Source organism: Ruegeria sp. BG8 (assembly GCF_056538325.1).
Genome location: NZ_JBQFSZ010000004.1, coordinates 228,753 through 284,834, shown reverse-complemented (window position 1 = coordinate 284,834; position 56,082 = coordinate 228,753). Strand labels below are relative to the sequence as shown.

54 protein-coding genes and 1 riboswitch (2 of these 55 running past the window's edge) are annotated in these 56,082 nt (G+C 56.9%); of the genes, 29 read left to right on the top strand and 25 right to left on the bottom strand.

The window, feature by feature from the left end:
- The 5 genes from gor to ACR0DG_RS10910 form a co-directional block, all read left to right on the top strand.
- Window positions 1-1,128, top strand: partial view of a glutathione-disulfide reductase gene (gene gor, locus ACR0DG_RS10930; RefSeq protein ID WP_480697763.1) — the 3' portion only. The gene continues 231 nt to the left of window position 1, outside the view; the window shows 1,128 of its 1,359 coding nt (coding positions 232-1,359); the start codon falls outside the window, past its left edge; it ends in the stop codon at window positions 1,126-1,128.
- 72 nt (window positions 1,129-1,200) lie between these two features.
- Window positions 1,201-2,346, top strand: coding sequence for an FtsH protease activity modulator HflK (hflK, locus tag ACR0DG_RS10925; RefSeq protein ID WP_480697761.1), 1,146 nt, complete (start codon window positions 1,201-1,203; stop codon window positions 2,344-2,346).
- Window positions 2,346-3,224, top strand: a complete 879-nt coding sequence (gene hflC / locus ACR0DG_RS10920) for a protease modulator HflC (protein WP_480697759.1) — start codon at window positions 2,346-2,348, stop codon at window positions 3,222-3,224. The genes hflK and hflC overlap by 1 nt, the downstream gene beginning before the upstream one ends.
- Entirely contained in the window at window positions 3,224-3,418 is a 195-nt protein-coding gene (locus tag ACR0DG_RS10915; protein WP_480697757.1) for a DUF2065 domain-containing protein, read from the top strand. Before hflC ends, ACR0DG_RS10915 begins: the two co-directional genes overlap by 1 nt.
- Before the next feature lie 185 nt (window positions 3,419-3,603).
- A complete protein-coding gene (locus ACR0DG_RS10910; protein ID WP_480697896.1) occupies window positions 3,604-5,040 on the top strand; it encodes a Do family serine endopeptidase in 1,437 nt (478 codons plus the stop codon).
- A gap of 219 nt (window positions 5,041-5,259) precedes the next feature.
- Here the strand turns inward: ACR0DG_RS10910 and ACR0DG_RS10905 are convergent, their stop codons facing one another.
- From ACR0DG_RS10905 to ACR0DG_RS10885, 5 genes are all read right to left on the bottom strand, one after another.
- Window positions 5,260-5,928, bottom strand: a complete 669-nt coding sequence (locus tag ACR0DG_RS10905; RefSeq protein WP_480697755.1) for a Crp/Fnr family transcriptional regulator — start codon at window positions 5,926-5,928, stop codon at window positions 5,260-5,262.
- Between the two features lie 126 nt (window positions 5,929-6,054).
- Window positions 6,055-6,660, bottom strand: coding sequence for an inner membrane-spanning protein YciB (locus ACR0DG_RS10900; protein ID WP_480697753.1), 606 nt, complete (start codon window positions 6,658-6,660; stop codon window positions 6,055-6,057).
- Window positions 6,661-6,676: 16 nt separating this feature from the next.
- Window positions 6,677-7,579 carry an EamA family transporter gene (locus tag ACR0DG_RS10895; RefSeq protein WP_480697751.1) on the bottom strand — a complete coding sequence of 301 codons (903 nt, stop codon included), beginning with the start codon at window positions 7,577-7,579 and terminating at the stop codon, window positions 6,677-6,679.
- A 67-nt stretch (window positions 7,580-7,646) separates the two neighbouring features.
- Window positions 7,647-8,786 carry a signal recognition particle-docking protein FtsY gene (ftsY, locus tag ACR0DG_RS10890; RefSeq protein ID WP_480697749.1) on the bottom strand — a complete coding sequence of 380 codons (1,140 nt, stop codon included), beginning with the start codon at window positions 8,784-8,786 and terminating at the stop codon, window positions 7,647-7,649.
- A gap of 58 nt (window positions 8,787-8,844) precedes the next feature.
- On the bottom strand, window positions 8,845-9,483 hold the full coding sequence (locus tag ACR0DG_RS10885; protein WP_480697747.1) for a lysoplasmalogenase family protein: 639 nt from the start codon (window positions 9,481-9,483) through the stop codon (window positions 8,845-8,847).
- Window positions 9,484-9,627: 144 nt separating this feature from the next.
- On the opposite strand from ACR0DG_RS10885, the gene ACR0DG_RS10880 reads away from it, so the two are divergent.
- A complete protein-coding gene (locus ACR0DG_RS10880) occupies window positions 9,628-10,008 on the top strand; it encodes a hypothetical protein (RefSeq protein ID WP_480707145.1) in 381 nt (126 codons plus the stop codon).
- A gap of 10 nt (window positions 10,009-10,018) precedes the next feature.
- Here the strand turns inward: ACR0DG_RS10880 and xseA are convergent, their stop codons facing one another.
- Window positions 10,019-11,512 (bottom strand): exodeoxyribonuclease VII large subunit, encoded by a 1,494-nt coding sequence (gene xseA / locus ACR0DG_RS10875; protein WP_480697743.1) that lies wholly within the window; start codon window positions 11,510-11,512, stop codon window positions 10,019-10,021.
- A gap of 75 nt (window positions 11,513-11,587) precedes the next feature.
- On the opposite strand from xseA, the gene purD reads away from it, so the two are divergent.
- The gene (gene purD, locus ACR0DG_RS10870; protein ID WP_480697741.1) at window positions 11,588-12,850 is read left to right on the top strand and encodes a phosphoribosylamine--glycine ligase; all 1,263 of its coding nucleotides are present in this window, start codon (window positions 11,588-11,590) and stop codon (window positions 12,848-12,850) included.
- A gap of 89 nt (window positions 12,851-12,939) precedes the next feature.
- On the opposite strand, the gene ACR0DG_RS10865 is transcribed toward purD, so the two are convergent.
- Entirely contained in the window at window positions 12,940-13,728 is a 789-nt protein-coding gene (locus ACR0DG_RS10865; RefSeq protein WP_480697739.1) for an FG-GAP repeat domain-containing protein, read from the bottom strand.
- Window positions 13,728-14,051 carry a 2Fe-2S iron-sulfur cluster-binding protein gene (locus ACR0DG_RS10860; protein WP_480697737.1) on the bottom strand — a complete coding sequence of 108 codons (324 nt, stop codon included), beginning with the start codon at window positions 14,049-14,051 and terminating at the stop codon, window positions 13,728-13,730. The genes ACR0DG_RS10865 and ACR0DG_RS10860 overlap by 1 nt, the downstream gene beginning before the upstream one ends.
- A 127-nt stretch (window positions 14,052-14,178) precedes the next feature.
- On the opposite strand from ACR0DG_RS10860, the gene ACR0DG_RS10855 reads away from it, so the two are divergent.
- Together ACR0DG_RS10855 and ACR0DG_RS10850 are read left to right on the top strand one after the other, a co-directional pair.
- Complete coding sequence (locus tag ACR0DG_RS10855; RefSeq protein WP_480697895.1) at window positions 14,179-14,556, top strand: OB-fold nucleic acid binding domain-containing protein; 378 nt, start codon at window positions 14,179-14,181, stop codon at window positions 14,554-14,556.
- Between the two features lie 139 nt (window positions 14,557-14,695).
- Window positions 14,696-15,514 carry a DUF2189 domain-containing protein gene (locus ACR0DG_RS10850; protein ID WP_480697735.1) on the top strand — a complete coding sequence of 273 codons (819 nt, stop codon included), beginning with the start codon at window positions 14,696-14,698 and terminating at the stop codon, window positions 15,512-15,514.
- 61 nt (window positions 15,515-15,575) lie between these two features.
- Here ACR0DG_RS10850 and ACR0DG_RS10845 read toward each other — a convergent pair whose 3' ends face one another.
- On the bottom strand, window positions 15,576-16,265 hold the full coding sequence (locus tag ACR0DG_RS10845) for a glutathione S-transferase N-terminal domain-containing protein (protein ID WP_480697733.1): 690 nt from the start codon (window positions 16,263-16,265) through the stop codon (window positions 15,576-15,578).
- Between the two features lie 129 nt (window positions 16,266-16,394).
- Window positions 16,395-16,472: riboswitch (SAM riboswitch) on the top strand.
- 65 nt (window positions 16,473-16,537) lie between these two features.
- Here ACR0DG_RS10845 and metZ point away from each other — a divergent pair.
- Window positions 16,538-17,728, top strand: coding sequence for an O-succinylhomoserine sulfhydrylase (gene metZ, locus ACR0DG_RS10840; RefSeq protein WP_480697731.1), 1,191 nt, complete (start codon window positions 16,538-16,540; stop codon window positions 17,726-17,728).
- Between the two features lie 173 nt (window positions 17,729-17,901).
- The gene (gene folE2, locus ACR0DG_RS10835) at window positions 17,902-19,005 is read left to right on the top strand and encodes a GTP cyclohydrolase FolE2 (protein ID WP_480697729.1); all 1,104 of its coding nucleotides are present in this window, start codon (window positions 17,902-17,904) and stop codon (window positions 19,003-19,005) included.
- A gap of 321 nt (window positions 19,006-19,326) precedes the next feature.
- Here folE2 and ACR0DG_RS10830 read toward each other — a convergent pair whose 3' ends face one another.
- Window positions 19,327-20,316: a hypothetical protein gene (locus ACR0DG_RS10830; RefSeq protein WP_480697728.1), complete on the bottom strand. Its 990-nt coding sequence runs from the start codon at window positions 20,314-20,316 to the stop codon at window positions 19,327-19,329.
- Between ACR0DG_RS10830 and ACR0DG_RS10825 the strand changes: the two genes are divergently transcribed.
- Window positions 20,315-21,763: a TrkH family potassium uptake protein gene (locus tag ACR0DG_RS10825; RefSeq protein WP_480697726.1), complete on the top strand. Its 1,449-nt coding sequence runs from the start codon at window positions 20,315-20,317 to the stop codon at window positions 21,761-21,763. The genes ACR0DG_RS10830 and ACR0DG_RS10825 overlap by 2 nt on opposite strands.
- The gene (locus tag ACR0DG_RS10820) at window positions 21,763-23,337 is read left to right on the top strand and encodes a thiamine pyrophosphate-binding protein (protein ID WP_480697724.1); all 1,575 of its coding nucleotides are present in this window, start codon (window positions 21,763-21,765) and stop codon (window positions 23,335-23,337) included. The genes ACR0DG_RS10825 and ACR0DG_RS10820 overlap by 1 nt, the downstream gene beginning before the upstream one ends.
- A 50-nt stretch (window positions 23,338-23,387) precedes the next feature.
- Here the strand turns inward: ACR0DG_RS10820 and ACR0DG_RS10815 are convergent, their stop codons facing one another.
- Window positions 23,388-25,121 carry a serine protease gene (locus ACR0DG_RS10815; protein WP_480697722.1) on the bottom strand — a complete coding sequence of 578 codons (1,734 nt, stop codon included), beginning with the start codon at window positions 25,119-25,121 and terminating at the stop codon, window positions 23,388-23,390.
- Window positions 25,122-25,324: 203 nt separating this feature from the next.
- Between ACR0DG_RS10815 and ACR0DG_RS10810 the strand changes: the two genes are divergently transcribed.
- On the top strand, window positions 25,325-26,254 hold the full coding sequence (locus tag ACR0DG_RS10810; protein WP_480697720.1) for a glycine--tRNA ligase subunit alpha: 930 nt from the start codon (window positions 25,325-25,327) through the stop codon (window positions 26,252-26,254).
- 8 nt (window positions 26,255-26,262) lie between these two features.
- Here the strand turns inward: ACR0DG_RS10810 and ACR0DG_RS10805 are convergent, their stop codons facing one another.
- Window positions 26,263-26,895 carry a MarC family protein gene (locus tag ACR0DG_RS10805; RefSeq protein ID WP_480697718.1) on the bottom strand — a complete coding sequence of 211 codons (633 nt, stop codon included), beginning with the start codon at window positions 26,893-26,895 and terminating at the stop codon, window positions 26,263-26,265.
- 91 nt (window positions 26,896-26,986) lie between these two features.
- Between ACR0DG_RS10805 and ACR0DG_RS10800 the strand changes: the two genes are divergently transcribed.
- The 9 genes from ACR0DG_RS10800 (at window position 26,987) to glmM (ending at window position 39,204) form a co-directional block, all read left to right on the top strand.
- On the top strand, window positions 26,987-27,508 hold the full coding sequence (locus ACR0DG_RS10800) for a DUF6446 family protein (protein ID WP_480697716.1): 522 nt from the start codon (window positions 26,987-26,989) through the stop codon (window positions 27,506-27,508).
- Between the two features lie 3 nt (window positions 27,509-27,511).
- Window positions 27,512-28,726, top strand: coding sequence for a sodium/glutamate symporter (gene gltS, locus ACR0DG_RS10795; RefSeq protein ID WP_480697714.1), 1,215 nt, complete (start codon window positions 27,512-27,514; stop codon window positions 28,724-28,726).
- Window positions 28,727-28,735: 9 nt separating this feature from the next.
- Window positions 28,736-30,934: a glycine--tRNA ligase subunit beta gene (glyS, locus tag ACR0DG_RS10790; protein WP_480697713.1), complete on the top strand. Its 2,199-nt coding sequence runs from the start codon at window positions 28,736-28,738 to the stop codon at window positions 30,932-30,934.
- Between the two features lie 64 nt (window positions 30,935-30,998).
- A complete protein-coding gene (locus ACR0DG_RS10785; RefSeq protein WP_480697711.1) occupies window positions 30,999-33,539 on the top strand; it encodes a putative PEP-binding protein in 2,541 nt (846 codons plus the stop codon).
- 153 nt (window positions 33,540-33,692) lie between these two features.
- Window positions 33,693-34,367, top strand: a complete 675-nt coding sequence (locus tag ACR0DG_RS10780) for a cell wall hydrolase (RefSeq protein WP_480697709.1) — start codon at window positions 33,693-33,695, stop codon at window positions 34,365-34,367.
- A gap of 72 nt (window positions 34,368-34,439) precedes the next feature.
- A complete protein-coding gene (locus tag ACR0DG_RS10775) occupies window positions 34,440-35,807 on the top strand; it encodes a multicopper oxidase family protein (RefSeq protein ID WP_480697707.1) in 1,368 nt (455 codons plus the stop codon).
- Between the two features lie 101 nt (window positions 35,808-35,908).
- Window positions 35,909-36,829: a dihydroneopterin aldolase gene (locus ACR0DG_RS10770; protein ID WP_480697705.1), complete on the top strand. Its 921-nt coding sequence runs from the start codon at window positions 35,909-35,911 to the stop codon at window positions 36,827-36,829.
- Window positions 36,826-37,824 (top strand): dihydropteroate synthase, encoded by a 999-nt coding sequence (folP, locus tag ACR0DG_RS10765; protein WP_480697704.1) that lies wholly within the window; start codon window positions 36,826-36,828, stop codon window positions 37,822-37,824. The genes ACR0DG_RS10770 and folP overlap by 4 nt, the downstream gene beginning before the upstream one ends.
- 36 nt (window positions 37,825-37,860) lie before the next feature.
- Window positions 37,861-39,204, top strand: a complete 1,344-nt coding sequence (gene glmM, locus ACR0DG_RS10760) for a phosphoglucosamine mutase (protein ID WP_480697702.1) — start codon at window positions 37,861-37,863, stop codon at window positions 39,202-39,204.
- Here glmM and ACR0DG_RS10755 read toward each other — a convergent pair.
- Together ACR0DG_RS10755 and ilvC are read right to left on the bottom strand one after the other, a co-directional pair.
- Complete coding sequence (locus ACR0DG_RS10755; RefSeq protein WP_480697700.1) at window positions 39,201-40,103, bottom strand: DMT family transporter; 903 nt, start codon at window positions 40,101-40,103, stop codon at window positions 39,201-39,203. The two genes, glmM and ACR0DG_RS10755, sit on opposite strands and share 4 nt — an antisense overlap.
- A gap of 72 nt (window positions 40,104-40,175) precedes the next feature.
- A complete protein-coding gene (gene ilvC, locus ACR0DG_RS10750; protein ID WP_480697698.1) occupies window positions 40,176-41,198 on the bottom strand; it encodes a ketol-acid reductoisomerase in 1,023 nt (340 codons plus the stop codon).
- Window positions 41,199-41,330: 132 nt separating this feature from the next.
- Here ilvC and ACR0DG_RS10745 point away from each other — a divergent pair, with 132 nt between their 5' ends.
- Window positions 41,331-41,786 (top strand): Lrp/AsnC family transcriptional regulator, encoded by a 456-nt coding sequence (locus tag ACR0DG_RS10745; RefSeq protein WP_480697696.1) that lies wholly within the window; start codon window positions 41,331-41,333, stop codon window positions 41,784-41,786.
- Window positions 41,783-42,241 (top strand): Lrp/AsnC family transcriptional regulator, encoded by a 459-nt coding sequence (locus ACR0DG_RS10740; protein WP_480697694.1) that lies wholly within the window; start codon window positions 41,783-41,785, stop codon window positions 42,239-42,241. The genes ACR0DG_RS10745 and ACR0DG_RS10740 overlap by 4 nt, the downstream gene beginning before the upstream one ends.
- Before the next feature lies 1 nt (window position 42,242).
- Here ACR0DG_RS10740 and ACR0DG_RS10735 read toward each other — a convergent pair whose 3' ends face one another.
- A complete protein-coding gene (locus ACR0DG_RS10735; RefSeq protein ID WP_480697692.1) occupies window positions 42,243-42,899 on the bottom strand; it encodes a GntR family transcriptional regulator in 657 nt (218 codons plus the stop codon).
- Between the two features lie 274 nt (window positions 42,900-43,173).
- On the opposite strand from ACR0DG_RS10735, the gene ACR0DG_RS10730 reads away from it, so the two are divergent.
- The gene (locus tag ACR0DG_RS10730; protein ID WP_480697690.1) at window positions 43,174-44,301 is read left to right on the top strand and encodes an aminotransferase class V-fold PLP-dependent enzyme; all 1,128 of its coding nucleotides are present in this window, start codon (window positions 43,174-43,176) and stop codon (window positions 44,299-44,301) included.
- 7 nt (window positions 44,302-44,308) lie between these two features.
- Here ACR0DG_RS10730 and ACR0DG_RS10725 read toward each other — a convergent pair whose 3' ends face one another.
- From ACR0DG_RS10725 to ACR0DG_RS10715, 3 genes are all read right to left on the bottom strand, one after another.
- The gene (locus ACR0DG_RS10725; RefSeq protein ID WP_480697688.1) at window positions 44,309-45,505 is read right to left on the bottom strand and encodes a UbiH/UbiF family hydroxylase; all 1,197 of its coding nucleotides are present in this window, start codon (window positions 45,503-45,505) and stop codon (window positions 44,309-44,311) included.
- Between the two features lie 76 nt (window positions 45,506-45,581).
- The gene (locus tag ACR0DG_RS10720) at window positions 45,582-45,830 is read right to left on the bottom strand and encodes a hypothetical protein (protein ID WP_480697686.1); all 249 of its coding nucleotides are present in this window, start codon (window positions 45,828-45,830) and stop codon (window positions 45,582-45,584) included.
- An 87-nt stretch (window positions 45,831-45,917) separates the two neighbouring features.
- A complete protein-coding gene (locus tag ACR0DG_RS10715; protein ID WP_480697684.1) occupies window positions 45,918-46,562 on the bottom strand; it encodes a pyrimidine 5'-nucleotidase in 645 nt (214 codons plus the stop codon).
- Window positions 46,563-46,662: 100 nt separating this feature from the next.
- On the opposite strand from ACR0DG_RS10715, the gene ACR0DG_RS10710 reads away from it, so the two are divergent.
- Window positions 46,663-47,310: a GntR family transcriptional regulator gene (locus ACR0DG_RS10710; RefSeq protein WP_480697682.1), complete on the top strand. Its 648-nt coding sequence runs from the start codon at window positions 46,663-46,665 to the stop codon at window positions 47,308-47,310.
- A gap of 3 nt (window positions 47,311-47,313) precedes the next feature.
- On the opposite strand, the gene ACR0DG_RS10705 is transcribed toward ACR0DG_RS10710, so the two are convergent.
- Together ACR0DG_RS10705 and carA are read right to left on the bottom strand one after the other, a co-directional pair.
- Complete coding sequence (locus ACR0DG_RS10705) at window positions 47,314-49,179, bottom strand: glycosyltransferase (protein WP_480697680.1); 1,866 nt, start codon at window positions 49,177-49,179, stop codon at window positions 47,314-47,316.
- A gap of 79 nt (window positions 49,180-49,258) precedes the next feature.
- Window positions 49,259-50,425 (bottom strand): glutamine-hydrolyzing carbamoyl-phosphate synthase small subunit, encoded by a 1,167-nt coding sequence (carA, locus tag ACR0DG_RS10700; RefSeq protein ID WP_480697679.1) that lies wholly within the window; start codon window positions 50,423-50,425, stop codon window positions 49,259-49,261.
- 184 nt (window positions 50,426-50,609) lie between these two features.
- Here carA and ACR0DG_RS10695 point away from each other — a divergent pair, with 184 nt between their 5' ends.
- On the top strand, window positions 50,610-51,095 hold the full coding sequence (locus ACR0DG_RS10695) for a GatB/YqeY domain-containing protein (protein ID WP_480697677.1): 486 nt from the start codon (window positions 50,610-50,612) through the stop codon (window positions 51,093-51,095).
- Window positions 51,096-51,119: 24 nt separating this feature from the next.
- On the opposite strand, the gene ACR0DG_RS10690 is transcribed toward ACR0DG_RS10695, so the two are convergent.
- The 3 genes from ACR0DG_RS10690 to ctaD form a co-directional block, all read right to left on the bottom strand.
- The gene (locus ACR0DG_RS10690) at window positions 51,120-51,611 is read right to left on the bottom strand and encodes a DUF2244 domain-containing protein (RefSeq protein WP_480697675.1); all 492 of its coding nucleotides are present in this window, start codon (window positions 51,609-51,611) and stop codon (window positions 51,120-51,122) included.
- Between the two features lie 43 nt (window positions 51,612-51,654).
- A complete protein-coding gene (locus ACR0DG_RS10685; protein ID WP_480697673.1) occupies window positions 51,655-52,254 on the bottom strand; it encodes a DsbA family protein in 600 nt (199 codons plus the stop codon).
- 137 nt (window positions 52,255-52,391) lie between these two features.
- Window positions 52,392-54,050 (bottom strand): cytochrome c oxidase subunit I, encoded by a 1,659-nt coding sequence (ctaD, locus tag ACR0DG_RS10680; protein WP_480697672.1) that lies wholly within the window; start codon window positions 54,048-54,050, stop codon window positions 52,392-52,394.
- Between the two features lie 290 nt (window positions 54,051-54,340).
- Here ctaD and ACR0DG_RS10675 point away from each other — a divergent pair, with 290 nt between their 5' ends.
- Window positions 54,341-54,760, top strand: coding sequence for an HIT family protein (locus ACR0DG_RS10675; RefSeq protein ID WP_480697670.1), 420 nt, complete (start codon window positions 54,341-54,343; stop codon window positions 54,758-54,760).
- A gap of 310 nt (window positions 54,761-55,070) precedes the next feature.
- Here the strand turns inward: ACR0DG_RS10675 and lipB are convergent, their stop codons facing one another.
- Together lipB and ACR0DG_RS10665 are read right to left on the bottom strand one after the other, a co-directional pair.
- Window positions 55,071-55,733, bottom strand: coding sequence for a lipoyl(octanoyl) transferase LipB (gene lipB / locus ACR0DG_RS10670; RefSeq protein ID WP_480697668.1), 663 nt, complete (start codon window positions 55,731-55,733; stop codon window positions 55,071-55,073).
- A 39-nt stretch (window positions 55,734-55,772) separates the two neighbouring features.
- A protein-coding gene (locus tag ACR0DG_RS10665; RefSeq protein ID WP_480697666.1) for a DsbA family oxidoreductase crosses the window boundary here: on the bottom strand, window positions 55,773-56,082 show its end. Its footprint extends 350 nt past the window's final position; 310 of the gene's 660 nt are visible here — the last part of the coding sequence; its start codon lies beyond the right edge, outside the window; its stop codon occupies window positions 55,773-55,775.

The window sequence follows — 56,082 nt, the reverse complement described above, 5'->3', positions numbered from 1 at the left end:
GAGTTTGGCTGGAACACGTTTCACGACAAATTGACGACAGAACTGGACCGCCTGGAAGGCATCTACCGCAATATCCTTAAGAACAACGGCGTCGAGAGCTTTGACCAGCGCGCGCATATCGTTGACGCTCATACGGTCGAACTGGCCGATGGCACCCGCAAGACGGCCAAGCACATTCTGATCGCCACCGGCGGGCGCCCGGTTGTGCCCGAGTTTCCGGGCTCGGATCTTGCGATTACGTCGAACGAGATTTTCCATCTGGAAAAACTGCCCGAAAGCATTCTGATCGTCGGCGGCGGCTATATTGCCAGCGAATTCGCAGGGATCATGAACGGGCTTGGGGTCAAAACAACTCAGTTTTATCGCGGGGCACAAATTCTGCGTGGTTTCGACGAAGAAGCGCGCGGGCTGATCTGTGAAGAGATGCGTCAGAACGGGATTGATGTCCGTCTGGGCACCAATGTGCTTGAGATGACGAAAGAGGGCGACAAAATCCGTGTCAAAGCGACCGACGGCACCGAGGATCAGTTCGACGTAGTGATGTACGCAACGGGTCGTGCGCCGAACGCGGACAATCTGGGTCTTGAGGCCGTCGGCGTTGAACGGGGCCGCAAAGGTGAGATTCTGGTGGACGAGTACAGCCAGACGGGCGTTCCTTCGATTTACGCCATCGGCGACGTCACCGACCGGGTAAACCTGACGCCGGTGGCGATCCGCGAAGGTATGGCTTTCGTCGAAACCGTATTCCGAGGGAACCCGACGCCGGTTGATCACGAATTGATCCCGACCGCGATTTTCACCCAGCCAGAGTTTGGAACCGTAGGACTGAGCGAAGAAGAAGCAGCGGCACAAGAGCCGATTGAGGTTTACGCGACATCGTTCAAGCCTATGCAAAAAGCGTTTGCTGGCGGTACGCAGCGCGTTTTGATGAAACTGATCGTGTCTCAGGCCACTCGTAAGGTTTTGGGGTGCCACATTGTTGCTCCGGGCGCGGGTGAGATGATCCAATTGGCGGGAATTGCCGTAAAGATGGGCGCAACCAAGGAAGATTTCGATCGCACTGTTGCAGTTCACCCGGTCATGGCCGAAGAACTGGTGACAATGCGGCAACCTGCGCGCACCGCTTGATTTGCAACCGCGCGCACACAAGTTACAAGGGAACCCGTGATCACACGGTCCAACACAAGGGAATAGATTCATATGGCGGGCAACAGCGGCGGCCCCTGGGGGGGCGGAGGCTCTTCTGGCGGCGGAGGAAATCGGGGTAGCAATGGGAACGGGCAACGCCCACCCGAAGGCGATGGCCCGCAGATCCCCGAGATCGACGAGCTGATGAAGAAAGGTCAGGAACAGCTGCGCGTCCTCATGGGCGGACGCGGTGGTTCAGGACGCGGCAGCAACGGGCAGGGCTCGGGCGGCGGTGGGCCGCTTTTCACCAAAGGGACGGTCATTATCGGTCTCGTGGTTGGCGCTGTCCTATGGGGCGCGGCAAGTTTTTACACGGTGAAACCGGAAGAACAGTCAGTCGAGCTGTTTCTTGGTGAGTTCTCCGCGGTTGGTAATCCCGGTCTGAACTTTGCGCCGTGGCCGTTCGTGACCGCCGAGGTCATCCCGGTCACCCGCGAACAGAACGAAGACATGGGTGGCGCGCGCGGCAGCGATGATGGCCTCATGCTGACAGGTGACGAAAACGTGGTCGATATCGACTACCAAGTCGTTTGGAACATCAACGACCCGGCCAAGTTCCTGTTCAATCTACGCGACGCACGTCAAACGATCCGCGCGGTATCTGAATCGGCGATGCGTGAGATCATCGCGCAAAGCGAACTGGCTCCGATCCTGAACAGGGATCGTGGTGTCATCGCTGAACGCCTGCAAGAGTTGATCCAGGAAACGATGGACAGTTACGATTCAGGCATCAACATTGTCCGTGTGAACTTTGACAAGGCTGACCCGCCGCAAGACGTGATTGCGGCCTTCCGCGACGTTCAGGCCGCTGCTCAGGAGCGTGACCGTCTGCAAAACGTCGCTGACGCCTATGCCAACCGTGTTTTGGCCGAAGCGCGCGGTGAAGCTGCACAGGTTCTGGAAGAGGCCGAAGCCTATCGCGCCCAGCAGATCAACAGCGCACAGGGTGAGGCAAGCCGCTTTAGCGCGGTTTTGGAAGAATACTCCAAAGCGCCCGATGTGACCCGCAAACGTCTATACCTAGAGCGGATGGAGCAGGTTTTGGGTGACGTGGATAAGATCATTCTGGACGAAAACTCCAACGGTCAGAGCCAGGGCGTCGTGCCATATCTGCCGTTGAATGAACTGCGCCGCAACTCAGGCGGGGAGAGCAACTGATGCGTAAGTCACCCATTATTCTTATCATCATCGTGATCCTGGGCGTGGTCGGTTTGTCATCGATCTTTATCGTCGACGAACGCGAACGCGCACTGGTTCTGCAATTTGGCCGTGTTGTCTCGGTTAAGGAAGACCCCGGTCTGGCCTTCAAAATCCCGGTCATTCAGGAAGTGGTTCGCTATGACGACCGTATCCTGTCCATCGACGTGCAGCCGTTGGAAGTCACGCCCTTGGACGATCGACGTCTGGTGGTTGACGCATTTGCCCGTTACCGGATTTCGGATCTTGAGCAATTCCGTCAGGCTGTTGGTGTTGGAGGCATCCCGGTCGCCGAAGATCGTCTGGACCGTATCCTGCGCGCAGAAACGCGTGAAGTTTTGGGTTCGGTATCCTCCCGCGATATCCTCAGTTCGGACCGTGCGGCCCTTATGCTGCGTATCCGCAACAGCGCAATTGCCGAAGCGCGTGCGCTGGGCGTGAATGTGATCGACGTGCGCCTGAAGGCAACTGACCTGCCGCAGGCTAACCTGAATGCAACATTCGACCGGATGAAAGCCGAACGTGAGCGTGAGGCGACCGACGAACGTGCCCGCGGTAACGAGGCGGCGCAGCGTGTGCGTGCGCAAGCCGACCGGACCGTGGTCGAGCTGGTCTCAGACGCCAACCGCGAAGCTGAGATCATTCGTGGTGAGGCCGACGCGGAACGCAACGCGATCTTCGCCGAAGCCTTTGGCAAAGACCCGGAGTTCTTCGAGTTCTACCGTTCGCTGTCCGCCTATGAGCGCGCGCTGGGCGGTGGCAACAGCTCGATGGTGCTCAGCCCCGATTCCGAGTTCTTCAACTACCTGAAATCGCCCACAGGGCAGGCGACCCAGTAATGGGTATGATCCTTCTGGCCTTTGGGCTGGTGCTGATTGTCGAGGGGCTGGCCTATGCGCTGGCCCCTTCGCTTATTGAACGAATGCTCGAAGCTCTGCGGACTTTACCGGAACAGGCGCGGCGATTGGCCGGGTTATTGTGCATCGTAAGTGGATTGGTGCTGCTTTGGGGGGCTTTTCAGGTCGGGTTTTAATACAGGGTTTTCACTTGCAGGTGATTTCCCCGCGATCCTCAGTTGCGGGTTAGGACAAACCGACTACATTGGTTGTCAAGAAGGACCGCCCAAGGGCGATCCAGACAATATTGACGACAAGGAGTTCCCAAGTGCAGGCACAAGCGCGCAGTATTACCGTCCGGCGGGACGATGTTGTTGGTTTCATGCGGTTGATGTGGTTGGCGGTCGCCGGTCTGCTGCTTGTTCTGGCCCAATCGGTCTCTGCGCAAGCGCGTGGTGACAGCCTGGCGCCGTTGGCTGAACAGATCAGCCCTGCGGTGGTCAATATCACGACATCCACACTGATCGAAGGGCAGGCGGGGCCTCAGGGGATCGTTCCCGAAGGTTCTCCGTTCGAGGATTTCTTTCGCGAGTTTCAGGATCGAAACGGTGACGACAACAATCGCCCACGTCGCAGCAATGCCTTGGGTTCAGGTTTTGTGATCTCAGAGGATGGGTTCATCGTAACCAACAACCACGTCATCGCCGAGGCCGATGAGATCCTGATCGAATTCTTCCCCGGTGACGGACAGCCCAAGAAAGAGCTGCCCGCCAAAGTGATCGGAACGGATGAGAAAACCGACATCGCGCTTCTCAAGGTCGAAGCGTCCGGCCCGCTGCAGTATGTGCAGTTCGGCGACAGCGACGTGGCCCGCGTGGGCGACTGGGTGATTGCAATGGGTAACCCGCTTGGACAAGGTTTTTCGGTGTCCGCTGGTATCGTATCGGCCCGAAATCGCGCGCTGAGTGGATCTTATGACGACTACATCCAAACGGATGCGGCCATTAACCGAGGCAACTCGGGCGGGCCGCTGTTCAATATGGATGGTGAGGTAATCGGAGTGAACACAGCCATCTTGTCCCCGAACGGTGGGTCGATCGGCATTGGATTTTCGATGGCGTCCAACGTTGTAATTAAGGTCGTCGATCAATTGCGCGAGTTTGGTGAAACCCGTCGCGGTTGGCTGGGTGTTCGCATTCAGGATGTGACCGAAGATATGGCCGAGGCCATGGGGCTGGAAAAACCCGGCGGCGCGCTGATCAGCGATGTTCCGGACGGCCCGGCCAAAGATGCGGGCCTGCTGGCTGGCGACGTTATTCTCAGCTTTGATGGTGTCGAAGTTGAAGATACACGCGGTTTGGTGCGTCAGGTCGGTGAAACCACTGTCGGCAAATCTGTCCGGGTCGTCGTTCATCGTGATGGCGGAACGCAGACGGTACTGGTAACGCTTGGCCGTCGCGAAGATGCGGAACGCGCAGATAGCGGCGAGGAAGAGGCTCCTGAAGAGCCGGTGGACGAGAATGCCGATATTCTTGGGCTTTCCATTTCGCCACTGACCGACACATTGCGTACGGATCTGAACTTGGATGCAGATGCGGATGGTCTGGTCGTGACCGAAGTCGACGAAGCATCGGAAGCATACGCCAAGGGTCTACGCGCAGGTGATCTGATCACTGAGGCCGGCCAGCAAAAAGTGACGTCCATCGACGATCTTGAAACACGGATGGAAGAAGCGCGCGAAGCAGGGCGCAAGTCACTGCTGCTGCTGGTGCGTCGGGGCGGCGATCCTCGGTTCGTGGCGCTGAGCCTTGGCGAATAACCGTCAAATATCCACAAAACAAATAAGGCCGGAGCGAGAGCTCCGGCCTTATTTGTGCGAGGTCTAAATTAGTGAGCCACACGCCGGGGAAGGCGCGTGGCTCTGATACAGGGAGAGGTCAGTGGACAGATATCGGGGATGATTCTCTGACCTCCTACGGTAACAATAATTAAGATAGTCTTAACGCGGCTGACCGTATGTGAAGCAGGTCACATCAGGTTAAATCAAATCCGAGTCGGCCAGTTCCCGCAACGCCTCAAAGTCATGGATTTTTAACCCTCCGCGCGAGGCTTCGACCACGTTATCGCGTTTCCAGGTCGAAATGGTCTTGGAAACGGCCTCACGCGTTGCGCCCACAAACTCGGCCAGTTCGCTTTGCGATAAGGTGATGCGGTTGGATGCGTTGCCCTGCAGGTCGGACAGGTGCAACAGTTTGCGAGCAAGACGGATAGGCATCGGTAGAAAGACCTGCTCGTTCAGCTGAGAGCCCATCCAGCGCATACGAAGGCCCGCCAAGCGGATCATGTCGACGGCAAGGTCAGGGTGCTGACGAATTTGGTTCATGACGTCGTTGCGGCGTACCCGCAAGACACGTGACGGTTCGGCTGCCGAGATCGTCGCGGTACGTGGTCCGTTATCGAACAACGCAATCTCACCGAAGACCTCTCCTGGCTTCATGAGGGTCAGGGATAGCTTGCGCCCGCTCATCGCGAGAAAGGAAACTTCGAGCGTGCCCTCCAGAATGGCAAAAAGGGCATCGCCTTCGTCCCCCTGTTCGAAGAGGACGTCGCCTTGTTTGAGGGATATTTCGGTAGCCTGCGCTGAGAGCATGGCCCTCAATCGGTCCGAAGCTTCCGACAGGAAGCCACTGTTAGGGAAGGCCGTCATATTGGTGTGGTACTCCGGCTGGCGGTGGTGAGTGGTTCCACAACTTTTCACAGCTATGACAATTAGCCAAGGTTTTTGTTGGGCTTGCCGTTGGTACTGGTGCCCCAGATTGCTGAACCGGCCCCTTTACTGTTGGTCGGGGTCATCCATGTAGCTTTGCAAAAGGCTGAACTGCAGCATCAGGAACACCATCAGGGCGATGGGAAACCCGAAGGTTTCGATTTTGACCCAAAGATCGGTGGACATCGTGCGCCAGACAAGCTCGTTGGCCACGGCAAGTACGGCAAAGCAGCCGCACAGTCTGCGGGTCAGGATCATCCACCCCTCGTGGCGCATTGGCAGCATCTCATCCAGAACGTAGGCCAGATAGGATTTTCCCTGCAAAAGACCGATCCCCAGAATGACCGAAAAGAAACCGTAAACCAGCGTCGTTTTCATTTTGAAAAAGCGCTCGTCGTTGAACCAGGCTGTCAGGCCGCCAAAGAAAATGACCATGAAGGCGGTGAAGATCTGCATTCGGCTGAGTTTCCCAGTCAGAAACCACAGGATAGCCATCGCGCCCAGCATGAGTGGCACGAAGATCAGGGTTGCAACGATAAAGCCCGAATACTCGGTCCCTGCGAATTCGAAGCTGTCGTCGCGCAGTCGCAGGTAGATGAAGAAGAAGGCCAAAGGCGGGCCCAGCTCCAGCACCTGTTTCAGAAACGGATTGATCTCTTTTTTGCCTGTCATGTCGGTTTCCTGCTGCTTACCCGCCCATTTCAACTATTACGGCGCCGAGTGCAATCAATGCCATCAGCGCAATCCGCCTTGGACCGACGGTTTCTTTCAGGATCAGCCATCCGATCAGCGCCGCAAAAACCGTTGAGGTTTCGCGCAGGACGGCTGCTTCGCCGACTTTGTCCAATCTTGTGGCCATCATGATAGAGCCAAACGACAATGGCGCGATCAGGCCACCTGCCAGCCCACGCAACATCAAAGGGCCTATGGCTGGAGGGTTGGACATGGCGCGCCATCTCAGCGCGGCGTAGATTGGCATAGCGGCACCGTCGATCATGAAAAACCATGCGAGGAACGTAAATGGATCAGCCGTCGCCCTAATGCCGTAGGCGTCATAGGTTGTATAAAGCGCAACAAAAAGACCCGTCGCGATGGCGAGAACGAGAGCAATGCCAAGAGTTTCTCGGTCAGTTTCCAGGAAACGGAAATTGTAGGCGGCCAAGCCGAAAATCCCGGCTGTCAGAACAAAAACGCCAAACCATTGCATCCCGGTAAATGTTTCCCCGAACAGGAGATAGGCGCCAACGACGGTGAAAAGCGGGCCGGTTCCCCGAACTACCGGGTAGACGACCGTGTATGACCCCTTGGTATAGGCAAATGCCTGCAGGATTTTGTAGAGGATGTGGATCAGCCAAACGACCGCAAAGATAGGCCACATATACGGTTCTGGCCACGGGACCACAAAGAGTGCGAATGGGGCTGCCATTAGGCCATAGCTTGCGTCGATCGCGCCACGGGACATCCAGGGATCATGGCGGCCTTTTTGCAGCGCGCCGAATGCAGCGTGAAGAAAAGCAGCCATCAAGGCCAGGGCCAAGGCAAGGCGGTGGCCGGCTTCGGTACCTTCGAGAGAGATCAGCCAATCGCTCACATAGTGGCCTTTGTCTGGTTGGAGAGGGTGGGGGGCTGTCTGCCCCCCACACCCCCCGAGGATATTTTTAGCCAGATGAAGTTTCGGACCCTGTTGCGAGACCCGTTAATGCGGCAGCGAATTCTTCGGGGTCGAATGGGGCCAGGTCGTCGATTTGCTCGCCAACGCCGATGGCGTGAATGGGAAGGCCGAATTTGTCAGCCAGCGCGACCAGAACGCCGCCTTTGGCGGTGCCATCAAGTTTGGTCATGACCAGGCCAGACACATCTGCCAATTTACGGAAAGTGTCCACTTGGCTAAGGGCGTTCTGGCCTGTCGTTGCGTCCAGCACCAATAGGGTGTTGTGGGGCGCAGTATCGTCCACTTTGCGGATCACGCGAACGATTTTGGCCAGCTCTTCCATTAGGTCAGCCCGGTTCTGTAAGCGGCCGGCCGTGTCGATCATCAGAAGATCTGCGCCTTCGGATTGTGCTTTTGTGAGGGCATCGAAAGCGAGTGATGCGGGGTCGGAACCTTCGGGGGCCGTCAGAACAGGAACGCCCGCGCGGTCACCCCAAACCTGCAATTGCTCCACCGCGGCGGCGCGAAATGTGTCTCCAGCGGCGATGACGACCTTTTTTCCTGCAGCTTTGAACTGGCTGGCCAGTTTGCCGATCGTGGTCGTTTTGCCAGAGCCATTTACGCCGACGACCAGAACGACCTGAGGCCTTTTGGGGTAAAGCGGCATCGGTTTCGCCACAGGCTCCATCACACGAGCGACCTCTTGCGCAAGTAACTCTTTGATTTCCTGTGTCGAGAGTTTTCGACCATAGCGCCCTTCGGCCATGTTGGATGTGACGCGCAGCGCTGTGTCCACGCCCATGTCCGAGGCGATCAGCAGCTCTTCGAGCTGTTCCAGCATGTCGTCGTCCAAGGTGCGGCGGATGACGGTTTTGGGTTCACTTCGTCCAAAGAAACGGCCCAAAACACCTTTTGTTGGTGCGGGGTCGGCTGGCGCAGGTTGGGGCGCGGGGGTGGTTGCTTGAACGGGCGTATCAGCAGGTTGCTGTTTATCGGGTTCTGGCTGCGGTTCGGTTGGCAGCTCGGGTTCAACAGGCTCGGGGGTCGAAGATTCCTCACCGCCATCTTCGATGATCTCGTCCAGCCCCTGTTCGAGGCGCGACGAGGATTTGAAGAGTTTGTCCTTGAGCTTTGAGAAAAACGCCATTTTTGGTCTCCGCAGGTGTTCCCCTCACCTAATGCGGAATTGCGGCAGTTGCAAAGGGTCAGAGGAATGCGAAAAGCAACCCGGCTTGTGCACCCCAATAAAGAGGCCAAACCAAATATGGCGTGACACGCAATGCGGGGTGACCGGCGGGCAGAACAAACTTCTCGGCGGCCAGGATAAGGTCGGATGCAATGAAAGCCAGCGCGGCGGGCAAGGCCAGCCCAAGGGCACCTTCGCCCGGTAAGGCCAATACAGTGACTCCCATGCCCAGGATGATGGGAATGTAACCCAAAACAGGCAACTTCAGATCACCTGCACGCGGTACCAAGACGCTTGCCGCCACGATGCCGAGAATGATCAGAGACCAGAAAACCCCGGGGTGCTCCAGTATCATGGCGAGGTCTGCAGACGGTCGTGTGACGAACAGTACAATGTATGCAATGTGACCTGCTGCAAAGGCACCGATGCCGGCCATGAACGTTTTGTCCGTCTCACGAGAGAGCAGCGCGTCCCCAAGGGCGCAAAGCCCCAAAGCTGCCGTTAGCAGAATGGGCGCCCCTTGATAGAGGGCAATCCAAGCCAGAACGCCGACAGACGCTGTTTTCAACGCTGATCGCAAAAGCGTTGCTGATTTGGGCGTCATGGGCAGATAGGCCAACGCACAGGCCGCTGCGATGAAAGTTAAGACTGTTGTCAACGTTCTGTCCCGTCCGTTTCTGCCAGGTTCGCAAAAATCACTAAACAAATTCAATATATTACGTAAGGGAAGGCAATTGTGACGCAATGGTAATTGGCTTAGCGACGCTTCATCTGACAGAATACGGCTATGCTAAAACACGTCATGATTCTTCTGGCGCTTTCCACGCAAACCGCGGGTGCGCAATCGGCCCTCACAGGCGCTGAGTTCGATGCTTATACACGCGGAAAAACGTTGTTTTACGGCTTTCAAGGGCAGGTCTATGGCGCGGAACGGTATCTGCCAAACCGACGTGTGATTTGGTCTTTTCTGGATGGCGAGTGCAGAGAAGGCATCTGGTACGAACGCGACGACCAAATCTGTTTCATTTACGAGGACCGATCTGATCCCCAATGTTGGGTTTTCACGCGATCAGGCGGGGGGCTCATCGCTCAGTTCGAGGGCAATCCGGATCAGACAGAACTGTACGAAGCTGAAAACATCGGTGAAGAGATGGTCTGTTATGGACCGGACGTCGGCGTTTGAACGACCCTACTTAGAACAACGTGCCTTGATCCGGTGCGTCCTTTTTAGCGGGCTTCCTTGCGCTGGTCTTTTGGGGTGATGACGGGCCGGTAGCCAGAAGGCCGTCGGCGAATTCAATCTCGAAAGCGGTATGTTTCGTTGCTTGCGCTTTGGTTGTCAGAACCTGACCTCCGGCCCGGACCACGGCATATCCGCGGTCCAAGGTTGCTTTGTAACTCAGGGTTTCGCGCAATCTATCCGTTGCCTCAAGGTTCTGACGCATCCGATCCAACCGCGTGGACTGTGCGGCGTTCATACGCTCGGACAATCGGATCAGGTTTTGGCGCTGTTGTTCGATCTCTCGCTGGATTGGACGCAGGGACAGGCGGGATGACAGGTTTCGTATGGCGTCTTGCCGCGACTTGATCAGGCTCTGGAGGGTCGAAGGACGCAGATGCCCCGACAGTTTCACGACTTGCAGATGGCGGTTTTGTATCCCCCGATCCAGTGCAGGTGTCAGACGGTCTGCAATTAAATCAAGGCGTTGCCGTGGAGAATTCAACAGGCTGTCTGGGCGTGGTAAAGCGCGCGAAAGATCCCGCAGGCGTTGAGAACGACGCTGAACAGCATCTGATGCAGCCCGCGAAAGCCGTGCGCCCTGTTCTCCGGTCCAGGCAAGAAGCTCCATGCGGACCGGTACCGCCAGCTCGGCTGCAGCGGTGGGCGTTGGGGCGCGGCGGTCTGAAACGAAGTCAATTAGCGTGGTGTCCGTTTCGTGCCCAACCGCTGAAATCAATGGGATGGCCGAGGCTGACGCGGCGCGCGCCACAACCTCTTCGTTGAAGCCCCATAGGTCTTCGATTGATCCGCCGCCTCGGGCAACGATGATGAGGTCCGGGCGAGGTAACGCTCCGCCGGGGGACAGTTGGTTAAACCCCTGAATTGCGTTTGCTACCTCGGGCGCGCAGTTGGCACCTTGTACGGCCACCGGCCAAATCAGCACCTTTCGCGGAAACCGATCCCGCAGGCGATGCAGGATGTCGCGAATCACCGCACCGGACGGCGATGTCACGACACCGATAATCTGGGGCAGGTAGGGCAGCGGCTTTTTGCGCTCGGGTGCAAAAAGACCTTCGGCCTCCAACTGCTTTTTGCGCTTTTCCAACAGCGCCATTAGTGCGCCTTGTCCAGCAACAGCGACTTCGTCGACGTTCATGTTGTACTTGGATTGGGCGCCGAAAGCGGTGAGGCGGCCGGTTACGACGACCTCAAGCCCTTCTTCGGGTACAACGGAAAGGCCTGCGACTTGTCCTTTCCAAGTGGTGCAAGCCAGAACATTCCGGTCATCTTTGATGTCGTAATACAGGTGACCCGAACGTGCCTTGAACACGCGGCCCACTTCTCCGCGCACACGGATTCGGCCAAAGGCACCTTCGAGGGTGCGCTTTACCTCGCCCGAAATGTCCGAAACCGAGTATTCGGGGGTGTTTTGGCCGGGGATTGGGTCATCAAGCAGATCGGACATTTCAGCGCCTTGTGTCAAATGCATACCCAGCTTAGAACGCGCGGCAGGCGAGGCCAAGCAGATCGGAGAGCAGTTATGAATATCCTCATTCTCGGCAGTGGAGGGCGCGAACACAGCCTTGCGTGGGCGGTGATGCAAAACCCGAAATGCGATCGTCTGATCGTGGCCCCTGGTAATGCCGGAATTGCCCAGATCGCAGACTGCGCTGCGCTGGATATTGAAAACGGCGGTGCCGTTGTCAGCTTTGCCGAAGAAAATGCGATCGACTTTGTGATTGTCGGGCCCGAAGCGCCGCTTGCAGCAGGTGTCGCGGATCGCCTGCGTGAGGCGGGAATTCTTGTGTTTGGACCTTCGGCTGAAGCAGCTCGGTTAGAGGCATCCAAGAGCTTTACCAAGGAAATCTGCGATGCTGCGGGCGCTCCGACCGCTGCTTATGCGCGATTTACCGAAGCAGCGCCCGCCAAGGATTACATCCGCGCGCAGGGGGCACCTATTGTGGTCAAGGCCGACGGCCTTGCGGCAGGCAAAGGTGTTATCGTGGCGATGGACGAACAAACCGCCCTGGACGCGATTGATGACATGTTCGGCGGTGCCTTTGGCGGCGCAGGCGCAGAAGTTGTCATCGAAGAGTTCATGGATGGTGAAGAAGCATCGTTGTTTGTGCTGTGTGACGGAGATAATGTCCTGTCTGTCGGCACAGCGCAGGATCACAAGCGCGTCGGAGAAGGTGACACGGGCCTCAATACTGGCGGTATGGGCGCCTATTCCCCGGCACCTGTGTTGAGCGCCGAAATCGAAGAACGCGCAATGGCGCAGATCGTGCGACCCACGATTGAGGAAATGAAACGTCGTGGAACGCCATTTCAGGGCGTTCTGTACGCAGGATTGATGATCAAGGACGGTCAACCGCGTCTGGTTGAATACAACGTCAGGTTCGGTGATCCGGAATGTCAGGTCCTGATGATGCGTCTTGGCGCACAAGCGATGGACCTGATGCACGCCGCGGCAGAGGGACGGTTGGCCAAGGCGCGCGTGAACTGGGCGGATGATCACGCTCTGACCGTTGTAATGGCGGCAAATGGCTATCCTGGTTCATACGAAAAAGGCAGCGTGATTGGTGGTTTAGCGTCACTTCCCGAAGACAGTGGGAATATGGTGTTCCACGCAGGCACCAAAGAGGCCGAGGGCCAAATTCTGGCCGCAGGCGGTCGGGTTTTGAACGTAACCGCGCGGGGCAACACCCTTCAGGAAGCGCGAGACAATGCCTACGCGATGGTTGATGGGGTTGACTGGCCTCAGGGCTTTTTCCGTCGCGATATTGGTTGGCGGGCTCTGTAAACCAAAAGCTCCCGCGCCCTGTCATTGCATCAAAGATGCGATGACATAGGCCTTGGGCTGGGCAGCCCGCTTAAGCGGGCTGCGGTTGGCTATTCTTCGCAGGACAGGACGCGTAACATTGCGTCCTTGGAAAAATCGGTGACACGACGGGTTTGCCACTCACGATCGTATCTTACGCTCATGATGTCGCTCCAATCCGCAGAGACGACGATAAATTCAGGCCCCTCAGTGCAATACCGCAATCCGCCGCTGATGAAGGCCTCGCCAATACGGTGGTTCGTGAGCCCCGGGAGCGATGCGATTTCGCGAATCTCTCCGTTCTGGTAACGCCAAATGCGCAGCGTTTTAGCCAAGTGTGGACGGTCAACATAGGCGATCTCGATATGTCCATCGTTGTCCATATCCCAGATGCCTACAGGGGCAAGCCAGCGGAACCGGGTCCCGATGTGTGGAGTGGCGGCAATCTTCTTACCAGACGCATCGTAGATTGCGAGTTGCGCGCCGGTGTCTTTCTGGGATTCAACGACAATAACCTCGAAAGACCCGTCCAGATCTACGTCCGATATACGGGGGGCAAGGTCTTCGAACACGCGGTCCATTGGCAACCGAATTGTTCGCGTCGAACGCTCATTCGGGGTGTCCGCCGGTGTCTTTGACGAAGCGCTTTCGACTGTTATTTCGAGGGCGCCATACTCGATCGCGTCACCCAACACCCCGTGGGCGTAACGCGTCGTGGGTTCCGTGTAACGCGCAGCGACGATCGTGTCTGCCGCAGTCGCAGTAACGGCCCCCGCCAGCCACAGGCACAAAGCCATCCATGCGCCGCGAACCTGACCTCGCCAGAGGCGACTAAGCAGGCGCGGCGCTTTGGACCACATCAGATTTGCTTTTCCGGCATTTGCACGACCAGCCCGTCCAACGCGTCGGTGACCTTGATCTGGCAGGTCAGGCGCGAGCGGTCAGGGTCGGGCTCGTAGGCAAAGTCCAGCATGTCTTCTTCCATGTCGTCTTTGGCCGGAACTTTTTCGACCCAGTCGGGGTGGATGTAGACATGACAGGTCGAGCATGCGCAAGCGCCGCCGCAATCGGCCTCGATGCCGGGGATGTTGTTGTCACGGGCCCCTTCCATGACGGTCAGTCCGTTGGCGACCTCGACTGTATGCTCGGTACCGCCATGCTCGACATAGGTGATCTTTGCCATTGCGTGCGTCTTCCTTTTTCGATGTTCGAAACCTTCCTTAGTCAAGGCATTTAGGTCTTTCCACCCTCATTTGCGACTCGACATGCCGCGACTGGACATTCTTGATGTATGTTCTATCTTTGTTCCTATGCTTGTTGCGCCTGTTCGCCCCGCAGTTTCAAACCGAGACTGGCCACGCCCGCCTGCGTGCCTTCCTGCCAACCGGCTGGATGATCCGCCCGAGGGCGCGCGGGTCACCGTTGCGGGGCTGGTTATCCTGCGACAGAGGCCGGGAACGGCCAAGGGTGTGATCTTTGTCACGCTCGAAGATGAGACGGGTATCGTGAACGTGGTTGTCTGGCGCAAAATTTACGAACAATTCCGCCGTGCAGTGATCTCGGGGCGATTGCTAAGGGTCACGGGCCGCATGCAAAGGGCACATTCAGTAACCCATGTAATCGCGGAAGAGATCGAGGATATCTCGGGGATGTTGGACGTGTTGGTGCGAGGGGAGGGGGCGGCCTAGGCTATCGACACGGATCGGCACTCTGGCCTTGCTCAAGGGCCAGAGCTGATGCACAGTTTTGAGCATAGGACATCTGTTACGCCGCCGGATCTGCCGACACGCAGGTCAATGCGCCGCCACGATTGGGGAGGAATGCGTCATGACATCCAAAACCGCAGGTTCCACACCGCCGGAAAAATTGGCGCCACCGCAGCCGGACAGGTACAGCGTCAACACGATCACTGCAGATGATATTCGCGCGTCGCTAAAGGCCGGATTTTCCGATTTTCTGGCGCGCCCAATCATGAGCGGCTTTTTCGGCCTGTTCTATGCAGTGTTTGGAATTCTGATAGTGTGGGTCATGGTTTGGCTGGGCAAGATCTGGATGATCATTCCCGCCATTGTGGGCTTTCCGCTCATCGCGCCTTTTGCGGCTGCAGGGCTATATGAGATGTCGCGTCGATTGCAAAAAGGCGAGGATTTCGGCTGGTCTGACATTCTGACCGTCATGGCAGATCAACGTAAGCGCGAAATGGGCTGGATGGCTTTCGTTACCCTATTCATCTTCTGGGTTTGGATTTATCAGGTCCGGCTTTGGCTGGCGATTATCTTGCAAAACGCCTCTTTCTCGGATTTCGATGGGTTTTTGAACTCGGTCTTCTTTACGCCGCAAGGCTGGCTGTTCCTTCTCATAGGCACCGGAATTGGCGCCTTTTTGTCGGCGGTTTTGTTTTCGGTCACTGTCGTTGCCATGCCCATGCTTCTGGACCGAGAGACAAATTTTATAACTGCAATGCTCACCTCGCTGCGTGCCGTTAGCGAGAACCCTGTGGTCATGTTGACTTGGGCTGCGATCATCTCGGTCACCATGCTGTTGTCACTGGTGCCAGCATTCTTGGGATTGATCTTCACCCTGCCAATACTTGGGCACACGACATGGCATCTCTATCAGCGGGCTGTTCCGCCGACAGAGGAATGATTTGAGCCGTTAGCTCTCTGGCCCAGAGGTAACCGTTGACAGGTTCAGTCTGCGACGATGCTCATCGCTTGAACAAATTGCTCTGCGATTGCTTGTCTCGGTGATCTCCGCGCAAATCCGCATGCAGGGCGCGCCCCGCCTGAACACCCGGACGCGCGCTGACGGTTTCCAGCCAACGCGTGAAATGGGGTTTGTCTTCCAGCACCTGTTGTTGACCTTCCCAAAGGCTTGCCCAGCCCCAAATTGAGATATCGGCGATGGAATAGAAATCGCCCGCGACGTATTCGTTTTCGGCCAGTCGCCGGTCGAGAACCCCGTAAAGCCGCCCGACCTCGGTGCGGTAGCGATCTTTGGCGTAGGGCAGATCCTGCGGTGGCTCCAACTGCGGCGCGTATTTCAGGAAATGATGTGCCTGACCTGCCATGGGACCAACTCCACCCATCTGCCACATCAACCATTCTTCGACCGCGATCCGGTCACGCTCGGTCTTGCCATAGAACCGGCCGGTCTTACGGGCCAGATACATCAGGATGGCACCGCTTTCGAAGACGGAAATCGGTTCACCGCCCGGGCCATCTGGATCAACGATGGCTGGCATTCTGTTGTTGGGCGCAATCTTCAGGAATTCGGGATCGAACTGGTCACCCTTGCCGATATTAATCAGGTGGGTGGTGTAGGGCAGCTCCATCTCTTCCAAGGCGATGGACGCCTTCCAGCCATTCGGCGTGGGCCAGAAATACAGATCAATCATGGTCTCTCCTCAAGTTGAGGCGATCATGAGGGTTTCAGGCGGTTGGGCAAGGGGCAGGTGTAAAGTGTTACGAAACCGTGACTGAACCCACAGCGGGCTTGACGCCTTCGCAAGTGCAGCGTAAGGCCATCGGTACTACGTGGCGATTTGTTACCGGATTGCGGGCCACGCTAAACATCACCGCTAAAAGGTCAGGATGAAAGGCCCCTTTCGCTTGACCGCGTCTGGGGTTTTTTTGATGCCCTTGCCAGACAAGGGTCGAGAGGATTGAGATGAGCGAGAGCTGGAACAAACGCACCCAAGCCGTCCATGGCGGTATCCGTCGCAGTCAATACAACGAAGTATCCGAGGCGATCTTTTTGACCCAGGGCTTCGTTTATGAAAACGCCGAACAGGCCGAGGCGCGGTTTATTGAGACCGGACCGGATGAGTTCATTTACGCCCGTTATGGCAACCCGACCGTGTCGATGTTCGAACAGCGTATTGCCGCGTTGGAAGGCGGCGAGGACGCTTTTGCGACCGCATCGGGCATGGCAGCCGTAAACGCGGCCCTGACGGCCATGTTAAAGGCTGGCGACCACGTGGTTTCTGCCAAGGCGCTGTTTGGTTCGTGCCTTTATATTCTCGAAAACATCCTGACCCGCTACGGGGTCGACGTGACGTTTGTCGACGGAACAAACCTGGATGAATGGAAAGCTGCAATTCGCCCGGAAACCAAGGCGGTGTTCTTCGAATCCATGTCGAACCCCACGCTTGAGGTCATTGATATCGAAGCCGTTTCCGAGCTGGCGCATGCGGTCGGCGCGACAGTAATCGTGGATAATGTCTTCTCAACGCCCGTGTTCTCGCGCGCGATCCAGCAGGGGGCCGATGTCGTCGTCTATTCGGCCACCAAACATATCGACGGGCAGGGGCGTGCGCTTGGAGGAGTCATCATCAGCACCAAGGAGTTCATCCGTGGTACGATCGAACCCTACCTTAAGCATACAGGCGGCGCGCTTAGCCCGTTTAACGCATGGGTCATGCTGAAGGGCCTTGAGACGATGGCCCTGCGGGTTAACGCTCAGGCCGAGTCGGCGCAGACCATTGCCGAGGCGCTTGAAGGGCACCCGGCGCTGGAGCGTACCTTGTATCCGGGCCTGAAAACCCATGCGCAGAACGCGCTGGTCCACAGCCAATTGGGCGGCAAAGGTGGCACGGTTCTGTCGCTGGATATCAAGGGCGGCAAAGAAGCTGCGTTCAAGTTCCTGAATGCAATGACGATTCCGGTGATTTCGAACAATTTGGGTGATGCCAAATCGATTGCGACCCATCCCGCAACGACCACGCACCAGCGCCTGACGGACGATCAAAAAGACGAGCTTGGCATCACGCCCGGCCTGATCCGCTTTTCGGTGGGACTTGAAGATGCAGGCGATCTTCTTGCCGATATTGAACGCGCATTGGACGTTTCTCAGCAGTAAACGTTGCGTCAAGGCTGATAAAAGCCGGATCAAAGGACCGTGTGTGGGGTGGTAAATTGCTCATCCCGCACCGAAAATCGATCCGGGCTGTGTTTTCCGGCGTATACGGATAAACTGGAAAACGCGCCCAAGCTGTATATAGTCCGGCGACCAACCCCGAGGAACCCTGATCGATGAACGTGCACCCCCGTGACATTGACGACGCCCCCGACCATGATGAGGCCGCCGCAGCACTGAAAACCCTGCGCAAATGGGCCGTATCTGCGACCGAGGCCGAGATCAGCCAGCTTGATCCTGCCATTGCGCGTCTGGTGCCGGGATTGGTTCCTGAGAATTATCCGTCGTTGTCGCGCGATTACCCCGAAAGGTTTAAGGTTGATGCAGCCTATCGTGCTTCATTGCCGGATCTTCAGAACGGGCCGTCCAGCCTGATCCGTGGTGCCAAACAGCAGATCCAACATGTCGGTATCTCTAACTTCCGTTTGCCGATCCGGTTTCATCGGAAAAACGGTGACGACCTGACACTTGAGACCTCGGTCACCGGGACTGTCAGCCTAGAGGCCGAAAAGAAGGGCATCAACATGTCCCGGATCATGCGCTCGTTCTACAAGCACGCTGAGCGTACATTCAGCTTTGAGGTCATCGAGGCCGCGCTGGACGATTACATGAACGATCTGGACAGCTTTGATGCGCGCATTCAGATGCGGTTCTCGTATCCGGATAAGGTGAAAAGCCTGCGGTCGGGGCTGGAAGGGTACCAGTACTATGACATCGCGCTTGAACTGGTCGAACAAAATGGCGTGCGTCAGAAGATCATGCACCTGGACTATGTCTATTCATCGACCTGCCCGTGTTCGTTGGAATTGAGCGAACATGCCCGGTCGACGCGCGGTCAGTTGGCAACCCCGCATTCCCAGCGCTCGGTTGCGCGAATTTCCATCGTTCTGGATTGCGACGCAGACTGCCTGTGGTTCGAGGATCTGATCGCATTGTGCCGCAGGGCAGTTCCGACCGAAACTCAGGTCATGGTCAAGCGTGAGGACGAACAGGCCTTTGCCGAGCTGAACGCGGCGAACCCCATATTTGTTGAAGATGCGGCCCGCCTGTTCTGCGCCGAGCTTTTGGCGGACCATCACATTGGTGACTTCCGCGTTGTTGCAAGTCATCAGGAAAGCCTGCACAGCCATGATGCGGTGTCCGTTTTGACAGAAGGTCCTACATTCGTCTCTGCCAGTCTGGACCCACGGTTGTTCACCACGCTCTTTCACGTTGGGTGAGTTAATTTAGTCTCAGAACCAGCCTTCAGGCACGTTTTTGCCGCAGTGCGGCAATAATTGCTGCGCGCGCACATTCTTTCAAGTAGACTGTGCATGACTGCAGCCGTGGCAAAGGCCGCTTTCCAGCGGTTACTGCTACTCGTGAAGGACGCTGAAACGTGCGACGCTCGATAGTGCACGACATCGCATCCCGCCTGAGAAATTGGGCGGGACAGAGCTCTTCTCTCCGTTCCCGGCTGTGTCGTTTTCAGAGGAGAAATAGCGTATGAACCCCATTACCCAGCCGCTGGAGTTTCAGGCGGCCGCCATTCGCATGGCTGGCTACGCGGTCAGCAACCAGATGAAAATAATGCAGATTATTGCCACCTCGGCATTAGAGCTGCCATTCGTTCCGGTACATGCTTTGCACATCTCATCGGCTGCGCCTGCGCCGACACCTACAAAGCCTGCGGTCAAGCCAAAAGCCCCAGCCACCAAGCCTGTCGCTAAAGCAAAACCCACCCCGGTTGCAAAGCCCAAAGTTGCCAAAGCCGCGGCACCGGCAGCCACAACGGTGTCCGAATCGCCCAAGGCTGCGCCAGCAAAGGCGACGGTGGCCAAGGCGAAGACGGTCCGTGCAGCGCCCAAACGCGCCGCGCCGACCGCAAAAGCTGAGGCTGCCAAGCCTGCGGCGCGGGCAGGGCGCACTCCGGTTGCGAAACCGACCAAGCCCAAAGTTGCCGCGCCTAAGCCTGCAGTTGCCAAGACGGTCGCTCCAAAAGTAGCCACAGAGAAAGCGCCCGAAGTTAAGCCAATCGCCCCGAAACCAGCTGCGGCGAAACCTGTCGCCGCGAAAACTGCAGCTCCAAAACCTGCGGTGACGAAACCGGCTGCTCCTAAGCCAGTGGCCAAGACCGCAGCTCCGAAACCGGCTGAACCTAAGCCGGTGGCCAAGACCGCGGCACCGAAACCGGCTGCTGAGAAAGTGGCAGCACCCAAGACGGCAACGGTTAAAACGGCGCCTCCTAAACCAGCCGCGGCCAAAGCCGCGCCAAAGCCAAAGGCGGCGAAAGCTCCGGTTATCAAACCGGCTGTGAACAAACCTGCAGCACCCAAAGCCACCGTGACCAAGGCCGCTGCGCCGAAACCGGCTGCCAAGACCGTCACGCCAAAGCCTGCAGCGCCTAAGGCGGCCGTGTCTGAGGCACCTGTGCGACGAACGCGAGCGCCATCTAAACCGCCTGCGATGCCCTCTCCGGCAAGCAAAACAGGAAAGTAAATCCAGGCACCTGCTTGACTCGGTCGTGTTGGCACGCCAACGCTGCGCCTCATGACGGACATGCGCCCGGTTGGATATGTGATTGGCCTTTTGGTCGCCATTCTTGGGGCGACCATGTCGCTACCCTTGCTTGCGGACCTCATCGAGGGCCGCGGCGAATGGCATGTCTTTCTGGAAAGCGGGATCATAACCGTCCTGACAGGTGTCATCCTGGCGATGAGCTGTTCGAACGGTGTGGGCGAAGGGCTGACCATTCGCCAGACGTTCTTGCTGACCACTGGTGTTTGGGTGGCCCTGCCTTTTTTCGGCGCGATCCCGTTCCTGTTCGGCGAGACCGAGCTGCGTTTTGTTGATGCCTATTTCGAGGCGATGTCCGGCCTGACGACAACGGGGTCGACCGTGATTTCGGGGCTAGACGACTTACCGCAGGGCTTGCTGCTGTGGCGCGGTGTGTTGCAATGGTTGGGTGGCATCGGCATCATCGTTGTCGCCATGGTTTTCCTGCCCGAGCTACGCGTCGGGGGCATGCAGATCTTCCGCTCGGAAGGTTTTGAAACAATGGGGAAAATTCTACCTCGCGCGCAAGAGATAGCGGGGCAGATTTCACTGATTTATGTTTTCCTGACCTTTGTCTGCGCGTTGGTATACGCGGGATTTGGCATGTCGTTCTTTGACGCCGTGGTGCACGCAATGACGACAATCGCGACAGGCGGGTTTTCGAATTACGATGCGTCGTTCGCTACGTTTTCAGGCCCGACCGAATATGCCGCATCTGTCTTCATGATTTTGGCGGCCTTGCCGTTTGTACGCTACGTGCAGCTGGCGAATGGTCATACAAGCTCGCTTTGGAAAGACAGCCAGATTCGCACCTTTCTGGCGACCATCATTGTTCTGGTCATCATCATGACGGTGTTCTTGCTGGCGGTTTTCCCACATCATTGGGAGAAAGCATTCCGAGAGTCGCTGTTCAACATCACCTCGATCATTTCCGGGACGGGTTATGCCAGCGTCAATTACATGACTTGGGGTAGTTTTCCCGTGATGGTGTTCTTTTTGGTTGGCCTGATCGGTGGCTGTGCTGGCTCAACCGCTTGTTCGATCAAGGTTTTCCGATACCAGTTGCTGTTTGCGTCGATCAAAACCCAAATTCGGCGCATCCGCTCTCCGCATGGTGTGTTCATGCCGCTCTATGATGGGCGGCCGATCGGCACGGATGTTCTGACCTCGGTCATGAGTTTCTTCATGTTCTTCGTGTTGTCGATGGGCATTCTGGCTTGGGCGTTGGCGCTGACTGGGCTGGATTTTATCACTTCGGTCTCAGGTGCAGCCACGGCGTTGGCGAATGTCGGACCGGGCCTTGGCGATCAGATCGGTCCTGCAGGAAACTTTGCCGGGCTGAGCGATACGGCCAAGTGGTTATTGTCCATCGGAATGCTGGTGGGACGGTTAGAGCTGCTGGCAGTCTACGCGCTATTTACTGCTCAATTCTGGAGAAGTTGATGAAAAGACCCCTTGGCGCGCAAATCTCGCACATGCTCAGGGACCGAGGCGTGGACGTCATTTTTGGCATTCCCGGCGTGCATAACCAAGAGATGTATCGCGGTATCGAAGAGGCCGGTATTACCCACGTTCTGGCGCGTCACGAACAAGGCGCCGGGTTTATGGCCGATGGCTATGCGCGTGCAACGGGTAAACCGGGTGTGGCTTATGTGATTACGGGGCCGGGTCTGTGCAACATCATGACACCGATGGGGCAGGGCTATACGGATTCTGTTCCTATGCTTGTTCTTTCCTCGTGCCTCGACGAAACGCAGGCTGTGCAGGGTCAGTTGCACCAGATGAAAGATCAGCGCGCAGCGGCGGACACCGTGGCCGACTGGTCCCTTCAAGCGAATACAGCGCAGGCAGCCTACGGCCTAGTCGAACGCGCCTTTGAAGAGTTCGAGCTGTCCCGACCGCGACCGAAACATATCCAGATCCCGATCGCGCAGCTTGAATCCGAGGCCGACCCAGCCCCGTTCCCCAATCAGGCTGGGTTGCGCACAAAGGCGTTGCCACCGGATGTCGCGCCGGTTCTTTCTATGTTGAACATTGCGCGCCGGCCGCTGTTTATTTTGGGTGGTGGGACGCGGTCGAACCTGTGGCGGCAAATTCTGACCCAATTGGGGGCTGCGTGCTTTACCACATATGCGGGTCGCGGGTTGGCTGGTTTGAACTATCCGCTGGATTTCGGAGCATACCTGCCGCGTCCCAGCAGTGTGGACGTCATTGCCTCCGCCGACCTGGTCATCGCAGTTGGGGCTGAACTGGGCGAAGTTGATCTGTGGCGCGATAAGCTGGGGCATAGTGGAAATCTTATCCGCGTGGATATCGACCCTGTGGTGCTATCCGATCATCACCGGGCTGCGGTCAAGCTGCAGACGGATGGAGAGAGCTTTGCACATGCATTGTGGAGCTCGATTGACCATGTAAAGCCGTCCTCTGGCTGGACGCCGGAAGAGGTCGCGCAGGCGCGTGCCCGCTGGCGTGCGGAGGTGGACGCCGAAAGACCCGGTCTTGTGCCGGTTATTGATGCGCTGCGGGCGGCGATCCCCGCCGACTGCATGATCTATTCGGACATGACACAATTTGCGTATGTTGCGAAAGAAGTCTGGGATATGACCTTTCCGTACCATTGGCATCATCCCACAGGTTTCGGAACACTTGGGTATGCCTTGCCTGCCGGAATAGGCGGTGCGGTTGCGCGCGCTGGTAAGCCTACGGCGGTCATCGCCGGAGATTATGGTTTTCACTACACCATGATGGAGCTGGGGGTCGCGGTCGAGCTTGGTCTGTCGTTGCCGATCATCCTATGGGACAACGGCAAGCTGAAGGAGATCGAGGACAGCATGGTCCGTGGTCAGATCGCCCCCAATGCGGTCGTCGCGCGAAATCCTGATTTCTGCAAACTGGCTGAGGCGTTTGGTGCCTTGTCTGCAGCACCCACTAGTCTGGACGAGATGCAGCAAGCTGTACGGGCGGCATTCGGTGCGCCGGTTCCAACGCTGATCCGGATCACACCGGACATCGTCTGAAACAAAAAAGCGCCGCTTAGCCGACGGCGCTTTTTTGTAAGGAGCGTCGGTTAATCCCAACAATGCACCAGAACGGTCATCCCAGTAGCACGCCGGTTCAATTCATTAGGTGAGATCTGCGTATCGGATTGGCTCGACTGGCCAGAGATACCGGCCTTGCCCAGAATCTCGCTCAGGCGGGCGGCGGTTGCTGCCAAACTGACCGAAGCGGGCAGGGTGCGTCCTTCGGATGGGGTTGGCAGCAGCATACCCACGACATGCCCCGCATCATCAAAGACCGGGCCACCTGCGTCTCCGGGTTGAGCGGCAAGTGCAAGTCGCTTGACCCCTTCTTCGCCATTCAGGCCGCGCACATCAGCGATTTGTCCGTATGTCAGGGTGGGAGCGCCCAAAGCCCCTTGGTACGAAAAGCCGGATACCGCCACTTCGGATTGGATGCGGGGTATATCCGCGCTGAATTCGGCAACACTCAGCGGTGCAAGATTGGTTCGGGGGCGCAGGACGGAAACGCCAAGATCGGCGTCACTCCACGCCACTTGCAGTTCCTGATCGCCGTCAAGGGTTACGCGCGTGCAGCTATTGGTGGCTTCCGCTACGGTCAGCACAGTTCCATTTGCATCCGCGAAGAACCCTGACCGCGACAGGCGAGGTTTGCGGATTTGCAGCCCAGAGACAAGGTCAATCCGCTGTTCGGCGTCCGCACCGGCGGCCGAGTCCAAAACAGCGTCATTCACCGCAAAGCTGGCCTTCATCGCCCCCAGTATGCGTGTACGGCGCGCTTCGTCGCCGTCTGGCCAAACCAAAGTAAACCCTTTGATCTTGCCGTCGTTCAAACGGGCTTCGGTATAAGACACAATGCCATTCCCGCGCCCTTCGAGCACAAAGCTGTCACCGCGCAGCTGTCTTTGGCCGTCCAGTGGGACAACTTCCAGTGACTGCATAACCTCATACAACGCGCGCAACGTATCTTTGTTACCTTGCTGACTGATCAACAATGCGCTTGCACCCAAATCGGACGTGCTGTCGAAATGCGCAAAAGGCGCTTCGTAGCGTGAAAATGCGACGGCACCCAAGGGCAGGTCGATATCAATCCCCGCCTGTGGGTCCACGTGTCGTGCCATCCCAACGCTGATTAAGGGGGCGTTGAAGTCGTCCATAAGTGCCCTGCGTTGTGCAGTGGTCAGGACGCCAGTTGCCTCAAACCCGTTGAAACGCTGCCAGTCGCCCATCGAACGGCGGGTGCCTTGTCCAAACGCGCCATCAATTGTCGAGTTGTAAAAACCTGCCGCTTGTAAGGCCGTCTGCAGAGCTTTGCGTTCTTCTGCTGTCAAAAGACGCTCGCTTTGCAACGCTTCAGCACGGGTTTCGTCGCTCGGTTCCGCCGACAACCCGACCACGGGTTCTTGTGGTTGCGGCTCGACTGGGGGGGACACGACACCGCGGTCCAACAGGTTCACGCCGACAGGCCAGAACTGCTGACCGAGTGTATTTGAAAAGGTTATGTAACTGTCCGAAGGTATCTGCCCCTCGGCCCTGTATACGCGCAATACCTGCTCGGCATCGCTGCGTAAATACGGTCCAATAACAATGGCATACCAGCCAGAGTTCAGGCGAAATCCGTTCACATCCGGCAAGATGCTTGCGTAAGCCTGCGCTCGATCCTGAGCCTCGCTCAGAGAAGGTCGTGCCTCAACCTGAACCCAAACGCCCGCGTCCTGTTGGGCGATGACGGCGCGTGCGCCAAATAGAATAAGAAACAGAATTGCCGAAAATAAGCGTGTCATTGTCTGCCCGTGTCCGCGGTGTTTTAGCTTTGCCGCAGACTACGCGATTTGGGGTATTGAACGCCATGCCAAGAACGCGGGGAATTTCCAGTGTGGCGGCGCAGTGACAGCTAGAGCACACTGGCCCGTTGACGCCCCTTGGCCCCTTGCATAGGAAGGGCAAAACCCAACGGAACCGGCGCCTGCGCGCCAAGGGGAATGACATGACCGAACCGTCCAGCGCACCACGTTCATTTCAGGAAATAATCCTGCGGTTGCAAACCTATTGGGCCGCCAAAGGCTGTGCGATTCTACAGCCTTACGACATGGAGGTCGGAGCAGGCACTTTTCACCCGGCGACCACGTTGCGTGCGTTGGGGTCCAAGGCTTGGGCAGCCGCCTATGTACAGCCGTCGCGTCGGCCCACAGACGGGCGGTACGGTGAAAACCCAAACCGGCTGCAGCATTATTATCAGTATCAAGTGTTGATCAAACCCAGCCCGCCGGACTTGCAGGAGTTGTACCTGGGGTCGCTTGAAGCCATCGGCATCGACATGGACCTGCACGACATCCGCTTTGTCGAGGACGACTGGGAAAGCCCCACGCTTGGTGCATGGGGCTTGGGCTGGGAGGTCTGGTGCGATGGCATGGAAGTAAGCCAATTCACCTATTTCCAGCAGGTAGGTGGCCATGATTGTGCACCCGTGTCCGGCGAATTGACCTATGGTCTGGAGCGTCTGGCAATGTACGTCCTTGGCATCGACCACGTGATGGACATGCCTTTCAATGACCCGCAATCGCCTAATCCTTTGAAATACGGGGATATATTCAAGCAGACCGAAGAAGAGTATGCGCGTTGGAACTTCGACGTTGCCAACACCGAGGTGTTATTGCGTCACTTTGAAGAGGCCGAAGCGGAATGTGCCGCTATTCTGGGGCAGGAGCATGACGATCCCAAAACAGGCAAGCGCATCGTTATGGCACACCCGGCCTATGATCAGTGCATCAAGGCGTCTCATATCTTTAACCTTCTGGACGCGCGGGGTGTGATCTCGGTTACGGAACGTCAGGCTTATATCGGCCGGGTGCGTGCTCTGGCCAAGCAATGCGCGGATGCGTTCGTCATGACCGAGGCCGCCGGGTTCGATGCCTGATGGCGCGTTCAGGCCAGTCCGGGCAAAAGAACCTTGAGACCGTCTGCGATCATGCTGATCGCGATGGCAGACAGGATCATGCCCATGAACCGGCTCATGATTACGCGGGCATTCTCGGACAGGCGTTTGGACAGCGCCGAAGCGTTCCAGAATGTGATGAACAACAAAGTCAGAACGACCAGAAAAACACCTGCGTAAACAATGGCATCCACAGGTTTCGTAATGTGGTGCGCGTAAAGGATCAGCGTGGTGATGGTACCGGGCCCCACGAGAATCGGGAAGGCCAAGGGGTAGAAAGCAACGGTTTCGGGTTTGGGATAGGCTTGCTTTTCATCCGCGGTGCCATGATGCGTGGTGCTTTCGTTCCCGCTCAGCATGTTCAGCCCGATCATCAGGACGACAAGCCCCCCTGCGACACGCAGATCATCGACGCTGATGCCGAAGAGCCCCAGTGCCTTGTTCCCAACCACAGCAAATGCCCCGCCCAGTATCAGGCAATACACAGCGGTTTTGGTGGCGACCTTTCGTTGATCTGTCGGGGTGAGGCCATCGGTTACGCTCAGGAAAACGGGCAGGTTGGTGATCGGGTTCATGATGGCGAACAATGCGCCAAAGAATCCGACGGCAAGGGTAGAGTCCATTCGAAAAGCCTCGTTTCAGCCTGTAATGATTTGAAACCTGTCCCATTTCTCACATGTTTGAAAGAGGCCGCGTGATCAGGATGTGTGAACTATGACCGGAAAACTGCTAGCTATCCTCTTGCTCGCTTCTGCGGCCGTGGCCGGAGGGGCCATGTACTATCTGCAGGTTTATGGTTTTTACTACACGGTAGAACCCGTGCCAGGGCAGGACGTCTCGCTGATGCTGTCTGAGGATGAGCAGACTGAACCTATTACTTATACCGCATTTCAGGCGATTGACGCCGACAGTTCGCCGATCCGGTACCGTGCCTGTTTTCAAGCGGATCTGTCACCGGCTGACATGTCCCGTTTTGTTCCGGTCGAGAACCCGGAGCCGCTGACTGCTCCGGGTTGGTTTGACTGCTATGATGCGGCGTTGCTGGCCGAGGATTTGAAAGCAGGGCGCGCTCAGGCGTTTATGGGGCAAAAGAACATTCACTTTGGCGTGGATCGTATTGTTGCCATTACAGAAGATGGCAGAGGTTTCGTCTGGCACGCCCTGAACAATTGCGGTGAAAAAGCATATGACGGTACCGTCGTAGGAGAAGAGTGCCCGGTCAGGCCACAGGAATAAGTGATGGTGGATGGTACGCTTCAGATCCCGGACTTTTTGACCGCGACGCTGGGCTTTGCCGTCTATCTGATCGGTGCCGAAATCAACGCACGTGTTGCCGCGCTTCGACAGTTCAACATTCCTGAGCCGGTGACCGGTGGCTTGTTGGCGTCGGTGTTTTTCTTGCTGCTTTACCTTGTTTTTGACATTGAGGTGTCTTTTGGCTTGGCAGCCCGAGACTTCCTACTGGTGCTGTTCTTTGCAGGCATAGGATTGAACGCGCGGCTCTCGGATTTAATAGCGGGCGGCAAGCCGCTGTTTTTGCTATTGATCCTGACCTTTGCGATGATTGTTTTGCAAAATGTCGTCGGCGCCGCTGGCGCAGCCATGTTCGGATATCCCGCGCAGGCAGGTGTTTTGTTCGGCTCAGCCGCTTTGATTGGCGGTCACGGAACAGCCATTGCCTGGGCACCCGAAGTTGGTGAGATTACTGGCCTTGTCGGCACGACCGAGTTGGGGGTGGCAGTCGCTACAGTCGGCTTAGTGCTGGCTGCACTTGTCGGCGGGCCCATTGCGCGATTTCTTGTCGAAGGTAAAAACCTGACGCCCGATCGCCCCGCCGAAGAGCACACGGTTGGATTGCCCGAAAGCCCAAGCGAAGCTGCAGCCAAGATCGATCACCTGACAATAATGCGGGTCATGCTGTTTTTGAACCTCGCGATTGTCGCCGGGTACCTTTTGCATCAGGTGATCAGCGCGGCAGGGCTGAAACTGCCACTATTTGTCCCCTGTCTGATCATGGGCATAGTGATCGCCAACCTGCGATCCGCGCTGTTTCCGTCGGCCAAGCCTGTCGCACGAACACCGTCCTTGGCCTTAATATCCGAGTTCTCACTGGGCGCGTTTTTGGCGATGTCGTTAATGAGCCTTCAGCTTTGGACCATCGCTCAGCTGGGTCTGGCCATTGTCGTCATAATGGCCGCGCAAACTTTGTTGACTGTTATCTTCGTTGTTTGGCTGTTGTTCCCCGTCATGGGCGGAAACTACCGGGCTGCGGTTCTGTCAGCTGGGTTTGGCGGTTTCGCTTTGGGCGCAACACCAACGGCAATCGCAAATATGACCGCTGTAACCAAGCGATATGGCCCTTCACCTATTGCCTTTATCGTATTGCCCCTTGTATCCGCATTCTTTGTGGATATCGCTAATGCCATCGTCATCCAGACGATCGTTTCATTCTAAGGACCGACCATGCCCGACCTGCTGATCGAACTGTTTTCCGAGGAAATCCCCGCGCGCATGCAGACCCGCGCCGGTGAGGATCTGAAAAAGCGGATCACCGACGGTCTGGTTGAGGCTGGTTTGACCTATGCAGGTGCTGCTGCAATGACCACTCCGCGGCGGCTGACACTGGCGGTCGAAGGGGTGCTGGCCGAAAGCCCGACTATTCGCGAAGAACGCAAGGGGCCCAAGGTGGGCGCACCTGACAAGGCGATCGAAGGTTTTCTGCGCGGCGCAGGGCTGACGCGGGATCAGTTGGAAGAGCGTGAAACGCCCAAGGGCGCGGTATATTTCGCGACAATCGAAAAAGCGGGCCGCCCCGCTGCAGAGATTGTGGCCGAAGTTCTTGAGGCGACCATCCGGAATTTCCCGTGGCCCAAGTCAATGCGCTGGGGCAGTGGTCCGCTGCGTTGGGTGCGCCCACTGCATTCCATCCTGTGCATCCTCAGCGATGGAGCAGGCGCCGAGATTGTGCCGCTTGAAATTGACGGAATCAAATCTGGCGATACAACTGATGGGCACCGGTTCATGGCACCCGGTCGGTTCAACGTAACATCTTTTGACGACTACGCGGCCAAACTAAAGCGCGCTTTTGTGGTGTTGAACCCTGCTGATCGGGCAGAGCATATCTGGAACGACGCTCAGAACATGGCTTTTGCCGCCGGTCTTGAAGTAGTTGAAGACAAAGGCTTGCTGGCCGAAGTTGCCGGGTTGGTCGAGTGGCCCGTTGTTTTGATGGGCAAGATCGACGATGAATTCTTGGATTTGCCACCCGAGGTTTTGCAGACTTCGATGAAAGAGCATCAGAAGTTCTTCTCGGTCAAAAACCCCAAGTCCGGACGGATCGAGCAATTCATCACCGTCGCCAACCGTGAGACTTCAGATAACGGGCGGACGATTCTGGCGGGGAACCAAAAGGTTCTGTCGGCGCGTCTGGCCGATGCCAAGTTCTTTTGGGAGAATGACCTGCGTATCGTCAAATCCGACGGGTTTGAACCGTGGGTCGAGAAACTGGACTCTGTGACCTTCCACGCGAAACTGGGTTCGCAAGGGGACCGTGTGAACCGCATCGCAGCTTTGGCGCATGAACTGGCGAGTTCAACCAATGCCAATCCGGCTCTTGCGATGATGGCTGCGCAGGGATGCAAGGCGGATTTGTCCTCGGAAATGGTGTTCGAATTCCCGGAATTGCAAGGGCTTATGGGGCGTTATTACGCTGAAGCTGCAGAACTCCCAGCTGAGGTCGGGCTTGCCAGCGAAGAGCACTACTCGCCCTTGGGGCCGTCAGATGATGTACCGACCGCCCCGGTATCAGTGGCTGTCGCGTTGGCCGATAAGCTGGATACTTTGACGGGGTTCTGGGCAATTGATGAAAAGCCGACCGGATCGAAAGATCCGTTTGCCTTGCGTCGGGCAGCACTTGGTGTGATCCGGTTGGTGCTTACCAATGACTTGCGGCTGTCGCTTAGTGATACATTTGAAACAGCGCTGCGAACCCTGTTGAAACTGCCAGAATGGCAGGCGGCCTTGCTGGAAGCGAAGGCCAGACAAGCCAATGCCGAAGATGCGGACGCGGCAGCACAGGAAGTGCATGGTCTTGCCCATCAGGTCGAAGCCGCCGATGCCATTGTAAAATCTGCGCCTACAGACCTGTTGTCGTTCTTCCATGACCGCCTAAAGGTCTTCCTGCGCGACGAAGGCATCCGGCACGACATCATCGACGCATGTATTGCCATGGACGGCAGCGATGACTTGAACCTGCTGGTCAAGCGCGCCCGTGCGTTGAACGCGGTGATCGCGACGGAAGATGGTGAAAACCTTGTTCAGGGGTTCAAACGGGCCAACAATATCCTGACTCAGGCCGAGGAAAAGGACGGGGTCGAATACTCCTACGGCGCAGATGTGAAATTTGCCGAGACTGATAGCGAAAAGGCCCTTTTCGCGGCCCTGGATCAAGCACAGGCGGAAATCGAGCCTGCGCTGAACGCAGAAGACTTCCCCGCTGCCATGAGCACTATGGCAGGGTTGCGCGGCCCGGTGGACGCCTTCTTTGACGAGGTTCAGGTCAACACGGACAATGATATCCTGCGCCGCAACCGTTTGAACCTGCTTAGCCAAATCCGGCAAGTGTGTTCGCGTGTAGCAGATCTCAGCAAGATCGAGGGCTGACCCAGATCGGCCTTGCGTCAATGATGCAGGGGCTTATGCTGCGGTCAAACCAAAAGGTGCCGCAGTGCAGAATAACCCGCATACCACGCTGATCACGCCCAAAGCGCCCGTTACGCCGCATACGCATGGCGGACGGGCGAAATGTCTGCAACGTCTTGTCCGTCTGGACATGCCGGTTCCACGGACAGTGGCGCTGTCATTTGATGCAGTGCAAAACATCGCCAAAGGGCAGGTGCCCGACATAAGCGCAATCCTGGACCAATTCAGTCAGACGGCGCTTCTTTGCGTCCGCCCCAGCTCGGAAGATCCAGATTGGGGTGGTCCCGGTGCGATCCTGAATATCGGGATGAACGACGCACGCTATGTGGACTTATCTGATTCCATGGGAGGAGAGGCCGCGGCTGCGCTGTATCTGCGGTTTGTGCAAAGCTACGCAGTACATGTGGCCCGTTTGGACGCTGACGTTTTCGACGATATCGACGCCGATGGCCGCGAAGGTCTAAAGCAGTCCCTGCGCGCCTATGAAGACGAAACCGACGAGAGCTTTCCGCAAGAGCGTGGCGAGCAGCTCATCGCCGTTTTGCGGTCGATGGCGCGGGCTTGGGACGGCACATCTGCACGCCTGTTGCGGCAAGCCAAGGGTGCCCCTGCAGATGCGGGCTTGGGGTTGGTTATTCAGGAAATGATCCCAGGCGTGGGGCAGGGGGAATGTGGCTCGGGTGTTTTGCAGTTGGTCGATCCGACTACAGGAATGCCTCAGCTAACAGGGCGGTATCTTAGCCAGAGTCAGGGTAGGGACGCTTTGGGCGAGGGCGTGGCGGCGCTGTATCTGGAAAAGGATCCGCGCGGCTTGTCGCTGGAAGAGGTCGCGCCCGAGGCCTTCGCCGATCTCAAGGCTCATGCTGCTTTGATGCGTGAAAAACTGCGCGAGGAAATGCAGGTCGAGTTCGTGATTGAAAACGGCCGAGTGCATATTCTGGATGGCGTGCGTGTCCAGCGCAGCGCGCGGGCGTCTATGCGGATTGCCGTGCGGTTGGCCGAAGACGGTATCATTCCGGCGCAAGAAGCCGTGATGCGCGTGGATCCCCATTCGTTGAACGAATTGCTCCACCGTCAGGTTCATCCAGAGGCGCGTCGCGATGTTCTGACCACAGGCATTGCCGCAAGTCCTGGCGCTGCGACCGGTAAGCTTGTTTTCACCTCAGCAGAAGCACAAGCAAGTGCTGCACGGGGTGAGCCTTGTATTCTGGTTCGTCGCGAAACTGCCCCTGAAGACGTGCGTGGGATGCACGCAGCTGTCGCCGTATTGACGGAAAAGGGTGGTATGACCAGCCATGCGGCGGTGATTGGCCGCGGTCTTGGTCTTCCGTGTATCGTTGGCGCGTCCGAGATGCGCTTCCAGACCAAGAAAAAGATGCTGACGGCACCAGACGGCAGGGTTTTCACGACCGGCGATACATTGACGATCGACGGCAGTTCCGGGCAGGTTCTGGCCGGTCAGCCGGCAATGCTGGAAGCCGCGTTAGACGATTGTTTCCAAACGCTTATGGGCTGGGCTGACGCTGAGCGGGATATCGCGATCCGTGCAAACGCTGACACCCCCGCGGACGCACAGACCGCCCGGAACTTTATGGCGCAGGGGATCGGTCTTTGCCGGACCGAACACATGTTCTTTGATCCCGGTCGTTTGATCGTTATGCGCGAGATGATCTTTGCGCAGACGTCGTCCGGTCGGGCTGCGGTGTTGGAACGACTGCTGCCCATGCAGCGCGAAGACTTTGTGCAGCTTTTCCGTATCATGGAAGGCCAACCCGTCTGCATCAGGTTGTTTGACCCGCCTTTGCACGAATTCCTGCCCACGACACGTGGAGGGCAACGTGAACTGGCCGAAGCACTGGACCTGCCGGTTTCCGATGTAGAACGTCGTGTGGACGCGATGAGCGAATACAATCCGATGTTGGGCTTACGAGGCGTTCGGCTGGGTGTCACGGTTCCGGAAATCTATGACATGCAAGCTCGCGCAATCTTTGAGGCAACTTTAGAGGCCAGCAAAAACGGCGCGCCCGTTGTGCCCGAGGTGATGATCCCACTGGTCTCGGCCAAGCGGGAAGTGGAGTTGGTGAAGTCGCGGATAGATTCGGTTGCGGCTTCGGTTGCGGCCGAGCAAGGGCAGGAATTTGAATATCGGCTGGGCGTGATGGTGGAAACGCCGCGCGCGTGTTTGCGTGCGGATGAAATCGCGCCGCAGACGGCATTCCTGAGCTTTGGTACCAACGACCTGACGCAGATGACATATGGTTTGTCGCGTGACGACGCGGGGCGGTTCATGTCGGCTTATGTGCGTCAGGGTGTTTTTGCCGAAGACCCGTTTCATGTGCTCGATGCAGACGGCGTCGGAGAGCTGCTCAAGCTTGGATCAGAACGTGGAAGAGGCGCGCAACCGGACGTGACTTTGTCAGTCTGCGGCGAACATGGCGGGAACCCCGAATCAATCGCCCTTTGTCGGGATTTGGGATTCGACTACGTCTCGTGTTCACCGTTCCGGGTACCCGTCGCTCGGCTGGCTGCCGCTCAACTGGCGATTTCGTCCAGACTTGGGGGTTGACACGCGTGTTGCACGCTAGAAATTGTAGGAAAAAATAAGCCTCGCTGTTGGAATTATTTTGCACAACGGCGATTTTCCACTTGCTTTTTGCCCAAAACTGGACGTTTCCGATTCAATTCGTTAAGAGCCTCGTCGCGCCCGCCGGGGGAGGGTATGGCGCGTAACGTGCCTGTGCGAGGTTATCTGATGCTACGATACATACTGGCTGTTGCCGCAATGGCAGCAACCACGCTGCCGAGTGTTTCCGTCGCTGAGAGGGAAGCAACCGATACTGCCAAGCGTGAACTAGTGGCCCGGACTGAATTGCCCGGTCAAAACTTCCGTGACTACCTAAGTCTGTTCAAGCCGCGTAAGGCGGTTGAACCACGAAAAATGTCCTACTCTAAGGACTGGTTGGACAAGCAACCGAAAGCGTCGGGGGACGAACACTTTAAGTGCCTGGCCGAAGCGTTGTACTTCGAAGCGCGTGGGGAAAGCGTACGAGGTCAATTTGCTGTGGCCGAAGTCATCTTGAACCGCGTTGATAGCGGCCGGTTCCCAGACACTCTCTGTGGGGTCATCAAGCAAGGGACCGGCAAAAAATACCAGTGCCAGTTCACCTACACCTGCGATGGCCGCAAGGAAGTGATCCGTGAGAAAAAAGCCTATGAGCGGGTGTCCAAAGTGGCGCGCGCGGCGATTGACGGCAATATTCCGGATCTGACCGAAGGAGCGACGCACTACCATACGACCGCAGTGCGCCCGTCCTGGTCACGTGTCTATAAGGAAACCGCCCGTATCGGAGTGCACATCTTCTATCGGCACAACTATCGTACGGCGAGCAACTAACTGACGCACCTGCGCTGGAACCTTATGGCGCGGGGCGTTTTATGACCTATGTTGCGAGCCAGGAGGCTCGCAATGATTTTTTCCCGCAGACAGTTCCTGCAAACCGGTGCAGCTTTGATGTTGGCGCCCAACGTGGCGCGTGCATCTTTTCCCACGTTGGTTGCCCAACAAACCAAACAGCAGATTGCGCCTGATACATTTCCTGAAACATCCGTTTGGACTTATGGCGGAACAGTTCCGGGGACCGAGATTCGAATACCGCAGGGTGATCGGGTACAACGCCGTTTGGTGAACAATCTGCCTCAGCCTACGACGATACATTGGCACGGCATCCGGATCGCCAACGCGATGGACGGGGTGCCGGGGTTGACGCAGGACCTGGTCGAGGCCGACGGTAATTTCGACTACGATTTCGTTGTGCCTGATGCGGGAACGTATTGGTACCACGCGCATAACCGCTCGATGGAGCAGGTGGCACGTGGTTTATACGGACCACTGATTGTTGAAGAAGCTGTTGCAGTCGACGTAGATCGCGATCTGACACTCATGCTGGACGATTGGCGACTTGAGCCCGAGACAGCGCAGATCTCGGAAGATTTTGATAACGGTCACGATCTGAGCCATGCCGGAAGGTTGGGTAATATCGTGTCCGTCAATGGGCAATTCGATCCCTTATACAAGGTCGGGCCCGGGGAACGCCTGCGGCTGCGCTTAGTCAACGCTGCGAACGCGCGCATATTCGAGCTGGGGTTGGACGGCTTGACGGGATGGCTGGTCGCGCTGGACGGAATGCCCTTGGATGTGCCGCTTGAGGTCACCGACAGCTTTCCGCTGGGCCCGGCGCAGCGCGCGGATTTGATCGTTGATGTGTCGGGTACTACCGACACTGCCAGCCTCGTGAGTTTTGAACGCGATGGCGGCTTTGGGATGGTTCGATTTGATGTCTCGGGCGCTGCAGCGACCGCGCGATCCGGGATTGTGCCTCTGCCGCCCAATCCTGTTCCAGAGGTTGTTCTGGACGATGCGCCTTTGCACCGGATGACCATGCAAGGCGGGGCAATGCAATGGCTATCCTCTGCCAAGTTGGGCGAGACTGAGTTGTCCGGTCAGGAATTAGCACAGTTGGGACGTTTCTGGGCTTTGAACGGATATGCTGAACGTCCAAAGGATCCCTTTCTGGATGTGTCGCTGGGAACAACCCATCGGATCGAGTTTGTGAACCAAACGGCGTTTCCGCATGCGATGCATTTGCACGGCCACCACTTCCGTCTGATTTTGTCAGACGGAACACTGGGACCATGGCGTGACACAGTGTTGGTCGGACGCGGGCAGACCCGGCAGGTCGCTCTTGTGGCGGATAACCCGGGCGACTGGTTGCTGCATTGTCATATGTTGGGACATGCCGCGTCGGGTATGATGAGTTGGTTTCGCGTCACCTGACGACGCATTCTACGGGTAGAAAGGCGTTTGTTGCAGTGCTATACGCGCGCGCATCGTTTAATTTGGGCTGATCAGTCCAAAAGCCCGAGAAGGTCCAACTTATGAGTTCTGAAATCCGCCTCGCATTTGCGCACCCTTCGGAGCGTTCCGAAGCGACAGCCGATCGGGGGCCATTGGACCGAATTTCACTGCGCGATCACATCGTTGATGTTGAAATAGGGGCGTTTCAGGCTGAACGTGGCACAACGCAACGTATTTGCTTCAATATCGTTGTTGAGGTTCGCCCTCTAACAGATCCGATTGACGACGATGTGGATCGCATTCTGTCCTATGATCGCGTAACCGAGGCAATCGCCTTTGAACTCGCCGCCGAACGACTAAACTTGCTCGAAACTTTGGCTGACCGCGTGGCGGAGCGAATTCTACTTGAGCCTCAGGCGGTAAGGGCCTTTGTCAGAATAGAAAAGTTGGACCGCGGTCCAGGTGCTTTGGGGGTCGAGATTGTTCGTGGCAAGGATGCCATCCAACACGAGGTCGTTGAAGAAGAGCGCCCGCATCCCCGTTTGGTTTTCCTTTCGAATGAGGCGATTGCTTCAGAAAATCTGACGGGTTGGATTGACCAGCTTGAGAACCGCCAACGTCCGCTTATCCTCTGTGTCGGAGCGGCGGATATCGCGGTGTCCCAGACAGGTCATGCGATGACGCAGCGCCGGATCGACCTGCTGGCAATTGAACAAAATGCGTGGGTTTTGGCTGCCCGTGATCATCGTTGCGTTGTTGTATCCACTCGAACAGAGTTAGATTGGGCTATGAAAAATGGTCAGATTTGCGTCTGGGCCCCGTCCAAGATCGTACTGGATGCGGTCGATGGTCCTTCGGCCGCGCCTTCTGACGCCGTTGCTCTGGCCGCGTGGTTTGCCGCCACTTTTGAGGCAAGCGAAATGATGGTGATCGGCGGTGCGTTACCTCAGGATCCTAAAACGCCGCTGCGTGCTGTTTCCGTGGATCAGGCGAAACTGTGAAACAGTACTACCGTCCGCTTGTTCAAAATGGATCAGCGCGCCCGCTAGGGGCTATGCCGCTGGCGGGTCAGAACTTGTGGTTTACGCATGTTGAGCAGTTGAGCAGGGACACAACCTCGCAGGTAATTGCCGCTGCCGAAGTCCCGAATGACGTACTGGATCGTCTGACGCGTCCACGTATGGCGTTGGTTGGTCTTGATATGAATCGCCCCCATATCATGGGCATCCTAAACGCAACGCCCGATAGTTTTTCTGATGGTGGTGTACACAACTCAGTTCAATCGGCGCAGTCTGCCGCCATCCAAATGGTGCAAGACGACGCCACCATCCTTGATATCGGCGGTGAGTCGACACGACCCGGTGCGTCTTTCGTCCCTGCGCACGAGGAAATTGAGCGAACGGAGCCGCTGATCCGCGCGATCCGTAAAAAGACCGATGCGCTGATTTCAATTGATACGCGAAAATCTGAGGTTGCAAAAGCGGCGTGGGAAGCAGGGGCCGGGCTGATCAATGACGTCTCGGGGTTTACCTTTGATCCGCAGTTGGCCCCATTTTGCGCGCAGATGGGTGCTGCCGTGTGCGTGATGCATATGCTGGGCGATCCGTCTACGATGCAGAAAAACCCAATTTATGACAACGTCTTGCTGGACGTTTTTGATTTTTTGGATGAACAGGTCGCGCATCTGGAGAAGCTTGGGTTAAACCGAAACCAGATCGTGGTGGACCCGGGCATCGGGTTCGGCAAAACGTCAGATCACAACCTGACCCTGCTGCAAAACCTTAGCCTGTTTCACGGCATTGGGTGCCCAATTTTGTTAGGTGTATCCCGCAAGGGTTTCATCGGTCAGATCGGCAAAGAGACGCGCAAGGACGCCCGCGCGCCGGGTTCAATTGCAGTCGGTCTGGCTGGTCTGGCACAAGGTGTACAGATCTTGCGGGTGCATGACGTGGCCGAGACTGCACAAGCCTTGCGTCTATGGGCTGCCGTCCGGTAATCCGGTCGCAAGCACTAAAGTACGGAGAGAGAAAAGATGCGCAAGCTGTTCGGAACCGATGGCGTAAGAGGAACTGCCAACACCCATCCGATCACCGCCGAGATGGCTTTGCGTATTGGTGCCGCAGTAGGGCGATATTTCCGGCGTGACCAGTCTGGCGCTCACCGGGTGGTTATTGGCAAGGATACGCGCCTGTCCGGGTATATGTTGGAAAATGCTCTGACGGCTGGATTAACCTCCACAGGAATGAATGTCCTTTTGCTGGGCCCTGTGCCGACCCCGGCTGTAGGTTTGATGACACGGTCCATGCGGGCTGATCTTGGAGTAATGATCTCAGCAAGTCATAACCCGGCTGAGGATAACGGAATAAAGTTCTTTGGGCCGGATGGCTTCAAGCTGTCGGATCAGGCAGAAGCCGAAATTGAGCGCTTGATTGATGAAGGCGTCAAGCCAGCCCAGGCGCAGAATATTGGCCGTGCGCGTCGTGTGGATGATGCTCGTTTTCGCTATGGCGAACGTGTAAAATCGTCATTGTCTCGTGATTTGCGCCTGGACGGTCTAAAGGTTGTGGTCGATTGCGCAAATGGTGCTGCACACCGCACTGCGCCCGAAGTTCTGTGGGAGTTGGGTGCCGAAGTGATTCCGGTTGGCGTCACGCCGAACGGTAAGAACATCAACCTCAACTGCGGGTCGACCAAGCCCCAGCTGGCGGCCGAAACGGTCGTGGCACATGGCGCTGACGTAGGGATTTGTCTGGACGGTGACGCAGACCGTGTGGTGATGGTCGACGAAAATGGACAGATCGCCGATGGGGATCAGTTGATGGCGTTGTTGGCCGGTTGCTGGGCCAAGGCCGACCGTCTGCGGGGCGGGGCTCTGGTCGCCACAGTGATGTCCAACCTTGGGCTTGAACGTCACTTGAACTCTTTAGGGTTACGACTGGAACGTACGGCAGTTGGGGATCGCTATGTCGTAGAACGCATGCGAGAAGGGGACTTCAATCTGGGCGGCGAGCAATCGGGCCACATCGTCATGAGCGATTTCGCCACCACCGGGGACGGCCTTATGGCAGGTCTGCATTTTCTGGCTGAGATGGTGCATTCGGGACGCAAAGCGTCCGAGTTGGCGGTGCAATTCGAAACGGTCCCGCAAATGCTCAAGAACGTGCGATACGGGGCGGGACAAACCCCGCTAGAAGCCGCGAACGTCCAAGCCGCGATTGCGGATGCCGAGGCGCGGTTGAACGGGCAGGGGCGGCTGCTGATCCGTAAATCGGGAACAGAACCGCTGATCCGCGTCATGGCAGAATGCGAGGACGACGCGCTACTGGCTCAGGTCGTCGACGGTATCGTCGCCGAGGTCGAGGCTGTCGCGGGTTAATTCCCGATCAGCAGCCGCCGTAAGCTGAACCATTGGCTGATAGCCAAACCGGTCAGGATCATCGCCAGAGCGATATAAAACCGCAATGGCAGCGCTTCGGACAAGATCCAAGCGCCGAAGACCATCGACCAAATTGGAACCTGATAGTTCACCAGCGTCAGGAACACCGAGCCCGCGCTGCGGATGATCGAAACGCGTAAGAGCGTGGCAAAGGCCGTAGGGATCAGCCCTAGTCCGATAATCGCAAGGCTGGGCCGCGTACCTTCCCAACGCGGTATGCCTTCGGTCACCCACATGATGGGAAGCAAGATGACTGAGCCGACCAGCAAGGTCAGCGCTGCCAGCACCACCGGGTCGATCGGAGGGCAGCGGCGGGTGAAGATCGAAGCGCAGGAATAGCACAAGGCCGCACCGATGCACGCCAGTTGAGCAATCGGCTCGGCGCCTTGGCCAAGCTGTGCCAGACCGGGGCCGATCAAGATCAAAGCGCCTGCAAAACCCAGCGAAACGCCAAAAAATTTGCGCGCGTTGAGGGGTTCATCGGAAAAGAAATGCGCCAGCGGCAAGACCATGAGTGGAATCGCTGCCATCGACAGCCCGGCAAAAGCTGACGGAACATATTGCTGTCCCCAGCTCAGCAATACGAATGGCAAGGCGGTGGACAACACACCGATTATACCGATCGACCACCATAGGCCTCGCGAGTAGCTGGGAAGAGGGCGCTTTGTCACCGCCATCAAGGCCATCAACATGACGGCACCCAAAGTGGTGCGTGCCGTCGCAACTGTGACTGGGCCATACCCTTCAAGGGCCATTGCGACGACCATAAAGGTTCCGCCCCAGATCAGGCCCAATGCGACAACGCCGCTCCAGTCTCGGGATGTTGGGTGGTCGACCATATGTAACCTTGGTTTGGCTAGGACGAAAAAGGGCGACCCAATAGGCCGCCCTCTCGCAAAATCAGGTTTGGATCAGTTCTTTTCCTGATCAACCAGTTTGCCGGCAGAGATCCACGGCATCATGCCGCGCAGTTTCTTACCAACTTCTTCGATCTGGTGTTCGTCGTTCAGGCGGCGTGTACCCTTGAAGAAAGGCTGGCCGACTTGGTTTTCCTGCATGAAGTCACGCACGAATTTACCGGTCTGAATGTCGGTCAGGATCGCCTTCATCTCTTTCTTGGTCTGCTCATAAGGCAGAACGCGCGGGCCCGAGACATACTCGCCATACTCGGCGGTGTTCGAGATCGAGTAGTTCATGTTCGCGATGCCGCCTTCGTAGATCAGGTCAACGATCAGCTTCACTTCGTGCAGACACTCGAAATAAGCCATTTCGGGCGCGTAACCGGCCTCGACCAGGGTTTCAAAGCCCATGCGGATCAGTTCTACCAGGCCACCGCACAAAACGGCCTGCTCGCCGAACAGGTCAGTTTCGCATTCTTCGCGGAAGTTGGTTTCGATGATGCCCGAACGGCCGCCACCGATGGCCGAGCAATAGGACAGGCCGATTTCCAGCGCTTTTCCGGTTGCGTCGGTGTGTACGGCCACAAGGCAAGGTACGCCGCCGCCTTTGACATATTCGCCGCGTACGGTGTGGCCAGGGCCTTTGGGGGCCATCATGATGACGTCAACGCCTTCTTTGGGCTCGATCAGGCCAAAGTGGACGTTCAGGCCGTGGGCGAATGCGATGGCCGCGCCCGGCTTGATGTTGTCATGCACGTATTTCTTGTAGGTTTCGGCCTGCAGTTCGTCGGGCATGGTGAACATGATGACGTCGCACCAGGCTGCGGCTTCTGCGATACCCATGACCTTCAGACCTTCGGCTTCTGCTTTCTTTGCAGAGCCCGAGCCCTCACGCAGGGCAACGACAAGGTTCTTGGCACCCGAGTCGCGCAGGTTCAGTGCGTGGGCGTGACCTTGCGAGCCATAGCCCAGGATCGCCACTTTTTTGTCTTTGATCAGGTTAATGTCGCAATCGCGATCGTAATAGACGCGCATGTCGCTGGTCCTTTCAGTTTCGATTGAAGGAGGTTCTAAAGTCAGTCATCCGAGATTACGACAGCGCAGAGCTTGAAATATTCCGGTTTTGATGAGAAGTAATTCGCAAAATTCAAAAACTGTGAAAAAATCATGCTTGATGAAATAGACCGGCGAATCCTGCGCCACTTTCAGGCCGATCCCAGCCTATCGACAGCCGAGCTGGCAGAGCGCAGCCGTATCTCCTCCAGCCTGTGCTGGCGCCGGATCGAGAAAATGCAAGAAGCGGGCGTCATCGAAGGGCAAGAGGCCGTGATCGACTGGTTCGCGTTGGGCTATGCGGTCGAGGTGTCCTTGCGTATCACTCTGGATAAGACACAACCACGCGCCTTTGACGAATTCACCGCCGCAGCCAGACAGGTGCCGGAAGTCATAGAAATCCAGACTTTTCTGGGTCGTGTGGATGTGCGGCTTTCGGTGTTGGCGCGGGACATGCCGCACTACCAGCAGCTATACCGGGACCAGATCCTGACTTTACCGCATATCGCGGACATCGAAGCCTTGATGCACATTGCGCGGGTCAAAAGCGACGTGGTGCTTCCGGTATGATTGAATTGGACGAAATAGATCGCCGCATCCTGCGATCCTTAGTACAGGATGCCGCGCAAAGCGCCGGTGCTTTGGGGCGCAAATTGGGGTTGTCTCAACCAGCGACTTGGCGCCGCATTCGCCGCTTGGAAGAGGCCGGTGTGATCAAGGGGCGCCGATTGCGATTGAACGCCGAAGCTTTAGGTTTTGGGGTGACCGTTTTTCTGGGCGTTAAGCTGGCACGGAAGGGGCAGATCAGCCTTTCAGATTTTGAACGCGCCGTTAGCGCCATTCCCGAAGTTCAGACGGTAGAACACGTCCTTGGACTATACGACTACCGATTGCGCGTCGTTGCCCGCGATATTGCGGATTTTGAGCGCGTGCTCAGACGGCGCATCATGACCTTGCCCGGGGCAGGCGATGTCGAGGCCAACGTGCTGCTCAGCGAAGAGAGGCTACCGGGGCCGATGGGCTAAGTCAGTACTTTGTTCTGATGCAGTAACCCGGATGGTGCGTCATGCGCGCGAATGTCATCGGTTTGCCGTCCCGCCACGTCGTCCGCTCGAGTTGGATCATCGATGCACCTGCCGTTGTGCCCATGAACTCGGCCAGGCGGCCATCTGCGGAAATTGCGCAGAACGCGACCTCGGCTTCGGTGAAGGGGGCTGCTTTCAGCAACCACTCGTGCGGGCCGTGCGTTTCCAGGTCCGCGAATTCGACATCGGGCACGACTTCGATGTTGATCCAACGCTCTTCAAGTTGAAAGGGGCGGTTGTCTGCGTAGTGCATGCAAACCACATGCAAGACACGCGAATTGGGCGACACGCCCAATTGTGACGCCAACCAACCCGGGCTTTCGACAATGTTCCGTTCAACCAGTGAATAGCGGTAAGTAGAGTTTTGGTTTTCCACTGTTTGCCGCGTCAGTGAAAACTCAAGCTTGGCGTGTTTGCTGGGCTCTTTCTTGACCCTCGTCCCGCTTTTGCGCTTGCGTTCAACAAAGCCCTGATCGGCAAGTTCCCGCAACGCGCGGTTCACCGTCGCGCGGGCGCAATTGAATTCTTCAGCAAGCTGGGTTTCCGTCGGCAACAAAGCGCCCTGAGGCCAGATACGGGTTTCAATCCGCCGTTTCACCTCGTCCCGTACATTTTGAAAACTAATCCGCTTATGGGCCGTCACGTTGGAAAATACCTTTCTGCTGTAAAGTGAATGCATCTGGTCAGAAACACGTAGAAGTGTAAAGGGCGGGTGATACTAATTGGCGTCATTTATTGCGAGGTTAGCTCGAAAAAAAGTGTTTTCGGAGAGGCGTTATTGGGTTCCCTCGGGTCAATCTCGAAGGTTAGAGTGCGGCGTGCCAGAACGGGTCAGTTGCCCCGGTCGGCGGCTGTAACTGAAAGGATTAATCATGGCAGCGCTTTTGGACACCATTGACCCGAATGGTCTGGAAGAGTTTTCGGTCGTCTTCACGGATCGGTCCCTGAACCACATGTCGGCCCAGTTCCAGACTGTGATGCGCGATATTTCTGGCATGCTGAAAGAGGTGTATAACGCGGATGGTGTCGCAGTTATTCCGGGTGGCGGCACCTATGGCATGGAAGCCGTGGCGCGGCAGTTCGCCCGCGACGCCAATGTGCTTGTCGTTCGAAATGGATGGTTTTCCTATCGGTGGAGCCAGATCATCGAGTCCGGTAGCCTGACCAAGTCAGCAACCGTTTTCAAAGCGCGGCAGACAGGAAATTCCAGCCCGTCCCCCTTTGCGCCCGCACCGATCGAGGAAGTGGTCGCAGCTATTCTGGACCAAAAGCCAGACGTTGTGTTCGCCCCGCATGTCGAGACATCGGCGGGCGTTGTCTTGCCGGACGCTTATGTCACTGCTTTGGCGCAGGCGGCGCATGAGGTTGGCGCGCTGATGGTGTTGGATTGCATCGCATCGGGCTGCGCGTGGGTCGACATGAAGGCAACCGGCGTGGATGTCCTGATCTCTGCCCCGCAAAAGGGGTGGAGTGCGTCACCCTGCGCCGGCTTGGTAATGCTGTCCGAACAGGCCGAGGCGCGTTTGGAAGAAACAACGTCAGACAGCTTTGCCGTTGATCTCAAGAAATGGCGTCAGATCATGCAGGCCTATGAAAACGGTGGCCATGCCTATCATGCGACGATGCCGACGGATGCGCTGAAGGCGTTTCGCGACACGATGCAAGAGACGCGGGAATACGGTTTTGAGAAACTGCGGGACGCCCAGTGGGCCTTGGGGAATGGCGTGCGTGCCATGCTCAAAGACAAGGGTGTCGTTTCAGTTGCGGCAGATGGCTTTGGCGCACCCGGCGTCGTTGTCAGCTATACGGCGGATCCCGAAATTCAGAACGGCAAGAAATTTGCTGCCTTGGGGATGCAGATCGCTGCAGGCGTTCCGTTGCAATGCGATGAACCCGCAGATTTCAGAACCTTCCGGCTTGGCTTGTTTGGATTGGACAAGCTGTACGACGTCGACGGCACAATTGCGCGATTGAAGCGTGTGTTGGACCAGGTCCTGTAATCTTGCCCTAACGGACGCCAAGACCCATTTGCATAAGGGTCTTGCGCACAGGCGGAAGGGAGTACAGGGCGTTTAGTCCCATCGCCCGAGCGTCCCGCAATGGCCGCGCCTCAATCATCGAGGCGCGGTTCAGCAAATCAATGCCTTTGACCCGCATCTCAATCTCGGCATGGCGCGACTTGTGGTAAGCCTCAAGCATCTGTGCGTCCCCCAAACCATCGGGCCGCGCCTGGGTCAGTTCCAGAAGGCTGCGTAGATCACCCAGTGACATGTTAAGACCTTGTGCGCCAATAGGGGGCACAACATGGGCAGCTTCGGCCATCAAGGCGACACGTTCACCCGACAAGCGTTCAGCAGACTGGCTGATGATCGGCCAGATCGTCCGTCTTGAGGCCAGCGTTAGAGGTCCAAGCAACCCACAGGACCGTTCCGTCATCAAGGCTTCGAACGCTTGTTTTTCGGTGTTCAATAGCTCGACTGCCCGAGGGCCGCGCTCCATCCATACGATGGCTGACGACGGTTGGTCTTGCCAGTCGGGCAGGGGAACCAAAGTGAAAGGGCCACCCGAGCGGTGGATTTCCGTTGATACGTTTTCGTGTGGGGTTGGGTGTGTAACCGCAAATGCCAAGGCCTTTTGGCCGTAACGCGTGGTCCGCACCTGAATGCCCGCGGCCTCTCTCATGACAGAGTTGCGCCCGTCCGCCGCAACAACCAGCTTGCACCGAATACGACACCCATCGCTCAACCCGACGCGGGCTTCGGCTGTGCGGGTAAAAAGGCTTACCGTGCCAGTGCCCGGGCGAAAATCGACATTAGGCAGTTCTGCCAAACGGGCTACCATCTCACGCCGCAGCAACCAGTTCGGTAAATTCCATCCAAAAGGCTGGTCCGAGATATCTGTCGCGTTGAAATCACGTACGACGCGGGGTTCCGGAAACTTACCGCCTGCGTCCACGATGCGCATAATCTGTAGCGGAGCGGCATGGGCATCAAGCCTGTCCCACAGCCCGCATTGTTCCAGTAGTCCGCGTGCAGGTTGCAGGAACGCGGTGGTTCGCAGATCAGACCCGTCGACGTCGCGTTCCGTAATCGGCGGGGCAGGGTCTACGCAAATTACCTGAAACCCAGCAGCACCAAAGGCCGCTGCGGCGGTCAATCCGGCGATGCCGCCGCCGGAAATCAGGATGTCGCAGCTGTCTGTCATGACCGTGGCCTCCGTAACTTGGGCAGAACCTAGATCGGTTCATGGTCAGGTGCCAAGCGACATCCTGTCCCGTATCCTAGCCGCGAGAGATCAGGATGAGGATCAGAAACATAACCGGCACCATCATAAGCGCTGGAATATATAGGCCGGGCAATCCAAACAGCAGGATCGAACAACCCCACATGCTGAAAATCGCAATCGCGGTATAGCCCCAGTCTTCTCCCTCGCTGTTGGCGGCATCACGCGCCATCCAACCAAACAGGGGGATAGCAAACAAAAGGCGCTGCCAGATTGGCAGGCGCCGAAGACCTTCGGTCGCGCTCATGGGATTCTCCGATTCTGTTCGTCGCTGCAGCGCATATAAGGATGCCAATACAGCCGCAGAATGTGCAGATCGTCGCAGTGTGACAGCCTACCGCAGGAGGCTTAGAAAAGCGGTCAGATCATCGGTATGGTGGTGAATATGGTCGGCCTCATGCGGCTCGGGCGCGACATGAACTGTACGCATTCCCAACGCATGCGGGGCGGCCAGATTGCGGGGGTCATCCTCGAACATCGCGGCTTTGGCAGCATCGATTCCATCTTGCGCAAAGATCGCCTCAAACGCGGCCTTTTGTGGCTTGGGTCGGTAGTCGGCGTGTTCGATTCCGTAAATTGCGTCAAACAAACCGCTGAGGCCGCGTGCGGCCAAAACACGCTCAGCATACGGCGCGCTGCCATTGGTGTAGACGATACGACGCCCCGGCAGCGAGCGGATGTGATCTGCCAGGTCGGCATCGGGGTCCATGTGGCTCATGTCGACCTGATGCACGGCGTGCAGATAGGGATCTGGGTCCAAATCGTGCTCGGCCATCAGGCCGGCCAGCGTGGTGCCGTATTCCCGCCAATAGTGGGAACGCAGCCGATCCGCCTCGGCTCGGTCAACGCCGATCGCGTCTACCACGTAATCCGTCATCAGCACCTCGATCTGATCGAATAGGCGCATGTGAGGTGGGTAAAGGGTGTTGTCCAGATCGAACACCCATTGCGTGACGTGAGAAAAGGCAGGTTTGACCATGGTTTGGGTTTAGGCCGCCACAACCCGGTTTTCAATGCCGCACTTGATTGCAGGGGGCGGGGACGGATAGACAGGTTCGAACGAGGAGACAAACCACCCGATGCCGCATTCCAAACAATCCAACAAGGACGCCTACAGTCTGATCCTAGAAGCCATTGATGTCGGCGTATATAAGCCCGGCGACCGGTTGGTCGAAAGCGAATTGGCCGAACGGTTCGGAGTGTCGCGCACCCCCATCCGCGAAGCGTTGCAACGCTTGGAAACGCAGTCTCTGCTCGAACGGGACGGGCGCTCACTGATTGTCGCTTCGCTGGATCACAACCAGATGGCCGAGCTTTACGTGGTCCGACGCGAGTTGGAAGGCTTGGCAGCCAGCCTGGCTGCCAAACACGCAACGGAAGAGGAGATCAGGATTCTGCAGGAAATGGTTGCTGCTGATGATGCCCTGGTGGATGATCCAACGGCCTTGTCACGGGCAAACCGCAGGTTTCATGAACAAATCCACCTTGCCTCGCATAACCGGTATCTGGTGCAGCAGCTTGACCTGGTGCACAGAACCATGGCGCTGATGGCCACAACGTCTCTGGCCGCACAGGGACGGGGTGAAATCGCTCAAAACGAGCATAAGGCCATTGTCGACGCCATTGCCGAACGGGACGAAGAGGCCGCGGCGCGCGCATTGAAAGAGCACATCTCAGTCGCGTTCATGACACGCTTGAAACAGGATGCGGTGCGTCGCGAAAACTAGCGGTTAAGGCAGCGGGATGTCTTCCCCCGCCTGTCCATGCTGGGTTTTGTCCCAGTAGAATGGATTGCGGACCAGTTCCCAAAGCGCCTTATACGCAGCCAGCACGCCAAGCGGATAGTAGAGCGGCATTGTCAGCACCCATGGAATGAGGAACCGCCTTTCGGGTGCGGCAACGGCAATCAGACCTACGGCCAAATTCGTAACCTCGGCCAAGATGAACAGACCAATCAGCCCGAACATCGCCTGCATCGGCAGTATTGCATTGAATGGATTTGCAAGGCCGAGTGTCGTCTGCCAGAACAACCAAAGTACCGGGGCGAGCAGAAATTGCCCGATCGTTCCGACGAAGAACGCCTGAAAACCAAGAAATTTGACGATCCCCAATTCCGCAATCAATTGGCGCGGTGCGCGCATATGGACCAGATAGGTAACCATGAAGCCTTTTAGCCAGCGTGAGCGTTGTTTGATCCACGGCCAGGCACGAAAGTTTGCTTCCTCATAAGTCGTCGTATCTACCATTTCGGTGCGATATCCCGACCTGCTAAGCCGAACGCCAAGATCGGCGTCTTCGGTGACATTGTGGGCGTCCCAGCCCCCCAATTCGACCAGCTTGTCCCGCCGGAAAAAGAATGTCGTACCGCCTAAGGGAACGACCAGTCCTAACCGAGCTATGCCCTGCAGAACGACGCGAAACCAGCTGTTGTACTCAATGGTAAAACACCGCGACCGCCAATTGGTTTGAGGGTTGTAATAATCCAGCACGCCCTGCAGGCACACCACGTCCTTATCCGCACGTGCAAAGTGTTCTACGACACGCTCAATCTGGTCGGGTTGCGGTGCGTCCTCTGCATCCCAGACACCCAAGATGTCCCCGCGGCAGAAATCCAAAGCGTAGTTCATAGCGCGTGGCTTAGTGGTCAGCCCATTTCGTTCAGGCGCTTCAACAATTCTGATCCAACTGGGCAGGGTAATATTCGCCAAAGCGCTGCGGGTGACGTCGTCTGATTGCTCGAGCACGAGAATTACATCCAGCAGAGCCTTGGGATACGTCAGCCTTTGAAGCCTGCGTATAAGCTCGTTGGCGATTTCGCGTTCTTTATAAAGTGGAACCAGAATGGAAACGCGCGGCATTTTTGGGGGTGGGTTTTCAAACTGCTGAGAAATTTTAGGCTTTGCCAAGCAAGCCCACAGGCCCGCAAGCCTAAGCGCAAGAAACAGGACCAGCGATAAAACAGCGGCGGCCAGAAGGGCGGCCAATCCCGGGCTGGGCCAGACAGCTACTAAAGCGATGATGCCAATCAGTGCGAGCATTGGACCGGTACGGGTCCGCGTAGTCCAGGAACGGCAACTTTGATTGGCAGCCACTCGGGTTTCGGCGGCCTCGGCCAATTGTTTGGAAAAAGCGTGCTCGATATGGCGGTCGATCTGTTCACTTGATGCCAGAACAGGGACGACCGTGTAGTCGAATTGATCCAAGTCTCGCCGGACTGCCTCGAAAAGGTCTGGGCGGGCCGTCGCAACCAACAGAATTGGTCCGACTCGCGACCAAGGGATAACGTTGTGCCACAACCAGTAATCTACGCTCATCAATTGGCACAAAGTGCTATCCGGCGCGTGCATCGAAAGGTCCACAACCTGCAAACCGGATTGCGCTGACAGTCCATGCAGGACGTCTTGCCGATCCAGCCAGCCTTCACCGACCAGAATTTCCCCTAGCGGTGCTTGTTGATGCTTTTGCAGTTCTAAGGCTTTTCCCAGTTGATCATCACTGATCAGACCGCTGTCAACGAGGCAGGTGCCCAAAGGTTTTCTGACCCGCCTTGGTATTGGCTTCGCTTGGGCGAATTGCTGCAGGTTCAGTTCAACCATAAAAAAACCCTGACACACATGACGAGTGTCAGGGATGATCCATTAAGGTTAACACCAGGTTAATCCTTAACGATGTGCGTCAAGCTTGTGCTTTATTCTCAGCCATGGCCTTGGCGAAACGTTCGAACAGGTAAAAACTGTCCTGTGGCCCGGGGGAGGCTTCGGGGTGGTACTGCACCGAGTAAACCGGGCGGTCGGCCATCCGAATTCCGCAGTTCGAGCCGTCAAACAATGAGCGGTGCGTTTCCACAACGCCGTCGGGTAAGGACTGTGCGTCAACAGCAAAACCGTGGTTCATCGAGGTGATTTCGACCTTGCCCGTGTCCAGATCCTTGACCGGGTGGTTTGCGCCGTGGTGGCCGTGGTTCATCTTGACGGTTTGACCGCCCAAGGCCAATGCCAGCATCTGGTGGCCAAGGCAAATGCCAAAGACCGGCAGGTCCGTGGTCTCCAGAACTTCTTTGATCATCGGGACCGCGTATTCGCCAGTTGCCGCTGGATCGCCAGGTCCGTTTGAAAGAAATACACCGTCGGGGTTATGCGCTAGCACTTCGGCGGCCGTCGCCGTGGCGGGCAGGACGGTCACATCGCAACCCGCAGAGGCCAGACACCGCAGGATGTTGCGCTTTGCACCATAATCGATGGCAACAACCTTGTGGGCAGGGTTTTCCTGACGGGGGTACCCATCGGGCCATGCCCACCGCATTTCGTCCCAGCGATAGCTTTGGGCGCAGGTGACTTCTTTCGCGAGGTCCATACCTTCCAGCCCGGCAAACCCACGCGCGGCAGCGACCAAAGACTCGATGTCGAAATTGCCCTCGGGATCGTGGGCCAATGCAACATGCGGAGCGCCTTGCTGACGGATCGCACGGGTCAGGCGGCGGGTATCGACGCCACCGATCGCGATGCGGCCGCGACGCGCAAGCCAGGTTTTCAACTCTTCCGCCGAGCGCCAGTTGGACGGTTCGGTCGGGTCCCATTTGACCACCATGCCAGCGGCAACCGGATCGCCAGTCTCATCGTCTTCGGGGTTCACACCCACATTACCGATATGCGGAAAGGTGAAGGTGACGATCTGACCGGCATATGAGGGATCGGTCATGATCTCCTGATAACCTGTCATGGCGGTGTTGAAACACAGCTCGGCCACTGTTTGGCCGGTGGCACCAAAGCCGATCCCGTAGAACAGTGTACCGTCGGCCAATGCCAGACATGCGGTGGGCTTGGACGGGGCGTTCTGGGCCATGGCGCGACTCTCCTGCAAGGTAAACCGGCGCATACCTAAGGGGGTTACGCCTTTGGGTCAAGCCTGTTCAAATTTTGGGCTATCTATATAAATCAATAACTTAGCCATATTCGTCCCCGGTTGTGTCGCGCTTTTTGTTTCGATATGGTCGGGGTTCCTTTTTCCATGGGGATGGACAGATCATATGGATATGCGTTCGCGGGTGACTTCTGCCCTGAAGCAAGCAATGAAAGACAAGGAAGCTGAGCGTTTGTCGACGCTGCGTTTGATCAATGCCGCGATCAAGGATCGCGATATTGCATCTCGTGCATCAGACAACGAAGAAGCCAAGGGCTGCGGCGATGCCGAGGTTCTTGAAATTCTTGGTAAAATGACGAAACAGCGTAAGGAAAGCGCGCGCGCCTACGAAGAGGGTGGACGGCTGGACCTGGCTGAGCGCGAGCTGCGTGAAGTTGAAGTTATCGAAGAGTTTTTGCCCAAGCAATTGGACGAAGATGAAGTCTCCAAGGCGATTGAAACTGCGATAACCGCCACAGGCGCGGGTTCAATCCGTGACATGGGCAAGGTCATGGGCGAGCTTAAGACGCGCTATACGGGTCAGATGGATTTCGGCAAGGTCGGCCCGATGGTTAAAGACCAGCTTTGCGCATCCGCAAGCGGCGGTTGCTGATCCCAAAAGCACGACAAAGCGTGATTACTGCGCGACTGGTTCGCGCAGTTTTTTTGTAAGCTCATCGTATAAAGAAATCCGTTCTTCTTCAGTAAGAAACGCGCCAATCTCTACCTCACGGCCCTGACCAGACAACGTGACGTAGTTTGGGACCGGTCCGCCGTGTGCGTGCATTTCAGGTCTGGCCCAATAGCGGTTGCAAACCCACTCCTGTGGGCCTTTGCGGGGGTGATGGTGGATCAGCCGCGCCTGGGTGCCGTTCAGTGTTAAAACCTCAAACACACTCCGTGCTTTGTAATTGGCTTGAATCGCGAGCCAAACGCCCAGAACAGTCACAAGCAGGAAGGGCAGCAGGCCCCACAGTACAGCCGATCCCAATACGGCCATCAAAGGGATCAACCCGAACAGGAAAACGGATAGTACGACACGGCCGGCCCATCGCGGTGGCAACGAGTTATGCGGCCAAAGCCGCAATTCTTGTTCAGAAGCTGATGTTTGATTCCACTGATATGGCATGATCTTAAAATAGCGTCACTGCAACGCGTGTCGACGGGTGTAATCAGGTGATGTGGCCAACCCGCGCCCAGGACAATGCATCGTCAAGGCGGTCGTCGCCCCAAAAGACTTCTCCGCGTACGACAAAGGTTGGTGCTCCGAAAACACCCAAGCGTGCAGCCCGGTCAGTGTCGACCTCAAGCGCCGCGACAATATCAGGGCTGCGTGCCCGGGCCAGAACGATGCGTGGGTCCTGCTGGCATCGATGCAGCGCCTCTGTCTGCGCCGCCTCGCTGCCTGCCTCGATCCCATCTTCAAACCAGATGCGGTACAGGTTTTGGGTGAAAGCTTTGCCCCAGCCATCTCGCATTCCAAGCAGGGCGATTTGATTGGCCAGCGCTAGGTCTGACACAGGATAGGGGGCAGGAAGATGGGCGTGCAAGTGGTACTTTGCAGCGCGCCTTTCGATATCGCGCCACATGTAGGCAGACTTGGTGGGTTTTCCCGCAAACGGGATGTTCTGTTGATCCGCCATGATGGTGCGGACGTTGAATGGCTGCCAGCGCACCGACGCGTTGTTTTCGGCGCACCAGTCATCCATGCGCATAATCGTCAGGAAACTATATGTGCTGCCGATTGAGAACCAAAAATCCAATTCAGACATAAGCTACCCCCGGTTTGGCGGGACGTGTCGTCCCTTGCAGGATAGCGGATTTTGCGGGTTTTCGCGACTGTTCCGTGAAAGGGTTGCCGCCAAAGAAAAACCCCGCCGTTTTGGCGGGGTTTTGGTGTTGGTCGGGATTAGTGCGCGTGGCCCTTGTCCCAGTCTTCCTGCTTGGGCAGCTGCTCGAACGTGTGTTCGGGCGGCGGCGTGGGCAGGGTCCATTCCAGCGTGTCTGCGTATTCGTTCCAAGGGTTCGGACGTGTTTCTTTCGCGCCGCGGAAGAGGGCGTAGAAAACGATGCCGAAGAACAGCAGGAACGAAGCAAACGAGATGAACGCACCGATCGACGATACAAAGTTCCACTGGGCGAACGCTTCGGGGTAGTCGATGTAGCGACGTGGCATGCCCTGACGGCCCAGGAAGTGCTGCGGGAAGAAGGTCAGGTTTGCGCCGATGAAGAACATCCAAAAGTGGATTTTGCCCCAGAACTCGGAATACTGACGGCCCGTCATCTTCGAGAAGTAGAAGTAGACGCCCGCAAAGATCGCAAATACGGCACCCAAGCTCATCACATAGTGGAAGTGCGCAACGACGTAGTACGTGTCGTGATAGGCGCGGTCTACACCGGCCTGCGACAGAACCACACCGGTCACACCACCAACGGTGAACAGGAACAGGAAGCCGAAGGCGAACAGCATCGGAGTTTTGAACTCAATGGACCCGCCCCACATGGTTGCGATCCACGAGAACACCTTAACACCGGTTGGAACCGCGATGACCATCGTGGCCAGCATGAAGTAGGCTTGCTGACGCAGCGACATGCCAACGGTGTACATGTGGTGCGCCCAAACGACGAAGCCCAGAACACCGATCGCGATGATTGCCCAGACCATCGGCAGGTAACCGAAGATCGGCTTGCGTGCGAAGGTTGCAATCACGTGGCTGATGATGCCGAAACCGGGCAGGATGACGATGTACACTTCGGGGTGGCCGAAGAACCACAGGATGTGCTGATACAGGATCGGGTCACCGCCACCGGCCGGATCAAAGAACGTAAAGCCGAAGTTGCGGTCCATCAGCAGCATGGTGATCGCGCCGGCAAGAACGGGCAGGGACAGAAGAATCAGCCACGAAGTGACGAAGATCGACCAGCTGAACAGCGGCACCTTGAACAGTGTCATGCCCGGGGCACGCATGTTCAGGAACGTGGTGATCATGTTGATCGCGCCGAGGATCGAGGAGGCGCCCGATACGTGCACGGCGAAGATCGCAAGGTCCATGGACATGCCGCCCTCGGTCGTGGACAGCGGTGGGTAGAGAACCCAGCCAACGCCCGAACCAAGCTGATCGTTACCACCGGGGCTCAGCAGCGAGGCCACGCCCAGCGAGGTACCAGCGACATACAGCCAGAAGGACAGGTTGTTCATCCGCGGGAACGCCATGTCCGGCGCGCCGATCTGCAACGGCATGAAATAGTTGCCAAATCCGCCGAACAGAGCGGGGATGACAACGAAGAACATCATCAGAACACCGTGATAAGTGATCATAACGTTCCACAGGTGCCCGTTGGGGGTACATGGGTCGGCCATAAAGCCTTCAAGGCACATATACTGCACACCGGGGTGCATCAGCTCGAGCCGCATATATACGGTCATCGCCACCGAGATAAACCCGGCAAGCGCCGAGAAGATCAGGTAGAGAATCCCGATGTCCTTGTGGTTGGTCGACATGAACCAGCGCGTGAAAAACCCACGGTTGTCTTCATGATCGTGACCATGAATGGCTGCGTCTGCCATTATAGGTGCCTCCTGTTGCAACTGCACCGCGCAGCCAGACCTCTCCGGCGCGCGGGATTCCTGCTGGTTTTAGAATGCGAAAGAGGCGCCTTCAATGGTCGAGTTTGATCTGGATCAAGAATAATTGTCGCGGGCAAGGCAGGAACCTGCGCGATTTCGACCTAAAGCATTGCAGATCTGGGTATCACATATGAAAATTCAAGCCCTCGAAAATCTGGGCGAATTCGCGGCTTGACCCTTGCGAGGTGGCACAGCAGTACTTGTTTCAACGCTGAAATCGGAGAACTGACATGACCGCCTATGACCCCGACAATATCTTTGCCAAGATTCTGCGCGGTGAAATCCCGTCAACGAAAGTCTATGAAGACGACGAGACATTGGCGTTCATGGACATCATGCCAAGATCTGATGGCCATTTGCTGGTTATCCCGAAAACACCATGTCGGAATCTTCTGGACGCCACGCCAGCGCAACTGGCCGCGGTCGCGTCCACGACACAGAAACTGGCCAAAGCGGTTGTGACGGCGTTCGATGCTGATGGTGTGACGGTTCAGCAGTTCAATGAAGCCGCGGGCGGGCAGGAGGTGTTCCACCTCCATTTCCACGTTTTACCCCGTCATGAGGGTGTCGCCATGCGCGCGCCGGGGAATATGGGGGATTTTGAGCAGATCGCCCAGCACGCCGAGAAAATCAAAGCTGCTCTTGCTTAGAAGATTTGAGGTTGGCCTTGCTGAAAAAGAATTGCCGTTCCGATTTGGGGTCGGAACGGCAGACTCGTTAACAAGAACTTTTCCGACCTCATGGGATACCCCATGCTTACCGGTTTAACACACCACTCACTCTCGAACGGTAGGATCATATTAGCCGCGAATTTGCGGCCTGTATTCACTTGAGTGGATTTTAGGTAAATTTAGCTGTTTTGAGGCTTCCAGCGCGTAAGCTATTGCCCTGAAATGGAAACAGAGCAGATTGGTAGCCTCTGATTGTTCACCAAACTACCCAGATTGAGCGATTCGTCTGTTATGTATTTGGCGAATTTGAGGCAAAGATATCGTAAAATGTTTTGCGCAGCGCTGTATCTACATCTTCCATCGTGACGGGCAGTCCAAGATCGACCAGAGACGTCACGCCGTGTTCGGTGATGCCGCAGGGCACGATCCCCGTGAAATGGTCCAGATCCGGCTCGACGTTGATCGATATCCCATGAAAGCTGACCCACTTGCGAAGGCGCAAACCGATTGCTGCAACCTTGTCTTCCGCAGGTTGACCGGAAACTGTCAGGGGTTTGTCGTCGCGGCGCACCCAAACACCAACACGCCCATCTCTGATCTCTCCGGTTACGTTAAACTCGGCCAGCGAAGCGATGACCCATTCTTCCAGCTGTTTGACAAAGAGGCGTACGTCTCGGCCGCGTTTGTTCAGGTCTAACATGACGTATGCAACCCGCTGACCCGGCCCGTGATACGTGTATTCACCGCCGCGCTTGGACGTGTAAACAGGAAAACGGTCGGGATCGGTCAGGTCTTGGGGCTTTGCCGATGTTCCCGCCGTATAGAGTGGCGGGTGTTCCAGAAGCCAAACGCATTCGTCGGCAACGCCCGCTGAGATATCGGCGACGCGTGCCTCCATAAAAGCCACGGCATCGTCATACTCGGTCAAGCCGTCTGTTATCTTCCATTCCATGGCGGTGTCATATCGTGCGTGTGCAGCAAGGGAAAGAGGTCAGGCAGCCTCGGCCAGGCAGCGCTGCAAAACCTGTGCGTAGGTGGGTGTTCCTTGTGCGCCGGTCAAAAGGTATTTTCCGCCAAAAACCATGGACGGAACGCCGGATATCCCACGGCTGGTCCAAAACTGTTGTTTTTCCCGCACCGGCGCGATGTGCGCACCAGACGTGAGTGCCTCATGTGCGGTGTCCCGATCCAGCCCGGCGGTTTCTACGGCGTTCAGCAGGACCTTCGTATCCGAAACATCCTGACCATCAGTGAAATAGGCCTGGAACAACGCAAGCTTCAGCGGGTGCTGACGCCCTTGC

Excerpts from the sequence above, each read along its gene's own strand:
- hflK (WP_480697761.1), top strand. The coding sequence starts at position 1,201 with ATGGCGGGCAACAGCGGCGGCCCCTGGGGGGGCGGAGGCTCTTCTGGC.
- hflC (WP_480697759.1), top strand. The coding sequence starts at position 2,346 with ATGCGTAAGTCACCCATTATTCTTATCATCATCGTGATCCTGGGCGTG.
- ACR0DG_RS10915 (WP_480697757.1), top strand. The coding sequence starts at position 3,224 with ATGGGTATGATCCTTCTGGCCTTTGGGCTGGTGCTGATTGTCGAGGGG.
- ACR0DG_RS10910 (WP_480697896.1), top strand. The coding sequence starts at position 3,604 with ATGCGGTTGATGTGGTTGGCGGTCGCCGGTCTGCTGCTTGTTCTGGCC.
- ACR0DG_RS10905 (WP_480697755.1), bottom strand. The coding sequence starts at position 5,928 with ATGACGGCCTTCCCTAACAGTGGCTTCCTGTCGGAAGCTTCGGACCGA.
- ACR0DG_RS10900 (WP_480697753.1), bottom strand. The coding sequence starts at position 6,660 with ATGACAGGCAAAAAAGAGATCAATCCGTTTCTGAAACAGGTGCTGGAG.
- ftsY (WP_480697749.1), bottom strand. The coding sequence starts at position 8,786 with ATGGCGTTTTTCTCAAAGCTCAAGGACAAACTCTTCAAATCCTCGTCG.
- ACR0DG_RS10880 (WP_480707145.1), top strand. The coding sequence starts at position 9,628 with ATGATTCTTCTGGCGCTTTCCACGCAAACCGCGGGTGCGCAATCGGCC.
- xseA (WP_480697743.1), bottom strand. The coding sequence starts at position 11,512 with ATGTCCGATCTGCTTGATGACCCAATCCCCGGCCAAAACACCCCCGAA.
- purD (WP_480697741.1), top strand. The coding sequence starts at position 11,588 with ATGAATATCCTCATTCTCGGCAGTGGAGGGCGCGAACACAGCCTTGCG.
- ACR0DG_RS10865 (WP_480697739.1), bottom strand. The coding sequence starts at position 13,728 with ATGTGGTCCAAAGCGCCGCGCCTGCTTAGTCGCCTCTGGCGAGGTCAG.
- ACR0DG_RS10860 (WP_480697737.1), bottom strand. The coding sequence starts at position 14,051 with ATGGCAAAGATCACCTATGTCGAGCATGGCGGTACCGAGCATACAGTC.
- ACR0DG_RS10855 (WP_480697895.1), top strand. The coding sequence starts at position 14,179 with ATGCTTGTTGCGCCTGTTCGCCCCGCAGTTTCAAACCGAGACTGGCCA.
- ACR0DG_RS10850 (WP_480697735.1), top strand. The coding sequence starts at position 14,696 with ATGACATCCAAAACCGCAGGTTCCACACCGCCGGAAAAATTGGCGCCA.
- ACR0DG_RS10845 (WP_480697733.1), bottom strand. The coding sequence starts at position 16,265 with ATGATTGATCTGTATTTCTGGCCCACGCCGAATGGCTGGAAGGCGTCC.
- metZ (WP_480697731.1), top strand. The coding sequence starts at position 16,538 with ATGAGCGAGAGCTGGAACAAACGCACCCAAGCCGTCCATGGCGGTATC.
- folE2 (WP_480697729.1), top strand. The coding sequence starts at position 17,902 with ATGAACGTGCACCCCCGTGACATTGACGACGCCCCCGACCATGATGAG.
- ACR0DG_RS10825 (WP_480697726.1), top strand. The coding sequence starts at position 20,315 with ATGACGGACATGCGCCCGGTTGGATATGTGATTGGCCTTTTGGTCGCC.
- ACR0DG_RS10830 (WP_480697728.1), bottom strand. The coding sequence starts at position 20,316 with ATGAGGCGCAGCGTTGGCGTGCCAACACGACCGAGTCAAGCAGGTGCC.
- ACR0DG_RS10820 (WP_480697724.1), top strand. The coding sequence starts at position 21,763 with ATGAAAAGACCCCTTGGCGCGCAAATCTCGCACATGCTCAGGGACCGA.
- ACR0DG_RS10815 (WP_480697722.1), bottom strand. The coding sequence starts at position 25,121 with ATGACACGCTTATTTTCGGCAATTCTGTTTCTTATTCTATTTGGCGCA.
- ACR0DG_RS10810 (WP_480697720.1), top strand. The coding sequence starts at position 25,325 with ATGACCGAACCGTCCAGCGCACCACGTTCATTTCAGGAAATAATCCTG.
- ACR0DG_RS10805 (WP_480697718.1), bottom strand. The coding sequence starts at position 26,895 with ATGGACTCTACCCTTGCCGTCGGATTCTTTGGCGCATTGTTCGCCATC.
- ACR0DG_RS10800 (WP_480697716.1), top strand. The coding sequence starts at position 26,987 with ATGACCGGAAAACTGCTAGCTATCCTCTTGCTCGCTTCTGCGGCCGTG.
- gltS (WP_480697714.1), top strand. The coding sequence starts at position 27,512 with ATGGTGGATGGTACGCTTCAGATCCCGGACTTTTTGACCGCGACGCTG.
- glyS (WP_480697713.1), top strand. The coding sequence starts at position 28,736 with ATGCCCGACCTGCTGATCGAACTGTTTTCCGAGGAAATCCCCGCGCGC.
- ACR0DG_RS10780 (WP_480697709.1), top strand. The coding sequence starts at position 33,693 with ATGGCGCGTAACGTGCCTGTGCGAGGTTATCTGATGCTACGATACATA.
- ACR0DG_RS10775 (WP_480697707.1), top strand. The coding sequence starts at position 34,440 with ATGATTTTTTCCCGCAGACAGTTCCTGCAAACCGGTGCAGCTTTGATG.
- ACR0DG_RS10770 (WP_480697705.1), top strand. The coding sequence starts at position 35,909 with ATGAGTTCTGAAATCCGCCTCGCATTTGCGCACCCTTCGGAGCGTTCC.
- glmM (WP_480697702.1), top strand. The coding sequence starts at position 37,861 with ATGCGCAAGCTGTTCGGAACCGATGGCGTAAGAGGAACTGCCAACACC.
- ACR0DG_RS10755 (WP_480697700.1), bottom strand. The coding sequence starts at position 40,103 with ATGGTCGACCACCCAACATCCCGAGACTGGAGCGGCGTTGTCGCATTG.
- ilvC (WP_480697698.1), bottom strand. The coding sequence starts at position 41,198 with ATGCGCGTCTATTACGATCGCGATTGCGACATTAACCTGATCAAAGAC.
- ACR0DG_RS10745 (WP_480697696.1), top strand. The coding sequence starts at position 41,331 with ATGCTTGATGAAATAGACCGGCGAATCCTGCGCCACTTTCAGGCCGAT.
- ACR0DG_RS10740 (WP_480697694.1), top strand. The coding sequence starts at position 41,783 with ATGATTGAATTGGACGAAATAGATCGCCGCATCCTGCGATCCTTAGTA.
- ACR0DG_RS10730 (WP_480697690.1), top strand. The coding sequence starts at position 43,174 with ATGGCAGCGCTTTTGGACACCATTGACCCGAATGGTCTGGAAGAGTTT.
- ACR0DG_RS10725 (WP_480697688.1), bottom strand. The coding sequence starts at position 45,505 with ATGACAGACAGCTGCGACATCCTGATTTCCGGCGGCGGCATCGCCGGA.
- ACR0DG_RS10720 (WP_480697686.1), bottom strand. The coding sequence starts at position 45,830 with ATGAGCGCGACCGAAGGTCTTCGGCGCCTGCCAATCTGGCAGCGCCTT.
- ACR0DG_RS10715 (WP_480697684.1), bottom strand. The coding sequence starts at position 46,562 with ATGGTCAAACCTGCCTTTTCTCACGTCACGCAATGGGTGTTCGATCTG.
- ACR0DG_RS10710 (WP_480697682.1), top strand. The coding sequence starts at position 46,663 with ATGCCGCATTCCAAACAATCCAACAAGGACGCCTACAGTCTGATCCTA.
- ACR0DG_RS10705 (WP_480697680.1), bottom strand. The coding sequence starts at position 49,179 with ATGGTTGAACTGAACCTGCAGCAATTCGCCCAAGCGAAGCCAATACCA.
- carA (WP_480697679.1), bottom strand. The coding sequence starts at position 50,425 with ATGGCCCAGAACGCCCCGTCCAAGCCCACCGCATGTCTGGCATTGGCC.
- ACR0DG_RS10695 (WP_480697677.1), top strand. The coding sequence starts at position 50,610 with ATGGATATGCGTTCGCGGGTGACTTCTGCCCTGAAGCAAGCAATGAAA.
- ACR0DG_RS10690 (WP_480697675.1), bottom strand. The coding sequence starts at position 51,611 with ATGCCATATCAGTGGAATCAAACATCAGCTTCTGAACAAGAATTGCGG.
- ACR0DG_RS10685 (WP_480697673.1), bottom strand. The coding sequence starts at position 52,254 with ATGTCTGAATTGGATTTTTGGTTCTCAATCGGCAGCACATATAGTTTC.
- ctaD (WP_480697672.1), bottom strand. The coding sequence starts at position 54,050 with ATGGCAGACGCAGCCATTCATGGTCACGATCATGAAGACAACCGTGGG.
- ACR0DG_RS10675 (WP_480697670.1), top strand. The coding sequence starts at position 54,341 with ATGACCGCCTATGACCCCGACAATATCTTTGCCAAGATTCTGCGCGGT.
- lipB (WP_480697668.1), bottom strand. The coding sequence starts at position 55,733 with ATGGAATGGAAGATAACAGACGGCTTGACCGAGTATGACGATGCCGTG.